The organism is Leyella stercorea (assembly GCF_021531655.1).
Genome location: NZ_JADYUF010000017.1, coordinates 1 through 57,671, shown reverse-complemented (window position 1 = coordinate 57,671; position 57,671 = coordinate 1). Strand labels below are relative to the sequence as shown.

Below are 57,671 nucleotides of genomic sequence, written 5' to 3'. Positions count from 1 at the left end.
GCGGCTCAGCCGGAACGGGCAAGACGTCGCTGTCGGGTGCCATCGTGCGCACTATGCTGCGACTTAAGCAACGCGTGGTGCTGCTTGCACCTACCGGACGCGCAGCCAAGGTGTTCGCTATCAATTCCGATACACCTGCATCAACCATCCACCGCCGCATCTACCGACAGAAGTCGCTCGAAGGCAACTTCTCGCTTGCACCCAACATGCACGCCGACACCCTGTTTATGGTCGACGAGGCGTCGATGATTGCAAACGAAGGGCTGCAGGGATCGGTGTTCGGCACTGGCTGTCTGCTTGACGATCTCGTGCAGTTTGTATATTCCGGACGCAACTGCCGACTGATGCTTATCGGCGACAAAGCACAGCTTCCGCCTGTGGGCGAAGAGGAATCGCCTGCCCTGTGTGCCGACTTCATGAGCGGCTACGGACTGACCACATACGAGAGCGACCTCAATGAAGTGCTGCGCCAGAGCCAGGAATCTGGCATTCTGTACAACGCCACCGTGATACGCCAGATGATAACGCACGACGAAGCCACCGCTTTACCACAAATACGATTTCATGGTTTTGCCGACATCGTCAACGTTTCTGGCGACGAACTCATCGAGTCGCTTGCCACAAGTTATTCCGAAGTGGGAATGGACGAGACGATGGTGGTGACACGAAGCAACAAGCGCGCCAACATATTCAATCAGGGCATACGCAGCCAGGTGCTGTGGCGCGAGGAAGAACTGACGTCGGGCGACTGGCTGATGATAGTCAAGAACAATTACTTCTGGACCGAGCAGGATGCCGCCTTGAACAAAGCCGGACTCGCCAAGGACCCGACTTCACACAACGCCAACCCTTCTGCCGCTACCGCAACCAACACCCCTGCAGCCGACAACCAGCAGCAAAGCAGCCCTACCCCATCATTCATAGCCAACGGCGACCGTGCCGTGATACAGCGCGTGCGCAACCGCCGCGACCTGTACGGATTCCACTTCGTCGACCTTTGGCTTCGATTCCCCGACTACGACAACTACGAGTTGCAAGTCACGGCAATGACCGACTCGCTCTCTACCGAAGCGCCAGCACTCACGCACGACCAAAATCAGCAGCTCTTCGAGCAGGTTATGCTCGACTATGCCGACGTGCCCTCAAAGCCCGAACGCTACAAGAAGCTGAAGAAAGACCCCTACTACAACGCTCTTCAGATAAAATATGCCTACGCCGTGACCTGCCACAAGGCGCAAGGCGGACAATGGGCACACGTATATGTCGACCAAGGCTACATGACCGACGACATGCTCACGCCCGACTACATACACTGGCTTTACACCGCCTTCACACGAGCCACCGACAAACTGTTTCTCGTCAACTGGCCCAAGACGCAGACGGAGAAGCAATGACTTTACTCGTATACTACATACTAAATAACGAAAAATCATTCCAATACATAAGCATATGAAACACTTTAAGCTTTTCTTATTGGCATTGGCTATGACTGCCATGCCACAAGCCATTAACGCTCAGGCGCAGACTAATACACAGACTGCTGCCGACGACCTTGATGCCAAGTACTCCACCGAACTTCTGAAGCCTGGCACCGAAGCCCCCGAGATTGCGCTCAACACTATCGACGGCAAGCAGTTCTCGCTGAAGAGCCTGCGTGGCAAATACGTAGTGCTCGACTTCTGGGCTTCGTGGTGTTCCGACTGTCGCAGAGACGCGCCCAACATCGTAGCCCTGTACAACAAGTTCCATCAAAAAGGAGTGGAGTTTGTAGGCGTTTCGTTCGACAGAAACAACGAGTCGTGGAAGAACGGAGTGGCTAAACTTGCGCTGCCCTACACCCAGGTGAGCGACCTGAAGAACATGCGCGAGTCGCCCGTATCATTGGCTTACCACATCAAGTGGATTCCTTCGGTCTACGTCATAGACCCAGAGGGCAAGGTCGCATTGGCAACAGTAATGTCCGACAAAGTCAACGCATTCCTCACGTCAGTATATCCCGACTGCGCCGAATGACCCTTACTACCGACACAAGAGAAATGAAATAGACTGCATTTTCATGTGGAAAACCTATCAAAAATGAAGTACACTGCATTTTTACAGAGAAATTGTTGTAAATTTGCAGTGTACTTCATTTTTAATTTATATGATAGTATTGTAATAGAATGACCCTTACCACCGACATACTTCGCGCATGGTTCAGGCAGTTCAACGCCGATTATTTCGGCGATGAGCTGCCTGTGCCTCGTCTGGTGCTGTCCAAGGCACGCACCCGTCTGGGCACTATGGCGTGCAAATGCCAACGCCGTCTGCTGAAGCGTGTATACACCGACTTCACCATACGCATCAGCACCTATTACGATTGCAACGAGCGTGAATATCAGGAGACGCTGCTGCACGAGATGATACATTATTATATTATGTACAAGCGCATTCCCGACACGTCGTCGCACGGACGGGTGTTCCGCGAGATGATGCAACGCCTCAACAGCCAGTATGGCTGGCACATAACGGTGTCGTCGTCGATGCGCGGCCACAAACTCACCGACCCGTCTGCCGACAAGACTGTCAACACCTACGTAGTGCTTGCCATCGTGCTGCGCAACGGTCAGCGTATGCTGTCGGTAGTGAGTCCGCGCTCGGCTCGTAAGATTGACCTCATGGCCCAGAGGGTGAACGAGATAGCGTCGCATTGCTGGTATATAACGCAAGACAACTACTTCCGCGACTTCCCCAAAGTGCGCAGCCTGCGTGCCAGACGTGTAACGACGGAAGTGTATAACGAAAAAACGGCTGCAATGCAGCCGCTAAGTTTTAAGGGTATGGGGTAAGGATTATTTATAGTTGAGAGTTTTTATCTCCCCACCGTTTCTTTTATCACCTCCGCTATTTCCTCAGCATCGCGCTTGTCATTAAACAAGCGTTCGGCTATTTCCCGTCCGCGCTGACCCATTCGTCGCGCCTCATCGGGATGCGTGGCGATGTATTCTATGGCTCGCTGCCAACCCTCCACATCACCGTATTCAACAGAAATGCCGCAACCCTCGCGGTCGAAATCTACGGGTATCTGCGGGTTTCGGCTGCATATCATGGGCTTGCCGAGGGCGAGAGCCTCAACCACTGTGGTCAGTCCGGCAGTGTAACGCGTCTTGTGACAGCATATCACCACGCAGTCGGCATGAGCCACGTCTATTGCAATTTCGTATGGCAACAGTCCGCAAATCTCCTTCACCTCGATGTTATCGGCAGGCTTACAGCGGCGCACGGCATCGAGATTGGGATTGGGCACGTTAGGGTCGGGATTGATTCCGATGAAGAGTCGCAGGCGTCGGCGGGTGCGGTTGAACGCCTCTATAAGCGTAGGCTGGTCGCGTTGTTCCTTTCCCGTAGCTATGAATGTAAAGGTGTTGTTGGACGGACTGACCGCTATCGAGTCGTAGAAGTCGAGGTCGGCACCCCAATGACCCACAACCATGTGCGCAGGTCGGGCTTTGCGCGATAGCAACGAGTCGTCGTATAGTTTCTTCGAGAAGAATATCATGCGGTCAAGACCACGATAGAAGAGTCTGCCACAGAGTTCGCGCAGACGGCTTGCCGACTTCACCACGGGCTGATGGTGCCACACCACGATGGGGCGGCGGTAAAGTCCGATGGCTCGCAGCAGCACAATCAGCTCCAGTCCTTTGTAATGCGTAGCATAAATGGCGTCGAAATGTTCGCGACACGTCAGTATGCGCCACGCCGTATACAGTGCTGTGGCAATGCGTGAGCGGTCCTTACGGGGCGAGCGGTGCCACACTACGTCGATGCCATGGTCGCCAAGATGGCATGCTCCGTACAGGAAATGCGACGGAAACTCGCCCTCGCTCATTCGCCCAAGGCAGTATTGTATGTTTTGGGTATGATAAAAGTAAACCTTCATTTTATTCTTTCTTTCCGTGTTTTTTGCCCCATTGCCTACTGGCGCTCGGCAAGATAGCGGTAGTTGTATATCTGCATGAACGGATGCACCATGGCGCGCAGCAGAGCCAAGGGGTCCTTCTCGCGGGTGTAGAACAGCGTGTGTCGGTATTTTATGTAATAGTGCTCAATGCCCAGCAGTGCCGTCAGTCCGCGTCGGCACTCGTTGTGCAGCAGGCGGATTCCGTCGGCAAAGATGCGGTTGTCGGCTATAGGCATACTGCCCGGAGCCTCACAATGGGCAGCCATCGACTTGCGCCAAACCCACTCCAGGAAGTCGCGTCGGGCGGCAAAGTGGGCGTTCATCCACGGTTTCACACGCCGGTAATTGCACACGCCATACCATATCATATACAGAGCGTTGTCGGCACGGCGCACACGATGATGGTCTACGCGCACATAGGTGGCAGCCTGCTCGTATCGGCGCTGCTTCACCAGCAGGCGGTCTATCAGCACAATGCTGTCCAATGCGGCGGCTGCTGTGGCTGTCATCACGTCGTAGCACGTGCGGCGGTATATCTCGGGCTGTTCCTGTTCGGTAGGAATCACGTCGAGCAGTTGTCGGCGCAGCATCTGGCAATGGCCCATCATCGAGGCATAGAACAGACGTATGAGGTTGCAGTTGGGCGTGCGGCGGTCGAAACGTATCTCGGCTCCCGAGTCGGAGAAAGGCTCCGAACGACACACGCACATCATGCGCGAGCCTATAGCGTCGCGCTGCTCCTCCAGTTTTGTAGGCATCCAGATGTCGTCCTGGTCGCTCACGGCAATCAGTTCGCCCTCCGCCCGGCGCATGGCAGAGAAGAAGTTGGCATTGATGCCCATCTGTGCCGTGTTCTGAACGATGCGCATCGCCACGCCCTCGGGCGCACGGTCGGCATACTCGTGCAGCACCTGCATAGTGTCGTCGGTGCTGCAGTCGTCCTGCACTACTATCTCGCCGGGCAGCAACGTCTGTGCGAATATCGAGTCGAGCTGTTCGCGCAGATGGCGTGACGCACCGTTGTAGGTGCACATTACTACTGATATGGTCTTGTCCTGTTTCATAAACATCTGCAAAGGTACAGCAAATTATCCGAAACAAATAAGCGACTTGCATACATATTAATATATATGTTGCCAAATTACTGTAAAACAATCTATCCACCCACCTTATTGTTCGCAGAAAATGTGAGATTATGGAACTGTACAATCTGTTTAACATTTATTGCATACGCTAATTCAATTTCTATTGCTACCTTTACCCATTGAATCAAGTTTTTTTGAAGATACTTCAACATAGCATTATCCGGACCAATATGACAAATAACCATACCACCACCCCACCCTCACCGTCTTCCACGGGTCTCGTTCTTGAAGGAGGAGGCTTAAGGGCAATGTTCACAAGCGGCGTACTTGACGTATTCATGCAGAACGGCATCAAGTTTGATGCCGCAGTAGGCGTTTCGGCTGGCGTGTTGTTCGGCTGCAACTACAAGTCGAACCAGCCTGGCAGAGCATTGAGATACAATATCAGATTCAAGGACAATCCGGAGTATATGAGTTGGAGGTCGCTGTTGCGCACCGGCAATTATGTCAACGAGCATTTCTCCTACCATCTGCTGCCGCACGAGTACGACCCGATGGACTTCCAGGCTTACCGTGAGAACCCCATGAGGTTCTATGCCGTGTGTACTGACATAGACGAGGGCCATCCCGTATATCACGAGATAGACGACGCCGACGGAACAGGACTCAGATGGATGCAGGCTTCTGCCTCAATGCCGGTGTTTGCGCGTCCCGTAGAGATTAACGGGCGCCACTATCTTGACGGAGGTATAACCGACAGCATCCCCCTGAAGTTCATTCAGCAGAAAGGTTACCGAAAGAACGTGGTGATACTGACACAGCCAGCCGACTACTACAAGAAGAAGGCGCACGTAGGACTGGCTATGAAGATGTTTCTGAAGAAATATCCGAAGGTGGCTGAACTGATGTCAATACGACACGTCATGTACAACGAACAGCTGGATTATGTACGCTCCGAACAGCAGAAAGGCGACACCTTCCTTATCTGTCCCGACGAAAAACTGAACATCGGCCGACTCAGCCTGAAGGAAGACAAGATGAGGAGAGTGTACGAAACAGGAGTGGAAAAAGCCTTGTCGCTGCTTCCACAACTAAAGGAATTCATCGGGCACTAAACGTCTGACATTCAATATCCTACACATTCAGCGCTCAACATCCTACACACTTAACATTTAACATTCAACACTTAACATTTCCAAAAGGACTCCTTTTGCACTCCAAAACGAATCCTTTTGCACTCTAAAAGGACCCCTTTTACACACCAAAAGGACCCCTTTTGCAAGCCAAAAGGAGTCCTTTTGTTTTTAGCGGCAATTCATGCAGCCCACAAAGGGGGCAAAAGGAGTCCTTTTCGGCATGAATTCCGTAAATCACATGTAGCAATCACTTACTTCAAGGGATGCACAAGATGGCGCATAGCGTGTCCGCCCCACGTAGCGTCGTTGCAATATTCAAATCCCAACGAGGTGTACAGACGCTCGGCAGAAGGGTTGCCCTTGTCAACGAGCAGGGCCGCCGGCAGACCGAGACTGGCAGCATGACTGATAAAACGATTGAGCAGTTGCGAGGCAATGCCGCGCTTGCGATAGTGCGGATATACGGCGAGCGAGTCGAGATAGAATTCGCCCTCGGCAGTCTCGTCGTCCATATTCGAGTAGTCCATCTGCCAGTCGGCCATGGCAGCCTCCTGAAATCGGCGGCGCAGACGGTGCAAATCCTTTCCGTCGTATCCCACAATGGCACCTGCCACGGGAGCCTTCTCTATGTCGTCTGGACTCGCCTCGTCGTCGACAGCCACAAAGGCGTTGCGCCAGCTGTACTGCGAGTCGTCCATAAGCACGAGTCGGAGCATTGTGTTGTGGAAATCTTCGAGCGTGTGCCCGGGTCCTACAAGAAACTGGCAGCAGTCGTCGGTCATAGCCGTAATGATGAGCCGCGCGATGTCGGCGGCATGCGTTGGATTGGCTGGTAGAATCTTCATACGTTCAATACTTTAAACAATAGATTTATATTTGATGATTTGTTTTATGTTCAATAGTGTTCGAGTATCTTCTTAATCTTGTCGGCACGCGACTTCTTCTTCGACGGAAACATCAGCGAGAACACTCCGAGCATGTCAAAACCCTTGCGGGCCTGCTCGTCGAGCTTGGCGTTCTCCTTGACCGAGCGCAGCGACTTCTGCATATCAAAGCCCAGCTTAGGGGCTGTGACGTCTACATTGTCAAGCACCACCTCCTGCGGAATGAGCATGACGGTGTCGCGTGCCAGGTCGGCAATGCCTACACGGCGCTGCATATAATTCTTAGCCGACACGGTAGCACTGCGTGCCGCGCGCTCCAGCGTCACCACCCCCTTGTGATTGCTTACGGCACGTTCGCCCGCATCAGTCGATACGATTGCACCCGTGAGGGGCAGCCGCGTGTCCATGTCGGCAATGACAATGTGATGCTGTGCTTGTGCCGACTCTGTGCATATGTAAAACGCCAGTGCCAAAAACAATCTCTTCATGTCTACAAATATATGAAAAAGGATGCGCTGTCCAAAATCATTTACCGTTTGTTAATACCATTTTTTGATTGTTTTGTAAATGTTACAAACCGTAAAATCAAGTTTTTCGGCTGAAAGTCTTGTTTATATGGATTTAAATGTCTAACTTTGCAAAACATTCATAGACAATACATACGGAGTGCCTCCAGACATAAACACACATCAGGCAGGCACGCCTAAAGTCAAGATATTAACTTTAGAGCAACAGGAAAATGAGAATTCCGACAGCAGGACCAGTGTCGGAATTCTTGTTTTTTTATTGCCTTTCGAAAAAACAAAATAATAATTTAATCAAATTTTCAATTATGGCTTACATGTCACAAGAAGGTTACGACAAGCTCGTAGCCGAACTCAAACAGCTCGAATCAGTAGAGCGCCCAAAGGCATCGGCCGCCATCGCAGAGGCACGCGACAAAGGCGACCTTAGCGAAAATGCAGAGTATGATGCCGCCAAGGAGGCACAGGCTCATCTTGAGGAGAAGATCAATCGCATCAAGGTGTGCATCTCTGAGGCCAAGATTATAGATCCGTCGCGTCTGAGCACCGATTCTGTACAGATTCTCTCAAAGGTTGAGATGACCAATCTGACCAACAAAGCCAAGATGACCTACACCATCGTGAGCGAGAGCGAGGCCAATCTGCGCGAGGGCAAAATCTCCATTACAACCCCAATCGCACAGGGACTGCTCAACCACAAGGTGGGTGACGAGGTGGAAATCAAGATTCCACGCGGCACAATACACCTGCGTATTGACAAAATCACAGTGGAATAAAAGTCGCAGAGAAAGGCTTCAATGCTGCCGAAGGTAGCTTCTACACAGCCAGGAGCGGTATCAGTCACCGCTTGGAATACTCATTAAAACTTTAAAGATATGGATATTTTCTCAAAAATCGCAGCTGGCGAGATACCCAGCTACAAGTGCGCCGAGAACGACAAGTTCTATGCTTTTCTCGACATCAACCCATTGGTGAAGGGTCATACCCTCGTAATTCCGCGCCGCGAAGTAGACTATATCTTCGACATGGACGACGACGAGATAGCCGAATACCAGGTATTCGCCAAGAAAGTGGCTGTGGCTATCAAGCGCGCATTCCCATGCATCAAGGTAGGACAGGCAGTACTGGGGCTGGAAGTGCCACACGCCCACATCCACCTCATCCCTATGCAGTCGGAGAAGGACATGCTGTTCAGCAATCCCAAGCTCAAGCTTGAGGCTGAAGAGATGCAGGAGATTGCAGACAAGATATACGCAGAGTTTGTAAAAGAGTAAAAACAAAACAGAAGCCCTACCCAAAACAAAAGCCCCACCCCCTACCCCTCCCCCGCAGGGAGGGGAGTAATATGTACTATTTGCTTTTAACGTTAGTATAAACTAAGCGCTAAATTGTATAAGCAAGTAAAACATACCACTCCCCTCCCTGCGGGGGAGGGGCAGGGGGTGGGGCTTCTGTTTTGTATATTAAATATACTTCTCCCCTTTCTTCATTTGTATCTCGTTGGTGAGTCGTCGTACGTTCGACGACGAGTCTTCCTTTCGACATACGAGCAGAACATTGCCCTCCTCGGCAATGATACAGTTGTCAATGCCACTCACTACAGCCAGTCGGCCGTCCGAAAGCTTTATGACGTTGCCGCGTGCATTGTCGAGCACCACGTCAGTATTTATCACAACATTGTCGCCTTCGCCCTTGTGCATGGCTTCGTATATGCCGTGCCATGTGCCGAGATCGGCCCATCCGAAGTCGCAATGCATCACACATACACCATCAGTCTTCTCAAGTATGCCCGAATCGAGCGACACATTGGGATATGAGGGGAAGTTGTCGTGAACGAAGCGGTTCTCCTCTTCGAAGTCGAACACGGGATGAGTGTCGTCATAATTGCGCAGCACTACGGGCAACAGAGTGCGGAAGCAGTCAGCCAAGCGGTTTGCGTTGGCTATGAACATGCCCGTATTCCACAGAAATTCACCACTATCCATGAATATTTTGGCAAAGTCGCGCTCGGGTTTCTCCGTAAACGACTGCACGCTGAACACACCGTCACACTCGGTTTCGCCCATTTGGATGTATCCATAGCCTGGTTCCGGACGCGAAGGCTTCACTCCCATGGCAAGCACACGTTTGTGTTCTGCCACAAAACAGAATGCACGGTCCACGCACTCCTTGAACTGTTCGTCGCCAATGATAGTGAGGTCGCTTGGCGTTACAATGATATTGGCTTCCGGATTGATGTGAATGATGCGATGAGTAGCCCACGCCATACTCGGAGCTGTGCCGCGATGGATAGGTTCGGCAAGCATTCGGCTTGCGTCAAGTTGCGGCAACTGCTCGCGCACAAGGTCGGCATACTCTTCATTAGTGTTAACAAAGATGTTCTCCGGTGGCAATATGCGTGCAAACCGGTCGTAGGTCTGCTGCAGCGCCGTGCGTCCCGTGCCGAAGAAATCGACAAATTGCTTGGGACGTTCTTCGCGCGAACACGGCCACAAACGGCGGCCCTTGCCTCCGGCTAGTATGACACAATAGTTATTTTCTGTTTCTTTCATGTCATTATTTTTAATTTAGGTATATTGTCATGATTTATCCCGAAAGAGATTATTTAGTGCATACGAAGTTACGAATATTAAACGAGAGCGCCAAGTTGGACCCTTGTTTTTAAAACGAAATTATCCTAAATGAACAATTATTAGGAAAAAATTTTGCAGAACAAAAAAAATATACTACCTTTGCACACGCAAAAACGCCAATGCCCAGATGGCGGAATCGGTAGACGCGCTGGTCTCAAACACCAGTGGGGCAACCCATCCCGGTTCGAGCCCGGGTCTGGGTACTAAGCATGACGGTTAAGAATTGAGAAATCAATACTTAACCGTTTTTTCTTTTTATATAAACTTTCAGAATATGGCTCAGAACGAAACTAATGTAAAGCAATACCCCGACCTCATGGCGGGCAAGAAGATTATGTATGTACACGGATTCGCCTCGTCGGCACAATCGGGTACGGTGACCATGCTGCGTACAATGATGCCTGAAGCAACGATTGTTGCACGCGACATCCCTTTGCATCCCGAAGAAGGCATACAGATGCTTCGCCAAATGTGCGAAGAGGAACAGCCCGACCTCATTATTGGCACATCGATGGGCGGAATGTACACCGAAATGCTTAAAGGATACGACCGTATATTGGTCAACCCGGCTTTCGAAATGGGCGAAACTATGTCGAAATTCACTGGCAAGCAGGTGTTTCAGAATCCCCGTCAGGACGGAGTTCAGGAGTTTATCGTCACAAAAGGCCTGATAAAGGAATATCAGGAGATGACCACACATTGCTTTGCTGACATATCAGACGAGGAGCGTGGACGTGTAATAGGACTTTTCGGCGATGAGGATCCGATTGTGCATACGTTCGGATTGTTCAGCGAGCACTACCCCACCGCCATACATTTCCATGGCGAACATCGACTGACCGACAAGGTGGCAATACACTATCTCATACCTATAATAAGATATATGGACGACCGTCAGGAAGGACGTGAGCGCCCGGTGGTGTATATCGACATCGAGACATTGCGCGACGGCTACGGCAAGGCGACCGCTTCGATGCACAAGGCTTATGAAAGGATTATTGAGAATTATAATGTTTATGTGCTGGCTCCATCATGCACAAACAATCCGTCGGCAATGACCGACGACATAGCATGGGTGGAACAGTATCTGAGTGCGCCGGCTTGGGGACGCGTCATCTTCTCAAACGCTCGCCAACTGCAATATGGCGACTATCTCATTGCGTCCGCTCCGCAGCCCGAATTTATGGGTACGGTGATAGAATGGGGCAGCGATGAGTTCAAGACGTGGGAAGAAATAATCGTATTCTTCGACCGTTTGGGAGGACAATAGGATTTATAAAAAAGTTGAGAGTTGAGAATTTAGAGTTGAGAGTTATGATATGTATAGCTCCGACAAATGCTAATCGTTGGTAATCATAACTCTCAACTTTCAACTCTCAACTCTCAACTATAATAAGACTATTACTTTGAGCGGAACTTCTCAGCCTGCTGTTGTATCAGCGCCATATCATTGAAGTAGTCAATCTGCATTGCTTTGCGCACCTCGTCCATTGTCTGTGCGGCAGTTTCGCGAGCCGCCTCGGTGCCCTTACGCAGAATGTTGAATATCTCGGGAATGTCCTGCTCCAATTCATGACGACGCACACGCATCGGCTCAAGAGTCTTGTTGAGCACGTTGTTGAGGAACTTCTTGCATGTGCCGTCGCCTATACCGCCACGCACATAGTGCTCCTTGAGTTCGTCGAGGGTCTTATATTCGGGCCAGAACTCGGCGAAATCGTCGGGTGTACTGAACGCTTCAAGATATGTGAATACGGCGTTGCCCTCAAGATTTCCGGGTTCATCCATGCTCATACGAGGCGCTCCGTTCGACATCTTCTTCACCTTCTTCCATACGTCGGCAGCCGAATCGCTGAGATAAATACAGTTGCCGAGCGACTTCGACATCTTCTCCTTGCCGTCAGTTCCGGGCAAACGACGTGCCGTAGCATTCTCCGGCAGCATGATTTCCGGCTCTACAAGCACCTCGCTGTATGTCTGGTTGAAGCGGCGAACAAGCTCGCGTGTCACCTCAATCATTGGTTCCTGGTCTTCGCCAGCAGGCACTGTAGTGGCCTTGAAGAGTGTAATGTCGGCAGCCTGGCTTACCGGATAGCAGAAGAAACCAAGCGGAATGTTGGCTTCAAAGTTGCGCATCTTTATCTCAGTCTTCACAGTCGGGTTGCGCTGTACGCGTGAAACGGTGATGAGATTCATAAGATATGTAGTCAGTTCGGCCAGTTCCGGTATCTGACTCTGTATGAACAGTGTGCATTTTGTAGGGTCGAGACCAGCCGAAAGATAGTCGAGAGCCACCTCAATGATGTTCTGGCGTATCTTCTCAGGATTGTCGGCATTGTCGGTCAGAGCCTGAACATCGGCCATGAACACAAACATTCGGTCGAAGTCGCCTGCGTTCTGCAGCTCGACACGGCGGCGCAATGAGCCAACATAGTGGCCCAAATGTAATTTACCGGTAGGACGGTCGCCTGTAAGAATTACTTTTCCCATATATTGATGTTTTTATTATTTCGTATCAATATTATTCCCGTTGCTTTCAAGAATATTGATACAAAGTTACATTATTATTTCCGAATGTCTTGTCTATATGCTCGAAAAATGCTAATTTTGAGAAATTTATGGCTCAAACACTACCCTTACAGGTTGTTATAATTGTCATTATTATAAAAAGCATGTACTATATCTTTACATGCGATACACCTATTTTTTAACTAAAACGAAGCAAATGGAATACGCAGACATACAAATAGACGACATCATACTGCGCCTGTTCAACGGCACAGCGTCGCCCGACGACATCGCCACTCTGTCGCAGTGGATGGAGAAGGATGCCGCCAACCGACAGTATTTCGAGCAGCAACAGCGCGAATGGAACGCTGACGGCGGTGGCGACATAGCCTCAACATTCGACTACGAAGCTGCCTTCGGACGTTTCGAACGCCACATTGCGCAAGACAAAGACGCACCTACAGCAGACGAATACGATGCCGACGAAACTACTCCGCACCGCTTATGGAGCATCAATCACCCGTGGCTACGCATGCAACTACGCGTAGCAGCAAGCGTGGCAGCCGTTGCGCTCATCGTGATTGGCACCTGGCTGAGCTACAACCGCTACACCAAGCAATACGCCGACCGCTTTGCCAACATGGTCAACGTAGAAGCTCCGTCAGGCTCGCGAGCCAAGGTGATGCTGCCCGACGGCACTGCCGTATGGCTCAACGCAGGTTCGCAGCTGAGCTATTCGCAAGGTTTCGGCATCACCGACCGCAACGTACGCATCAACGGCGAGGGATATTTCGAGGTGGGCAAGGGTTCGGACATGCCCATGTCGGTGTGCAGCAGCAACATGTGCGTGCGTGATATTGGCACCAAGTTCAACTTCCGCGACTATCCGGAAGAGCCTACAGCCGAAGTGACGTTGTGAGAAGGCGAGGTAGGAGTGACCTCGGTGAAGTTCCCCAAGCACGAATTTGTGATTCATCCCGAACAGATGACGCTGCTCGACAAGCGCACCGGACGCATAAGGGCTACCAGTTGCTACTCTGCCGACAAGCGTTTGTGGACATCGGGCGAGCTTGTCATGGACGAAATGACAATACATCAGATCTTCACAGCCATCGAGAGGGCATACAAGGTGAGCGTTGTCATAGAGTCAGAACGCGTCAAGCATCTGCAACTTTGCGGCACGCTCAATCTCGACCGCGAGAATCTTGACGAGATATTGCAAGTCATAGCAACAGCCGGAAGCATCAGCTATAAGGTGTAAAACAAAACGGTGTACCTCAAATAAGAGGCACACCGTTTTTTTATGTCCGTTTGTTTACGTTTGGTCTACAATATTAGTTGCTGCCCTCAGGAGCCTTGTCGATGAGGTCCATGAACTGGTCGAGCTTCGGAGTGATGATGATCTGGGTGCGGCGGTTGCGCTGCTTGCCCACCTCAGTAGAGTTGCTTGTCACCGGATTATACTCGCCACGGCCACCTGCTGTGAGGCGCTTCGGGTCTACGCCATACTGGTTCTGCAGAGCCTGAACTACGCTTGAGGCACGCAAAGCAGAGAGGTCCCAGTTGTTGCGGATGTTCTTCATCGAAGCTGCATTGGTGTTAACGGGTACGTTGTCGGTGTTGCCCTCGATGAGAACCTCATAGTCCTTGTAGTCGGTTATAATCTTGGCAATCTTGCTGAGAGTCTCGGCAGCACGGTCGTTGATTTCGTACGAACCGCTCTTGTAGAGCATGTTGTCGGCAAGCGAGATGTATACTACACCCTTGAGCACCTGCACGTCAACCTCCTTCATCTCCTCCTTGCTGAGCGAGCGTGTCAGGTTGTTGGTGAGAACCATGTTGAGCGAGTCGCTCTTCGACTTCACCTCAACCAAGTGGCGGATATACTGGTTTGACTCGTTGATCTGGTCGACGAGCTTCGAGATATTCACGTTGTTGGCGTTGGCGTTGTTCAAGCTCTTGTCGAGCGACTGCTGCAGTGACTGATAAGCCTGCTTGGCCTGATTGAGCTGCTCCTTCTGCTGTGCCAGCTGCTCTTCGAGCGAAGACACACGAGCCTTAGATGCTGCAAGCGACTCCTTTGCATCCTGATAGTTGCTGGTGAGTTCCTTGTTCTCCAGACGGCAGTTTTCCAAATCCTTCTTGCTTGCGCAGCTTGCCATTGTCAGCAAGCCAGCCATCATTGCAATTGCAAATACGTTTCCTTTCTTCATATTCATAATTGTTGTTTTATTAGCGTTGTTACACATTATATATTATATAAGGGCATCAAGCTGATGCTTTCAGCCGATACTTGGTTGCAAAGTTAAAGCTAAACTTCATCAAACCTGTCTATTTGACGTTATAATAACTAAAATGTTGAATGTCTTTAATTTAATTTAACTTGCAATACTATTATTTGCTCATTTCGTGCAGATTGAGTATTTTTGCAGAAACAAGCATTAAATCTAAATCAACTTTTACATATGAATCATTTCAAGCATTTAGCTATTGCGGCATTGCTGACACTCGCAGCCGGCAATGTTACAGCCAAAGACAACGTTGACTACGTGGATCCGTTCATAGGAACTACCAACTTCAGCATCTGCAATCCTGGCGCAATACGCCCCCACGGACTCATGTCGGTGGTGCCGTTCAACGTCATGGGTTCCGACCTTAATCAGCAAGACAAGGACTCGCGCTGGTGGTCGGCAGTATATGAGTACAACAACAAGTATTTCACGGGCTTCGCACACGTCACGCTCAGCGGCGTGGGATGTCCCGAAATGGGCACACTTCTGACTATGCCTACCACCGGAGAGCTCAACGTCGACTACCGAAGCTACGGCTCGGAGTATAAGGACGAGACCGCACGACCGGGCTACTACAGCAACGTTCTGACCAAATACGGCATCAAATGTGAGGTGGCGGCTACCATGCGCTCGTCAATCGAACGCTATACCTTCCCCGGAGGCAAGTCAAATCTGCTGTTCAACTTAGGCAACGGACTCACAAACGAGATAGGTGCATCGCTGCGACGTGTAAGCGATACAGAGTTTGAGGGCATCCGTCTGCTCGGCACGTTCTGCTACAATCCGCAAGCCGTGTTCCCCATGTACTTCGTAGTGCGCGTCAACAAGAAGCCGTCAGCATTCGGCATGTGGAAGAAACAGCCCGACCTGCACAACGCCCAGGCTCAGTGGGACGCCTACCAAGGCAAGTACAAGCTGTATCCGGGCTACGGCCGCGACATGGCGGGCAACGACATAGGCTACTACATGACCTACGACCTCGCCAAGGGCGAACAAGTGGAAGTGCAGGTGGGCGTAAGTTTCGTGTCGATTGAGGGCGCTCGCGCCAATCTCAACGCCGAACAGCAGGGCTTCAACTTCGACATGACCGTGGCAGACACACGCGCCGAGTGGGCCAACACGCTCAACCGCATAAGCGTTGAGGGCGGAACCGACGACCAGCGACGCGTACTCTACACCGCTCTGTATCACTCGCAGATTCACCCCACGGTGCTTCAGGACGTAGACGGAAAGTATCCGAAGATGGAGAGCAACGAAAACGGCCACACCAACGGCAACCGATACACCGTATATTCGCTCTGGGACACCTACCGCAACCTCTCGCAGCTTGAGACATTGCTCTATCCTGACAAGCAGGTGGACATGATCAACTCGATGATCGACATGTATCGCGAGTGGGGATGGATGCCTAAATGGGAGCTGTTCGGCCGCGAGACATGGACAATGGAGGGCGACCCAGCCATACCCTACATTGCCGACGCTTACATGCGAGGACTGCGTGGATTCGACATCAATACCGCCTACAAGGCGTTCCGCGCATCGGCTACCATACCGGGCAAGGACAACAAGATGCGCCCCGACATCGATCCGTACATCGAGAAAGGCTATGTTCCGCTCGGATACTACGCTGCCGACATGTCGGGCGACAACTCCGTGTCGCACGCTTTGGAATATTATCTTGCCGACAACGCTCTGTCGATACTCGCCAAGGAGCTCGGCCACAACAACGATGCCAAGCTTTTCCGCCAGCGCGCACTCGGATACAAGCACTACTACTCAAAGGAGAGCGGCACGCTGCGCCCGATACAGAAGGACGGATCGTTCCTCACACCGTTCAATCCGGAAGCCGGAGCCAACTTCGAGAACTGCCCCGGATTCCACGAAGGATCGGCATGGAACTACACTTTCTATGCTCCGCACGACGTAACGGGTATGGCTAAGATGATGGGCGGACAACGCAAGTTTGTCGACAAGCTGCAGATGGTGTTCGACAAGGGTCTGTACGACCCCGCCAACGAGCCTGACATTGCCTATCCGTACCTGTTCTCTTACTTCAAGGGCGACGAATGGCGCACGCAGAAGACCGTAACCGAACTGCTCAAGAAGTACTACACGACACGTCCCGACGGCATTCCGGGCAACGAAGACACCGGAACAATGTCGGCTTGGGCCATATTCTCGATGATAGGCTTATATCCCGACAACCCCGGCGACCCGTCGTACACGCTCACCACACCCGTATTCGACAAGGTGACGCTGCATCTCGACCCCAAGTTCTACCCCAATGGCGACATAACCATCGAGACCGACCGCACATCGCCGTCGCAGCAGTACATCAAATCAATAACAATCGGTGGAAAGAAACTCAACGGTTTCCGTATCGCTCACCGCCAGTTGATGGAGGGAAAGACTCTGAAAATGCAGCTGAAGTAATATCACTTAATATTACAGGCTAACAATATGCAAATGGCACGAACAAGGAACAACATCCTGGTTCGTGCCATTTGCATTTATGAATTCTTTACTAAATCCGTAAAATCAGACCAACTTTCTACTTTAAAACCTCTAATATCTCTTACAGATTTCTTAAACCAATCAATCTTTGACAATTGCATTACAGTCTTAACAATAGCTGTCAAATCATCTGCCTTTGTCAAATAGGTGCTTCCTTGCACCCATTCAAATCCATTAGCAGTCAAAAGTTCCTTTATTTCAAAATAAGCCTTGTTGTATGGCTCACCATAATACTTCTGCAGGTCAGAAATGACCATATCAAAACTTAGGGCGTACATAGTTGAAATTATGCTGGTTTGAACATGTCCTGATAGCCGAAGAAGATATCCCCATCGTCGGTCTTAGCTGAAACAACCACTCCGACAAAGGAATTCTGTTCGACCTTTATAACCTCACCGTTCTCCCAATCTGACTTATGTGTCAAATCCGGAGACACTAAAACCTTATCACCTATTTCCATATAAAATCTTAACTTGTTTGTTTTGCAAAAATAACAAAAATGTTGAAATTGCCCTAACTTTATGTGTTAATTATGCCTTATCCCACAGCCCGTTTGCCTGCCCTTTTTCAAAAGGACTCCTTTTGCCTTCCAAAAGGACTCGTTTTGGTGCATAAAAGGACCCCTTTTGGAGTGCAAAAGGAGTCCTTTTACAACCCAAAAGGGGTACATTTTCAGAACAGCCGTTTTCTGTTTGAAAATCAGCCGTTTATAAATCGTCCGACAAGTCAGTTGCCATGCTACAGCGAGAGCACTCCGCTCTGACGGATATCAGCCGACGAGGCTCCCACCATTATGTCGAAATCGCCGCGCTCAAGCACTCGCTTCATGTCGGCACCGATGATTGACAGTTCGTCGAAACCAAGCGTAAACTCTACCTGACGCGACTCGCCTGCCTTGAGCCAAACCTTCTTGAAGGCGCGAAGCTGGATGGGCGGCTGTGCCACCGAGGCTGCACGGTCGTGAACATAGAGCTGCACCACCTCGGCACCGTCACGCTTTCCGGTGTTAGTCACGGTGAGACTGACCTTGGCGATGGGCTGGCTTGCCGACATGCGCAGTCCGTCGGCAGAAGTCATAAGCACGCCTGCCGATTGCGTCTGAGCCGTAGCTGAACCATCGGCAGAAGCCAGACGCTCTATCGAGAGACCCGAATAGTCGAACGTAGTGTACGAGAGTCCGTAGCCGAAGGGATAGAGCGGTGCCGCCTCGGCATCCATGTAGTCGCGCAGTTTGCCCTGGCTGTAGTACACGGGGAGCTGTCCCACGCTGCGCGGAATGCTTACCGGCAGACGACCCGAAGGATTGGCGTCGCCAAAGAGCAACGATGCTATTGCCTTACCGCCCTGTTCGCCGGGATACCAAGCCGTGAGCAGAGCGTCGGCCTTGTCGGCTGCCTGGTTCATCAGGAGTGTTCTGCCCTGGATATATACCACAACGAGCGGCTTGCCCGTCTTCTTTGTGGCAGCGCTTACGGCAGCAATGAGCTGCTCCTGTTTGCCAAGGAGGTCGAGAGTGGAGCGGTCGAATCCCTCACCGCAGTCCATGTCGAGCACTTCCTTCGAAGCAATGGCAGCCCCAGTGGCAATGTACTTGGTGCGGAAGTCGCGCGCACTCGAACCGCCAACCACCAATACCACAGCATCGGCACTCTCGGCAGCGCTCACAGCAGCCGGAATGTCAGCCGAAGTAGTGTCGCGCACGGCGCAACCCTTGGCATATACCACCTCTGTCTGCTTGTCTACGGCAGCCTTAACGCCATCGAGCACGGTGACAATAGCCTCGCGTGCCTGCGGAGCGGTGTAGTCGCCAAGCTGGTTATAAGGAGTATCGGCATTAGGACCGATTACTGCTATGCGCTTCAGATTCTTCTGCAGCGGCAGCACACCGTCGTTCTTGAGCAGCACTGTGCCCTCCTCAGCCACCTTCTCGGCTATGGCACGATGCTCAGCCGAACGGCACACCTGCTTGGCAGTCTTCGGATTGACATACGGATTTTCAAACAATCCCTGACGGAACTTCAGCATGAGCACATTGGCTACGGCACGGTCGAGGTCGGCATTGCTTATTCCGCCCTTCTCAAGTTCTGCCTTCAGATTGTTGCCGAAGGCATCGCCGCCAAGGTCCATATCCAGTCCCGCCTTCAAGGCAAGCGCCGCACCCTCGGAATTGTCGCGGGCAGCGCCGTTGGAAGCGATGGTCTCAACAGAGTAAAGGTCGCTATATGTGAAGCCCTTGAATCCCCACTCGCCACGCAACATGTCGGTGAGCAGCCAGCGATTGGACGTGCATGGCACGCCCTCAACGGTGTTGTACGAAGTCATTACGGTTGCAGCACCTGCCTTGACAGCCTTTTCGAAAGGCAGCAGCAGTTCGGAGCGCAGCGTACGCTCGCCCACCTGCACCGCATTGCCGTTGTGTCCGCCCGCAGGAACGCCGTATGCGGCAAGATGCTTGAGCGTACTGAACACGTGCTGGCCGTCAGAAGCCTCGCCCTGCATGCCCTGAACTATAGCCGGACCGAGCACCGAAGCCAGCCAAGGGTCTTCGCCGAAGCCCTCTTCCATACGCGACCATCGCGGCTCGCGAGCCACGTCGAGCACGGGACCGTAGCCCACATTGCCGCCCTGTGAGCGCACCTCGCGGCCCATAGCGTCGCCCATGCTGTGCATAAGGTCGGCATTCCATGTGCTGGCACACGACAGTCCCGTAGGATATACGGTCGTGCCGATGGCCATATGGCCGTGCGGAGTCTCCTCAGCAAACAGAATAGGTATGCCGAGACGGGTCTTCTCCACTGCATATTTCTGCAAAGCGTTGATGGCTTTGGCTGCAAGTTCGGGATAAAGTCCCGTTTCCAGCGTCTTCTGCGTCCACGGATCGGCACGCAGCACAGCCCAGAACGAACCTATCGGGGCCTTGCTCATCATGTCCTTGAATTTCTGCGACACCTCAACGCTTTTGTCGCTTGTCTTCGTGTACATCTCCCATCCGAGCGGACAGCGCAACTGTGCTATCTTCTCCTCAATGGTCATGCGGCTCAGAAGGTCGGCTACTCGCTCCTCAATGGGGCGCGACGCCTGCTTGTAGATAGGTGTGTCAACGATTGTCTTGCTCTTTGCCTTGACTCGCTTTTGCGCAGCTGCGGGCTGTGGGGCCAATGTCGCTGCAAGAAGCAGGATTAAAAGGCTTTGTCTTGAATGTTTCATTCGGTAAATTTATTGATGTTAGTATGTCCTAATTGCTGCAAAGTTACTCATAATTAGATACAAAACGCCAACCCTCAAACTGTTTTTAACCAAAAATGAATGAATTCTCTTTGTAATGCGCATGATTTACACTATCTTTGCACTGAAATATTTCACACACCAACAATATATATATGTATATTGAGGACACTGCTAACCGAGAGTGGCATATAGTTTTGTATTTGCAGCCACACGGTTAGGAGCAAAGTCCACGAAAGTAAAAAGTTTTAGCATGTCGTGTATTTTGAATATTGAAACGAGCACTGATGTGTGCTCAGTATCCGTCAGTCAGGACGGAGCATGTATTTTCTCCCAAGAAGACCACGATGGTCCCAACCATGCAGTGAAGCTCGGCACATTTGTCGACGAGGCATTGTCGTTTGCCGACAGCCACGCCATTCCGCTCGACGCAGTGGCCGTGAGCTGCGGTCCGGGCTCATACACAGGTCTGCGCATTGGCGCATCGATGGCCAAGGGCATTTGCTTCGGTCAGGACTTAAAGCTTATTGCCGTGCCTACACTCGAACTCATGGCTGTTCCGGTGCTTCTGCGCGAGGAGGTAGAGGAGGGCGCCTTGCTGTGTCCGATGATTGACGCACGCCGCATGGAGGTGTATTCGGCTGTGTACGACCGCGCACTGCACGAGGTGAGGGGCATACAGGCCGACGTGGTAGACGCCGATACATACCGCGAATATCTAGACCGCGGACCCGTATACTTCTTCGGCAACGGAGCCGAGAAGTGCATGGAGGTGATAAACCATCCCAATGCACGACTCATCAAGGGCGTAGAGCCGCTGGCAAAATGGATGTTCCCGATAGCCGAACGACGCATTGCTCAAGAGAAATACGAGGACGTGGCATACTTTGTTCCGTTCTATCTGAAGGACTTCGTGGCCCATCAGCCCAAGAAATTGTTATAGTAATATGAATATAAAAGGACTCGACTACAATACACAGCGCGAACGCCTCATACTGCCCGAATACGGACGTGAGGTGCAACAGATGGTAGACCACTGCGTGGCGCTGCCCAACCGCACCGACCGACAGCGTTGCGCCAACACCATCATTGCCGTTATGGAACGCATGATACCTCGTACTGGCGACGCCGAATCGTTCCGTCGCAAGCTGTGGGACCACCTGGCACTGATGAGCCAGTTCAAACTCGACATCGACTATCCCTTCGACATCAACGAGGCACGCTCAATGCTCGAGAAGCCAAAGCCCATACCCTACCCCATGCGCCGCATTCCGGTGCGCCACTACGGCGGACTGATGTTCGAAGTGTTCGACATGCTCAAGACAATGCCGCAAGGACCGGAACGCACCGAACTGATACGTCTCGTGGCAAACCAGATGAAACGCGACCTCGTACAGTGGGGACACGGTTCGAGCGACAACGAAAAGGTAGCGTCAGACTTGGCTGGATACACAGCCGGAAACGTACAGCTCGACCTCGACAACTTCAAGTTCGAACGCACACAAAACCGTACGCCCGAGCGCAAGCAGCGCCGCCGCAGATAAATATTCACACATACTCACACTCACACTCACTCTAACATCAAGACCATTGCTATGGAAACATTCATAATCGAGGGTGGACATACACTCAGCGGAACCATCACTCCGCAGGGAGCCAAAAACGAGGCACTTGAGGTGATTGCAGCTACGCTGCTCACCGACCAGCCGGTGCACATCACCAACATACCCGACATTCTCGACGTCAACAACCTTATCAAGTTGCTCGAAGAAATCGGTGTAAAGGTGACACACAACTCGCGCAACGACTATACATTCCAGGCCGATGACATCAACCTCGAATATCTCGACAGCGACGAGTATGTGCAGAAGTGTGCCGCTCTCAGAGGCAGCGTGCTGCTCATGGGACCACTCTTGGGACGATTCGGACACGCCGCTGTGGCAGAACCGGGCGGCGACAAGATAGGACGCCGACGTCTTGATACCCACTTTCTGGGATTCAAGAATCTCGGAGCCAAGTTTGTCAATGACGAGGAGCGCAAAGTGTTCAACATTGATGCGCAACATCTCAAGGGAGCATATATGCTGCTCGACGAGGCATCAGTGACCGGTACTGCCAATATCATTATGGCTGCCGTACTGGCAGAGGGCACTACTACCATATATAATGCCGCCTGCGAGCCCTATGTGCAGCAGTTGTGTCATCTGCTCAACGCCATGGGCGCCAACATTTCGGGCATAGCTTCCAACTTGATAACCATTGTCGGCGTAAAATCACTGCACGGTGCCGAGCACCGTATTCTTCCCGACATGATCGAGGTAGGCTCGTTCATCGGTATGGCTGCAATGGTGGGCGACGGCGTACGCATCAAGAATTGCGCCGTGCGCGAACTTGGCATCATTCCCGACGCATTCCGCCGACTGGGAGTCAAGATAAAGGTGGAGGGAGACGACCTCTTCATCCCGCGACAGCCACACTACATCGTCGAATCATTCATCGACGGTACAATCCTTACTTTGGCAGATGCGCCGTGGCCGGGACTTACTCCTGACCTCCTCTCGGTGCTCATCGTGGTGGCAACCCAGGCTCGTGGCTCGGTACTTGTACATCAGAAGATGTTCGAGAGCCGTCTGTTCTTCGTCGACAAACTCATCGACATGGGTGCCCAGATAATTCTGTGCGACCCACACAGATGCGTCATCGTAGGCCATGACCGCAAACGTCAGTTGCGCGCCCGCAGAATGACAAGCCCCGACATACGTGCCGGTATCGCTCTGCTCATCGCAGCAATGGGTGCCAAGGGCACAAGCCGCATCGACAACATTGCACAGATCGACCGTGGCTATGAAGACATCGAGGGCCGTCTCAACGCTCTGGGTGCCAAGATAAGAAGAGAGTAAGGCCGCAAGGAACAGCTCATTTGATAATAATATGATAAAGAAAGAAACTGTATATAAAATCGGACGCATAGGCAAACCGCACGGAGTGGACGGCGAAGTGTCGTTCCACTTCGATGACGACGTGTTCGACCGCACCGATGCCGATTATCTCATTCTCGACATGGACGGCATTCTCGTGCCGTTCTTCATGGACGAGTATAGATTCAAAACAGACGAAACGGCTCTTGTACGGTTTGAAGATGTGACCACACAGGACAAGGCCCGCACCCTGACCGGATGCGATGTGTACTTTCCACGCGAACATAGCGATTCTGATTCCGACTCGCTTTCGTGGGCTGCCATAGTGGGCTTTCATGTGGTGGATGCATCCTCGGGCAAGACGGTGGGCGAGATTCACTCCGTAGACGACTCTACCATCAACACGCTCTTCGAACTTGTCACTGCCAATGGCGACGACATCCTCATCCCGGCAAGCGACGAACTGATTACCAACGTTGACACCGAGCACAGACAGTTAACAATGCAGCTGCCCGAAGGCTTGCTGGATATATAAACGCCTCAACTGATAATAGAGATATGAAAAAACAAATTTGCATCCTCGGCTCTACCGGTTCGATCGGCACTCAGGCCCTGGACGTAATCAAGCAACACCCCGACCGTTACGAGGCGTACTGCCTCACGGCCAACAACCAATATATGAAGCTGGCTGAACAGGCCCGCGAATTCCGACCTGCGGCTGTAGTCATAGCCAACGAGCAGCACTACGAGGCTCTCAAAGCACTGTTGGCAGACTGCCCGGAGGTGAAGGTTTATGCCGGAGCGAAGGCTCTTGACGAGATTGTAGAGGCCCAGCCCATCGACATGGTACTCACCGCCATGGTGGGATATGCCGGACTGTCGCCTACAATACACGCCATAAAGGCTCGCAAGACCATCTGCCTTGCCAATAAGGAGACATTGGTCGTTGCTGGCGAACTGATTTGTCAGCTGGCAAATGAATATCGTGTCAATATCCTGCCGGTAGACAGCGAGCACTCAGCCATATTCCAGAGTCTGGTGGGCGAGGGAAGAAACGAAATCGACAAGATATTGCTTACAGCTTCGGGCGGTCCCTTCCGCAAGTTCACTCTCGAACAAATGCGCGACGTTAAGGCTGCCGACGCGCTGAAACATCCTACTTGGGACATGGGCGCAAAGATTACCATCGACTCAGCTTCGATGATGAACAAGGGCTTTGAGGTGATAGAAGCAAAGTGGTTGTTCGGTGTCAGCGCCGACCGCATACAAGTTCTCGTTCACCCGCAATCTATCGTTCACAGCGCAGTACAGTTCAGCGACGGTGCCGTCAAGGCTCAACTGGGTGTGCCCGACATGCGTCTGCCCATACAGTATGCATTCTCTTACCCCGACCGATTGCCACTGAATGGCGACCGACTCGACCTGTTCAAGCAGCCACTTGAATTCTTCGAGCCAGATATGGAGAAGTTCCGCTGTCTGCAGATGGCTTACGAGGCAATCAATCAGGGTGGCAACATGCCGTGTATCGTCAATGCCGCCAACGAGATAGTAAACGAAGCGTTCCGTCACGACCGTTGCGGATTCCTGCAGATGGGCGAGATTATCGAGGCTACAATGCAGAAGGCTACGTTCATAGCACGTCCTACATACGACGACTATGTAGCATCGGACGCCGAGGCACGCCGCATTGCAAGTGCAATGCTGTAATATTCAAACAATAATAATCATTACGAATCAATAATTAATGGAAATTTTCCTTATCAAATTGCTGCAGTTCATGCTGGCAATATCTATCCTTGTGCTGCTCCATGAGGGCGGACACTTCTTCTTCTCAAAGCTCTTCGGCGTAAGAGTTGAGAAGTTCTTCCTGTTCTTCGACCCTTGGTTTCACCTCTTCCAGTTCAAGCCTCGCAAGAGCGACACTACATATGGTATAGGCTGGTTGCCTCTGGGTGGCTACTGCAAGATAGCGGGTATGATCGACGAATCGTTCGATACAGACCAGATGCAGAAGCCTGCCGAGCCTTGGGAGTTCCGTTCGAAGCCCGCATGGCAGCGTCTGCTGATTATGATCGGTGGCGTATTGGTCAACTTCCTGCTTGCTTTGTTCCTCTACGCAATGTGTCTCTTCACCTGGGGCGACGACTATGTGAAGCCTAAGGACATGCCGCTCGGCATGAAGTTCAACAAAGAAGCCAAGGCTCTCGGATTCCAGGACCGCGACATTCTTGTAGGAACCGACCAGGGCGAGTTCAAGAAATTCGGTGCTGACATGTTCCGCGACATGGCAACAGCACACGAGGCTTACGTCATTCGTGACGGAAAGCAGGTGAGCATAGATATGCCAGGCGACCTCGACTTGCTCAATATGTTCAAGTCGACACCTCCATTCATGACCCAGTTCATCGAAGCTCGCGTCGACAGCGTGCTTTCAGGCTCGCTGGCTGAGCATATGGGATTCCGCAAGGGCGACATCATCACATCGCTCAACGGCAAGCGCATCGAATCGTTCAACGACTTCCAGTATGAAGTGGGACGCATTGACGACGTGCTCGATTATGCCAAGACACATCAAGACAGCCTCAAGGCGCTGACCGTTACAGTCACTCTGGCTCGCCAGGCAGGCGAACAGACATGCACACTGACACGCAAGGGCGTGCTCAAGGATGACTTGAAGTTCGGATATATGCCACAGTTGCCAGCCGACAAGGTGACACACATCGAATACGGATTCTTCGAGAGCTTCCCGGCAGGCATAAAGTACGGATGCAACGTGCTCTCTGGATACGTCGGCGATATGAAATACATCTTCTCAGCCGAGGGTGCCAAGTCGCTCGGAGGATTCGGTGCCATAGGCAGCATGTTCCCCGACGTATGGAACTGGCATAAGTTCTGGCTCATGACAGCATTCCTCAGCATCATCCTCGCATTCATGAACATACTACCGATTCCGGCTCTTGACGGCGGACACGTGCTGTTCCTGCTCTACGAGATGATAACACGCCGCAAACCGTCGGAGAACTTCATGATACGCGCCGAATACATCGGCATAGGCATACTGATGCTGCTTATGATTGTAGCCAACCTCAACGACGTGCTGAGGTGGATTGGCATAATGTAATGTTTCGGCACGCTATTTGCCAAATATATGGTAGGGCACACGCCCAACACCATATATTTATAATAAAAGTACAAACCAATTAAGACAACAATTATGAAACAAGAAAACTGGTACGACGTTGACTCGCTGCGCAACAAAGATTACGCTATGTCCACAGCTTTCCCCGCACTTATGCGCAAAGTATTCGTGTGGATGACACTCGCACTTGCTATAACGGGCCTCACAGCCTACGGCGTGGCTACATCGCCTGCAATTCTGTCGCTGATATTCTCAAGCAAGGTGACCTTCTTCGGACTTATCATAGCCGAGTTTGCCCTCGTATTCGCCATCAGCGGTGCCATCAACCGCCTGTCGTTGTCGACAGCTACAATGCTGTTCATACTCTATTCGGTGATTAACGGTGCTACACTTTCGTCGATATTCTTCGCCTTCTCGGTGGCAACCATCAGCAAGGTGTTCTTCATCACAGCCGGAACATTCGGTGCAATGGCGCTCGTCGGTTATACCACAAAGACCGACCTCACCTCAATGGGTAAGCTTCTGTTTATGGCTTTGTTGGGCATCATCATTGCCTCAGTAGTCAATATGTTCGTGGCAAGCAGTGGTCTCGACCTCATATTGAGCTACGTTGGCGTGCTCGTATTCGTTGGTCTCACCGCTTACGACACCCAGAAGATCAAGCAGATGTGCCAGGCAGCTCCCGACGCAGGCGAGAGTGCGCAGAAGCTTGCACTCATTGGAGCCTTGAGTCTTTATCTCGACTTCATCAACCTCTTCCTCTATCTGCTGCGCATATTCGGCAACAATCGTGACTAAACAACCCTCAGTTACACATATATAATAAATATGATACTATCAATGACTGGCTACGGCAAGTCTGTCGCAGTCTTTAACGGAAAGAAAATCAACGTTGAGATAAAGTCGCTCAACAGCAAGGCGCTTGATTTGTCCACTCGTATAGCACCGCTCTATCGCGAAAAGGAGATGGAAATACGACAGAACATACAGCAGCACTTGCTGCGCGGCAAGGTCGACTTTGCCATTTGGGTGGAGAAGGATGCCGATACCGACGCTACAAACATCAACACCGAACTGGCAAAGAACTACTGCCAGCAGATAAAGAACGTGGCAGAACAGTGCCAGATTCCGTTGCCTGCCGACTGGTTTGTGACACTTCTGCGTATGCCCGACATCATGTCGAAAGCCGAAACAGAAACGCTTACACCCGAGGAGTGGCAGGTGGCTAATGCCGCCATCAACGAAGCCATCGACCAGCTCGTTGCATTCCGCACACAGGAAGGCGCTGCGCTGGAGAAGAAATTCGGCGAAAAGATTGACAATATAGAGCAACTCCTGCTCAGCATCGAGCCATTCGAGAAGGCACGTGTTGAAAAAATACGCGCACGCATTGTCGATGGACTCAAGCAGATACCCGACGTAGAGTATGACAAGAACCGCCTTGAGCAGGAACTCATCTACTACATCGAGAAGCTTGACATCAGTGAGGAGAAGCAGCGTCTTGCCAATCACCTGCGATACTTCCGCGAGACAATGGCAGAAGGACACGGCCAGGGCAAGAAACTCGGATTTATCGCCCAGGAAATGGGTCGCGAAATCAACACAACCGGTTCGAAGAGCAACAACGCCGAGATGCAGAACATCGTCGTCAAGATGAAGGACGAACTGGAACAGATTAAGGAACAGGTGCTGAACGCACTATAAAGAATTTTGAGTTTTGAATTTTGAGTTTTGAATTGTTCTCGGCTTGCGCCTGCGATTTTGAATTATTGAGTTCTGAATTTTGATTTGTCATAATAATTCAAAATTGAATAATTCAAAAATCGGCCTTGGCCGACTAACTCAAAATTCAAAACTCAAAATTCAAAATTGCCGTAGGCAACAGCTCAAAACTCAAAATTCAAAATTGCCAACGGCAACAATTCAAAACTCAAAATTCAAAACTCCCTATGGGCAAACTCATAATATTCTCCGCTCCCAGTGGCAGCGGCAAGAGCACAATCATCAACCGACTGATGCAACACCCGGAGTTGCATCTGGCATTTTCGATATCATGCACATCACGTCAGCCACGTGGTACTGAGCAAAACGGTGTGGAGTACTTCTTCATCACTCCCGAAGAATTCCGTGAGCGCATAGCCCGCGACGAGTTCCTTGAATATGAAGAGGTGTATCAAGACCGCTTCTACGGAACGCTGAAGCAGCAAGTGGAAACGCAGGCTGCACGTGGCGAGAACGTAGTGTTCGACGTTGACGTAAAGGGCGGTTGCAACATCAAGCAGTATTATGGCGACCGCGCGCTGAGCATTTTCATACAGCCGCCATCTATCGAAGAACTGCGCCGCAGACTCACCGGACGCGCCACCGACGCTCCCGAAGTAATCGAGCAGCGCATCGAGCGTGCCACATTCGAGTTGTCGCAGGCATCCAAGTTCGACCGCATTGTCATCAACGACAATCTCGACAAGGCAGTAGATGAAACCCTTCAAATAGTGAAGGATTTCATCAAATAATCAATACGAAACTACCCTTGCTTTGCAAATGTACCCCTTTTGCATCGAAAATGTAGCCCTTTTACCTTGCAAATGTACCCCTTTTGCAAGGTAAAAGGGCTACATTTGTATTGTAAAAGGACTCCTTTTGAAAGGAAGAAGGACTCCTTTTGTTTTCCCGAGCGAATACACCTGCAAACCATCCCCTTAAAGTCTATAATATAAAGATTAAACCATCAATTCCAGAACAGACAATGAACAAGATAAAGACAGGCATCTACGGAGGTTCGTTCAACCCCATCCACAACGGTCATATAGCCATAGCACGCAAGATGATAGAGCTTGCCGGACTCGATGAAGTGTGGCTTATGGTGTCGCCACAAAACCCTCTGAAGCATTCAGCCGACCTGCTCGACGAGCAACTGCGCCTCGACATGACACGCATAGCGCTCGAACCATACCCCCAACTGAAGGCTTGCGACTACGAGTTTCACCTGCCACGCCCCTCGTATATGTGGCACACGCTGCAATCGCTTGCCAACGACTATCCCGAACGTGAGTTTACGCTGCTCATTGGGGCTGACAACTGGACTGTGTTCGACCGCTGGTATCACGCCGACGACATCATTGCCCACTACCCTATCGCCATTTATCCGCGCACCGGAAACCCCATTGATACCACCCAGCTGCCCGAAACGGTCAAAGTTTTCGACACCGGGCTGTACGATATGAGCTCGACGCTTGTGCGACAATACATCAGCGAGGGTAAAGACATTACATCACTCATTCCCAACAGGATAACAGCTATGGCACAAGAGTATTACAAATGCGATGCAAAAGGAAAATAATGATGTAACAAAAAAAACTTTGTAATTTTTACAACTTTTCTTTGCCGATTCAAATATAATTCGTATCTTTGCATCAGAAAACAAATAAATACAATAAAATTATGAAAGATCTCAAAGGAACAAAGACCGAGCGCAACCTCATGGAGGCATTTGCAGGCGAGTCACAGGCACGCAACAAATATACATTCTTCGCATCTAAGGCACGCAAGGAAGGCTACGAGCAGATAGCAGCACTCTTCGAGGAGACTGCACAGAACGAGAAGGAGCACGCCAAGATATGGTTCAAGTATCTCGAGGGCGGTGCCATCAAGGACACAATCTCTAACCTTAAGGCTGCTGCCGAGGGCGAGAACTTCGAGTGGACCGACATGTACGACCGTATGGCTAAGGAAGCCGACGAGGAAGGTTTTGCAGAGATTGCCGAGGCAATGCGTGGCGTTGGCGCTATCGAGAAGTACCACGAGGAGCGCTACCGCAAACTGTTGAAGAACGTAGAGGACGGAGTTGTATTCTCACGCGAGGGCGACTGCATCTGGCAGTGCCGCAACTGTGGCCACATCGTTGTCGGCAAGCAGGCTCCAAAGGTTTGTCCGGTGTGCAAGCATCCGCAAAGCTACTTCGAGCTTAAGGCTGAAAACTACTAATATTTCGATTTTCCACATAAAAGACAGGAGGCTATGGCGAGATGCCACAGCCTCCTTATTTTTTGTATTAGCGTAATGTCAAGACAGAGACACTACCTCATTATTTACAATCAAATGTCTTTATCACCTCACCATTGTATGTATTCACCGTGATGCTTACAGCGTCGACATCGCCCAAATCCTTAATGTCGATGCTTGCATAACGCTGCACGGTGTAATACTCGGGGACTCCGCCCTGGTCGTGATAAAGCTTAAGATGACGCATGCGCTTGCCATCATCGCCTTCAGTCGTGCCACAGTCGACAAGCCCGAGCGTCTGGACGGCATCCTCGCCGTCGGTCTTGCCAGCCTTCAGAAGCAACGACAGATTGATATATCCGCTCTTGGCAGTCCATACACTCTCAATGCCTACCGGGTCGGTGTGCATTTCCGTCACCTTATTCTTGTCTATCGGCCTAAGCACCGGCACTGCCGACACCGAACGAGCCTTCACCGTCTTGCTGCCGTCGGTTGCCACATCGTAGTAGAGCAGAGCACGATATATAGTGTCAGCCTTTGCCATCCACGACGTAGTGAACGGATTGCTGATGCTGAGCGTAGTGCCATTGTCAAGGTCGGCAGACGTAGCCGAGCGGTTGGACGCCGTATGCAGCACAGCCAATTCTGCCGTGAGATACGACAAACTGCCGTCGCCCGAGTCATAACCGTCGTGCTCGCACGATGCAAGCAAGGTGGCAGCCACAGCCATTAGTAATATTCTGATTTTCATCGGCAATAATGCTTCTCAATATGATTAACTTCGTCAGCCAACTACAGCAAGCTCATCTGGTTTCTGGCTGGATTGGCATACATCGTCAGCATGCGCTCGCGCAGGAAGCCGGCATCGGGGTTCGGCAACTGAATCTTAGCCATCTGACCTTGCAGATAAGCCTCAAAACGCTGACGGTCCTCGTCGGTGTAGCGGTCGGCATGGGCATTTGTGCCTTCGAGAAGGTCGAGAGCCACATAGTTGGACGGATAGAGTCGGTATCCACGCCATATGTCATGGTCGATATGTTCGGCAACAGCCTTATAGAAGTCGGCCTTGGGCATATCGTCGGGCAACTGCTCGAGCCACTCGTCGATGCACGGAGCGCAATGGTAATGAATGTGTCCCTTGAATCCCATTATGCCGGTCTGCATGCTGATGACATCGTCCATAGGTCCCTTCTTCCATCCCTCAACGTCGCGACGCAGCTGGAACTCCTGGGCCTTGAGGAAGTCGCAGGGGTCGAACTCGTAGCTGATGGCAAGCGGAACGATGTGCAGCGACAGCAGACGTTGCTTCACTGAGCCTTCGCCACCCATTGTCATCATCTTGAGAATAGCCTCCTGCGTGCGGTCGTTAGAGTCCTTGGCGCGACCCTCACGCTGTGCTATCCACACATTGTCGTGCTTTTCGTTGATGACAAAGTGCATGTAGTCCGAAAGTCGTTTGGACGATACAAGCATCTGACGCATTGACAGCGAGCGCTCCACGATAAACGACTTGTTGATGCGTACGATGTCCTTCACCCATGGCAACTTCAACAGGTTGTCGCCTATGGCAATCTCTGTTGTGGTGTCGCAACCTGCGTCAAACAGCAGTTTGTGCAACAGAGCCGAGTCGAGCACAATGTCACGGTGGTTGCTCACGAATGTGTAGCGACGTTTGAGGTCGATGTTCTGACAATCGAAGTCGATGCCGAGGCTTGCCTTAGACAGAAGATTGTGCAGAAAATCGTAGCAGAAAGCCTTCTGAAACTCAAGGTTTGTGCGACACTGGTGCATCTTCTGGCCTATCATTTCGACGGAAACTCCGGGATAGAGATAAGCCAACACCTGATTGAACTGCTCGTTCTGCAACAAGCGGTCAAACACTTCGGGCAACTCTTCCGGCTCAAACGGCCGGATAGCGTCAAATTGATGTATATCCATAGATGAGAGTTTTGAATTTTGAGTTTTGAATTTTGAATTGGTTGCCTTCGGCAATTTTGAGTTTTGAATTTTGAGTTTTGAATTTTGAGAATTCTAAATTCTCAATTGAACAATTCAACATCGGCGAAGCCGACCAATTCAAAACTCAAAATTCAAAACTCAAAATTCTTAAAACTGATTCTCCACTATGTCGGTCAACACTTCCTTTATGTCGAGTCCGGCAGCACGTACCTGCTGCGGAATGAAGCTTGTAGCGGTCATGCCAGGAGTAGTGTTGATTTCGATCATGTTGATGACATCATGGCCATCGGCACCCTTCGAGATGATATAGTCGATGCGGATGATGCCGTTGCAGTGCAGGATGTCGTATATACGGCTTGTCTCCTCAGCCACACGCTTGGCGGTTTCGGGAGCGATACGGGCTGGAGTGATTTCCTGCACCTGTCCGTTGTACTTGGCGTCGTAGTCGAAGAACTCGTTGCTTGTCACCACCTCAGTAGCCGGGAACACAACCGACTTGTCGCGAGTCTTGTAGCAACCGATTGAAATCTCGGTTCCCTTCATGAATGATTCGATCATCACCTCGTCGCATTCCATGAATGCCACGCGCAATGCCGGAGCCAGCTGGTCAGCATTCTTCACCTTCGACACACCGAAGCTTGATCCGTCGGCAGCCGGTTTTACGAAGCACGGCATACCGATTTCGCTCTCGATATATGCCTCGCTGTACTTGTTTTCATCGCCGCGGCGCAGCAACAGGCTCTTGGCCACGTTTACTCCCCAGCCGCGCAGATAATTATTGAGCACATACTTGTCGAAAGTCATAGCCTCAACAAGCACGCCTGATGTGCTGTATGGAATGTGCAGCAACTCAAAGTAGCCCTGCAGTACGCCATTCTCACCCGGTGTGCCGTGTATTGTGATGTAGGCATAATCGAAGACTACGGCCTTTCCGTTATGAACGAACGAGAAATCGTTCTTGTCGATAGTTGCCGTTGTGCCGTCTTGCAGGTCAACATGCCAGTCCAAGCCCTTCACATCGACGATATATACGTTATAACGTTCCTTGTCGAAGAAAGAGTACAATCCCTGCGCTGAGCGCATTGACACGTCATGTTCTGAAGAATCGCCGCCGCAAACGATGGCGATGTTGCGTTTAAGTGTTTCCATTATATATAATGTATTGTATTATTTGTTGCTAAATGTGTCGCGCGTAGTTCCTCCCAGATATGCGCGCCATTTGTCGATGAGCTGCGACAGGTCAGACGGCAACTCGCTTGTAAAGTCCATCTGCTTGTGTGTAGACGGATGGACGAAGCCCAGTGTGCGTGCATGCAGAGCCTGACGCGGGCATATCTTGAAGCAGTTCTGTATGAAAGCCTTGTATGTCGCCGAGCGTTCGCCGCGCAATATCTCCATGCCTCCATATCGTTCGTCGCCGAAAAGCGGATGTCCTATATGCTTCATGTGGGCACGTATCTGATGGGTACGGCCCGTCTCCAGTCGGCATTCTATGAGCGTTACATAGCCGAAGCGCTCTATCACGCGCCAATGAGTCACCGCTTCCTTGCCGATACCCGACTCTGGCGGCATCACGGTCATGCGCAATCGGTCTTTAGGGTCGCGTGCGATGTTGCCCTCAATGCGTCCTTCGTCCTCGGTGAGGTTGCCCCACACCACAGCGTTGTACGAGCGGTGCGTGGTCTTATTGAAGAACTGTAGTCCGAGAGACGTCTTTGCTTTCGGAGTTTTTGCCACAACCAGCAGTCCGCTTGTGTCCTTGTCGATACGGTGAACGAGTCCCACTTCGGGGTCGTTAGGGTCGTAGCTCTCCACATTGCGCAAGTGCCATGCTATGGCATTGACCAATGTTCCGGTGAAGTTGCCCGCTCCCGGGTGCACCACCATGCCAGCCTCCTTGTTCACCACCATCAAGTCGTCGTCCTCATACACTACGTTGATGGGCAAGTCTTCAGACACTATGCTTGTGTCGTGGCGTGGGCGGTCGAGCATAAGCGTCACCACGTCGCCCGGGCGCACCTTGAAGTTGCTCTTTACGGGGCGTCCGTTGACGTGTACGAAGCCTGCATCGGCAGCCGTCTGAATACGGTTGCGCGACGAGTGCGGCAGTTTCTCGCACATATATTTGTCGACTCTCAACGGCTGCATGCCCGGGTCGGCCTCAAATCGGAAGTGCTCGTACAGCTGCCCGGTCTCGTCGTCCGACGCATCAGCGTCATAGCCATCTACAGCCATGTCCTGCACGTCAAGTTCGTCCATTATATCTATATTGTCTGTCATATCTATCCTACTCGTGTATTTCCTGGAATTCATCCACATCGCCTACTTCCTCCATTTGCTCTTCGGGCAGCAGCTCGGGCGCGTCGGTGTAGTCTATCTCTTCGGTACTGTCACGCTGACCGTTGCCCACTTGAATGGTTATGAAGTCGTCGATGCCGATACGGTCGCCAGCCTTAACCTGACGTCCGTGCACCACGAGTCCGTACACCCAGTCTTTCTCGCCCTCTACAAACATAGGATGCGTCAACTTGAATCCCATAGCCTGCAACTTTGCCATAGCCTCGCGCAGCGATGAGTTGTCGATGATGTCGGGCACGGTGAGCGTAGGCGTGTGCGATGCGTTCACGGTGAGATAAATCACGTGTCCCGACTTGACGCATTCGCCCGGTGCAGGCGACTGCTCCAGAATACAGTCGGGCGGCAGTCCGCGCACATATCCGGTGTCGCTCACCACGACAGTCATTCCTGCTTCGCGCAAGAGGTAGTCGGCATCAGCAAACGATTTGCGACGCACGTCGGGTATAGCTATCGACTCTCCGTGATGGGTGTACACGTCGAGTCCGAACTTAACGCCCGCACACACTGCCACCACCACAAGAGCCATGGCGCACAGATTGCCCCACAGATATCGGCTTTTGAATTTTTTGATGAATTCAGAAGGGTTCATACTTAATTTTCGTCGTTTTCTATTTATGCAAAGTTACGATTAACATCGGAATAAACAAAATATATGGCTTAAAAAGCGTGAAACTATTGGCTTTTTATTATACACCGTATTGATATTATTTGTAATTTCGCACTCCGAACAAACTTACACACACATATATAATATGAAACCACATACAAAGGCAATCGTAGGCGTTGCCGTAGCAATAAGCATAGCCGTAGCGGCGTGGTGCGTATGGCAGACATGGCCGTCGGATGCTTCCGGCATGCGACGCACAGCCGTCGTAGTAGAACAACTGACATGGCACGAGGTGACGGCAGACAACCGCCCCGTGCTCTACTTCAGTTCTGCCGAGGGCGACTCAGCCCTTACGGGCATAACATCCGTGCGCGATTCGGCTACACACCGACGGCTTACAATGGGCTTCTGGACCAACAGCCTGCCGCTGATGCCTACGTGTCGCGGACGTGTTGTGGCTCCCTATACAGCCGAAGGGGGCGTGCCTCGCAGCCTCAACGATTCTGCCATAGTGCGACTGTGCCGCCTCTCTGCCGACATACAGCTCAAACGGCTGCAGACACAGAAGTCCGAACTCGACTACTACATTCGTGTACACGGCGTGCAGGACAACGGTTATCAGCAGATTGCAGCCCTTGCCAACAGCATCAAGCGTGCAGCCATTGCCGTAAGGACTGCACGCAACATCATCGACAGTCTGGCTGCCGACAAGAAGCACCGCCACCGCTTCGCACTATGCACCAAAGCCACGTTCAGCGTGACCGGACACGATGACGAAGGCAAGACGGTGCGCATCCCCATGCACCTCGTCAGCCGCGACAGCACATTGCGTCTGGCTGTACTGCAAACCTCCGACCGCAGCACACCAGACTGGGCTAAGCCAGCAAAACTGCTGCCTTGGGACGCATCAACGTCACGCTCGGTGCTCAGCGTAGCCACCCCAGGTCTCGGTGTGCACGGAATAGAGTCGGACACCGTAAGCCCCATCATCGTGCAGGGCACATTGCAGGCATCGGGACAGCACAATCTGCCACGCCTGCTCGCTCCCGACGGAGCACCCGTGTACACCCGTCGCGGCCACTTCATAGGCTTGGTAAACGGCAAGCAGATAGTAGCGCGTCGTGAAATCAGTAAACTGTTGAAGAAATGAAAACGCACATAACACACCTATTTATATTTGCGCTGCTCGTGCTGACATCGTGCCGTGACGTCACGCCCGACACCATAGTCAGCCAACACGGCAAATACACCTACTACGGCACCGTAAAGAACGGCCGCTACGACGGCTACGGCACACTCAGCATAGGCGACAGCACCATATACGCCGGACAATGGCGCTGCGGCAAACGCAGCGGAAAGGGCGTAAGCCACGACTCGCTACATCACCGCATCGTCGGTACCTGGCGCGCCGATACACTGGTGCGTGGCACATGGACCGACTCTACGGGCACCTATTCGGGCGAGATGAACCGCGATGCCATTGCCCACGGACACGGTAGCTTTGCCGATACGCAGCAGGGATTCTATTCGGGCCAGTGGCGCGACGGACAACGCACGGGATTCGGCTTTGCACTCCTGCCGAAGAAACATCTGCGCATAGGAGAGTGGTCGAAAAACCGCTTCCTTGGCGAACGGCTCGAATATACCGCCGACCGCATCTACGGCATCGACCTCTCACGCTTCCAGCACGACGTAGGCCGACGCCACTACCCCATCGACTGGAGCCGTCTGCGCATAGCCCACTTAGGAACAATATCGCGCAAGCGGGTGCGGGGCAAGGTAGACTATCCCGTATCGTTCTGCTACATCAAGTCGACTGAGGGCACAACCATACGCAACCGCTACTTCCGTGCCGACTATACGGCTGCCCGCCGACGCGGCATCAAGACCGGAGCCTATCACTTCTTCTCCACACGTACGCCTGCCGACCGCCAAGCACGATTCTTCATAGCCAACTCGAAGTTCTCGAAGGGCGACCTGCCTCCGGTTCTCGACGTTGAGCCGACGCACGCTATGATAAAGAAGATGGGCGGTGCTGACGCTTTGTTCAGAGCCATACGCACATGGCTGCGCATCGTAGGCCAGCATACGGGAACACGCCCCGTGCTGTACATCTCGCAAACATTCGTCAACCGTTATCTCCCATCGGCACCCGACCTCAAGCGCGACTACAACATCTGGATAGCCCGTTACGGCGAATACAAGCCCGACGTACACCTCGTATATTGGCAACTATGCCCCGACGGACGCGTCACAGGCATACGACCCGAAGTAGACATCAACGTATTCAACGGCTATCGCTCCGAATACGAAGACTTCCTGCAGCGCGAGTGTATCAAGTAGACGGAGCTATGATACGGTTGTTGTGGCGGTGAGATGGTGAGACGATTTTGATATGCAAATATTGTACTCGCAGTAAAAAACTGTTACAAAACAAAAATCGATTCTAGAGATTTCCGAGGTCGATTTTTATTGTTTCAACGGTGTCCGACACCCTATTAATAACACAAAAGGGCTTCTTTGCACTCCCAAAGTACAACTTCAGGTGTGCAAAGAAGCCCTTTTTGCATTGCAAAAGAGGTACAATCGGAGTGCAAAAGGGGTCCTTTTGCAACGAAAAGGACTACTTTTTTGTTTATAAAAATTGCGCACTTCTACTCACATCCAGCATAACGCACTGTATATAAACAACATAACGCTGCACGCTCAAAACTCAAGAATTTCGGCTCAAAGATTTCTTCGTGCGCTCAGCTCGCAGTTTTGAGCGATTTAAAATGCAAATATTGTAATCTAAAGAGTATGGCAAGAAGGCAAAATGAAAATCTATTATCACGCAACCTTACTTCACCTCCTCGCAGATAATTACTACTGAAAAGCAACAATTTATATCTGTATAGTACAAATATGGATGCTTATGATGATAAGTAAAAGTAAGGAAAGAATGGTGAAATTTTCTCACCAAGTTGGTGAATAATCATAAAACATTATATGATTTCTTCACAATTATCGTGTTTTATAGCTACCTTTGTAAGCAAAACATATAGGTGACAGATCTTCTTAAAGAAGATAACATTGATTGACAATATGATAATGAAATAGAACAATATGACGAAGAAGGAATCTCTTCAACTATTTGAAGAAAAGAAGGTGCGCACCGTATGGGACGACAAGGAGGAGAAGTGGTATTTCTCCATTGTGGATGTATGCGGTGTGCTGACGGAACAACCAGATACTGAGCATGCGCGAAACTACTGGAAAGTATTGAAACACAGGCTTGTAAAAGAAGGCAATCAAACGGTTACAAATTGTAACCGTTTGAAGCTTCGTGCCTCAGACGGCAAATTGCGCATGACAGACGTTGCTGATACTGAGCAGCTTTTCCGCATTATCCAGTCGATTCCTTCACCAAAGGCAGAGCCTTTCAAGGTATGGATGGCACAGGTGGCAAGCTCTCGTTTGGAACAGATGCAGGATCCAGAAAAGAGCATAGACCAGGCCATCGTTGACTACAAGCGTTTGGGATATTCAGATGCTTGGATAAACCAGCGCATCAAGTCTATAGAAATCAGGAAAGAACTCACCGATGAATGGGCGCGAACTGGGGTGCAGCAAGGTTTGCAATATGCTTCTCTTACCGACATTATTACCCGAGAGTGGAGCGGAATGACAACCAAACAGTACAAAAACTTCAAAGGCCTGAAGAAGGAGAGCCTGCGTGACAACATGACCAACATGGAGATAGCCCTCAATATGCTTGCCGAGGCATCTGCCACGGAGCTGTCCAAACAGCGCAACCCTAACGGATTCCGTCAGCAGAAGCAGGTGGCTAAGGATGGTGGTAGCGTTGCGAAAGCAGCACGCACACAACTGGAGTCAAAGCTGGGACATGGGGTGATAACACAGGCTAAAGCTAGTGATTATCTGCCTAATTTAGAAGATAACGATGAATAATAATATTCTTATGGACTACCAAATGATAGTGCCAAAGAAAGAATTAGAGGAAGTCCTCACAAGCGAGACTAGGAAGTTTGGGGAGGAAAAAGAAAGTAAAAAAGAATAGGAAGACATGTAATCATGGCTGAAATTAAAGAATTTAAAGAGTTTGTGCCAATTGGTGAAAATGCGTGCATCGCATTGGGGGATGCTATTACCAAGTTGCAAACTCTTCCAGATAAATGCGTTGATTTAATAATAACAGACCCTCCATACAATTTAGGCTTGTTTATGAAAAAACGCGGCACTAATATGAACAAGTTACGCGAAGGGCATTTCGCCGCATCTGGCTGGGATGATTTAGATTTCAATGAATGGACAAGGCAGATGAACATCCTTTTTCAAGAATGTCATAGAGTTTTGAAAAAGAAAGGAAATCTCATAATGTTCATGTCTATTATTAAGGTCGAAACTCTTATTAACTTAGGTCAAGAGAATGGGTTTTACTATAAAACTGTTGGCGTATGGCATAAAACAAATCCTCTACCGAGGAATATGAATTTACAGTTCATAAATTCCACGGAGACTTGGATTTATATGGTTAATGACGGAACAACAGGGACATTCAATAATGAAGGAAAAGCAATCCATGATTTTGTTGAGACCGCAACAATAAGTAACAAGGAACGAAAGTTTGGTAAACACCCCACACAAAAGCCGATAGGACTTTTGAGTCATTTCATAGAAATACTTTCTAATGAAAACGATACAGTCCTTGACCCATTTATGGGCAGTGGAAGCACTGGAGTTTCTTGCAAAAAATTAAAAAGGAAATTCATAGGAATAGAGTTAAACGAAAAGTATTATAAATTATCAGAAGATAGAATTTTAAACGATATATGATAGTAGGAGATTTGTTTGCTGGAGTCGGTGGCCTTTCTGAAGGATTCCGAATGGATGGCTTTGATATTGGTTTTGCAATAGAGTTTGATAAGGAAATAGCAGAATCATACAAACTCAATCATCCTACAACAGATGTAATTGCCGATGACATATCAAAAGTGGATGTTGAAGAATTGCACAAGAAACATCCAAATATTGATGTAATAATCGGAGGCCCTCCTTGTCAAGGATTTTCTCAAAAAGGTAAGAGATTAAGCCTTGATGACCCTCGAAATTTCTTGTTTAAACAGTTTGTGAAGTTCGTGGCAGAATTCAAACCAAAATATTTTGTATTAGAGAATGTACCCAACATAATTACGACATCCAATGGATATTTCAAAGATGAAATCATTAAGTCTTTTGGAATTTTAGGTTATGAAGTTACATGTGGGGTTCTTTATGCTCGTGATTTTGGTGTACCACAGGACCGAAGAAGGGCTGTATTTATCGGACAGATTAATAAATTGGAAATTGGTTTACCAGAACCCTTGAATATTCATACAACAGTAAAGGATGCTATTTACGATCTTCCTTTTATAAAATCAGGGGAAGGCATTGAAGTTACAGAATACGACAAAACGGCTGATTCTGATTATCAAAAATTAATGAGAGGCAGTTGTAAAAAACTATATAACCATGTAGCGACAAATCATTCTAAATCTGCTCTTGAAAGATTAAAGATGATTCCGAAAGGAGCTGGTAAAGAAGTTCTTCCTAAGGAGTTATTGACAAAATCCATATATAGTGGGACTTGGTGTCGCTTATTGGAAGATGGCATAGCTCCTACAATTACTACAAGATTTGACACACCATCATCGGGAAGGTTTACACACCCTATTTTGGACCGTTGCCTTACCATTCGAGAAGCTGCAAGAATTCAGTCATTCCCAGATTCATTTAGATTTTATGGTAGCAGAACTTGCCAAATGAAGCAGGTTGGTAATGCAGTACCACCTTTGTTAGCAAAAGCTGTTGCAGACATGATTATTAATAATGAAAATAAATAAGATTTATGGCAGAAGTATTTCCTACCTCATTAAAGCATAGGACGACTCCCAATCTTAGATTAGGGATAAAGTCTTCATGTGGTGATTTGAAAAGTATAATTGCCGCATTGTATATCATCTTCAAATCTTCGAAAACTCCAGAAAGTATTGTTTATTCAAAGGAGAAAGTCTTGGAAAATGGTATTACAGGAATTGAGTTGACGGAAGAACTTGCATCAACAATTTCTGCAACATTCCCAAATATTGTAAATGTTGTAGATAAAGTAAATTCTACACCTCTGTTTACTCGTCAGTGTGAGCCATTACAAGTAGCAATTGAATTGTTTTTTAATTTGGGAAGATTGAAATTCGCAGATAATGGTCATTCTGAAAGAACTGGAAAAAACAGATACAAAAAAACTTTGATGTTTTCTGATAAGATGATAGTCATTGATGCCTACCTCTCAGCTTTCAATCCAGCTGAAAGAGATGCGTTCCTGAATCTATGGCTTGAAGAAAAGCATGACAATAAATCGTCAATAGAAGACGGATTTAAACAAATTCTGTCTACTTTTACAATTGATTGCTGTTATAAAATTAAAAGAGGAGAAGGAAATGAGCTGATTTTTAATTTAGAGAACATTTATGAGGAATTAGCCAACAATAATGATGTCCTTTTCAAAGAAAATGGACAAGAAACAGTAGGACCAACCCGTGTTTTATGCTCTTATGTAAAAGAACATATGTCATATGACATTGCTTGTCATAACGAAAAATTCATAGCAAAGGATGGACGTGGTGAATATTTAAAGATGCACTATGGGCTGATTTCTAATACCCTTGATCTTATAAATAGGGAACTTCCATTTAATGATGTCAAAAATATATGCAATAATACAATAAAAATCGACTCAGAAGTTCAAAAGAATCATTCCATTCCCTTCCTCACCGCCCTCCGTACCAAACCCTTCCTTCTCCTCGCTGGCATCTCTGGCACAGGCAAGAGCCGTATTGTGCGAGAGTTTGCTTTTAAGTCATGCCCCAAGTGTTTACAGGACAAGGCTGGTACTACCCCAGGCAACTACTGCATGATAGAGGTGAAGCCTAACTGGCACGACTCAACGGAACTGTTGGGATATTACAGCCGACTGGGCAAGGCAGGTTATCAGTTCACGAAGTTCGTGAAGTTCTTGGTGAAGGCAAAGATGTTCCCGAACGTTCCATTCTTCGTATGCCTTGACGAGATGAACTTAGCACCAGTGGAACAGTATTTCGCTGAGATACTGAGCATATTGGAAACCCGCAAGCATCCGAAGAATGTGGAAACAGGCGAGGTGGATATGGCGACGGTCAAGACAGAGCCGATAATCGACGCACAGTATTTCCGTGAATTGGCGGAAATGCCTAATGTCAAGAATGTACAGACGGGAGAGCCTTTCAGCAGCAATCTGACAGACAGAGACATCTACATGAAACTCTTCAGCATAGATACCGAAAAAGATATTGACACGGAGGTGGGCAAACGCACGGACTTAACGACTGAAGGTCTTGAGCTGCCAGACAATGTCGTAATCATTGGTACTGTCAACATGGATGATACCACGCACCAGTTCTCCCGCAAGGTGATTGACCGTGCCATGACCATTGAGATGAATGGCGGCAATCTGCGCAATATGTTTGGCGGCAGCAAAAACTTGGAGTACCTTCCTGAATCAGAGCAGAAGAAATGGCAGAATGCGTTCATTCGTAGATATGTGAGTGCAGACGAGGTTTTGGATGCACATCCAGATGTGGCAGAAGAACTGATGGAGAAACTTCCGACAAAGCTGGAAGAAATAAACTTGGCATTGAAGGGAACACCCTTCGTGGTCAGTTATCGTGTGCTGAACGAGCTGACCATAATGGTTGGTGTGATGCTCGACGAAGGCATGGACTTGGATGAAGCCGTCGCTGCATCCATAAACAACATTCTGTTGATGAAGATTTTGCCACGTATTGAAGGCGATGCGGAAATGTTCTCTATGTCAAGAGAATATAAGGCAAAAGCTGGCGTATCGTATGACAACCGACTGGAATGGTTGAAGGATATTGCGCCAAACATCAAAGAATCATCGGCTGAAGCAGGATCTGAGAATGACGATACAGAAGAAAAGACAGAAACTGTAAAAGAGTGCCAACAAACAGCGAAAGAGAAAATACAGGAAATGATTGACCGACTGAACAATCAGGAGTTCACTCGCTTCTGGCCATAATCGTATAGGACAGGCTTATGCAGACAGAGGTTTTAAGGTTCGTACACCCCGACTATGAGGTGATTGTCCGCACACTGGACATCGGCTATTCGTGGGAACGCTTCAAGGGGCGCATCAATTATGCAAGGAGAAACAATCCCGATATTGATGCGCCAGAGTCATATTGCCGTTACACCTCGAAAGACGAGTGCAAGCTTTGCCTTTACAGTCCGATAACAGAAAAGAAGACTGACGATGAAGAGGAAACAAGACTTGAAAGCGGAAAGGTGTGGGATGGTCTATGGCCAGTGGTCTATGAGACTTGCAAATATCAGGTTCGTCTGCTCTTCCACGGAGTGGATAAAGACTCCGTGCCGGAAATACGCCATGTGCGCAAAGATGTGGAGGAAAGTTTCTTCGTAGATGAGGAATTGAACGGAAGGGAGGAGAAATCTCTTACGGGAGAATTGGATTTCTTGAATGAGCCAGGAGTGTTCAAACTCGACTTTTCGTATCATAAAAATGGAATCCGTAAGGAAAGTTTTGTCACGTTTGACGTGGTATCGCCAAAACTCGACACCAAGAACGATTACAAGTCGCTTCTGCGAGAGGTCAACGAGGAATACGAAAACGTAATCTATCGCTATCTTAGCATCACGCTTCAACAATTCAGCCGAGGCAAGATTAATACCGATGCTACATGGATGGCTGCATTCCAAAGCGTGGTGGACAACTATGTGAAGAACGTGAAGCGTGTGATACAGAATCCACATTCGCAGATTGTAAACTTCCGCACATCAAGAAAAGCGGAGCAAATCAAGTTCTGGACACCTGCAATGGAGGAGCAATATGGAGAAATTGAGAAGGAAGGCAAACTGGAAGAGCATTACTTCGGCTTTGACGAAGTGCGTTCCACACACGACACGATGGAAAACCGCTTCGTGAAACATACCCTCCAAAGCATCGAGCGTCGGCTTTCTTCAATAATAGCGACCATACTCGACTCCTCGCAAGAAGAACTGTCAGAACGCCACAGACAGATGTGGACTGACTATCAAGACTCACTAAGAAGGCTGTCGAAACATCCGTTCTTCAAAACTGTGGGGCGCTTTGACGGAATGAAACAGGAGAGTCTTGTGCTGCAAAGCCGATTAGGCTACCAACAGATATACAAAGACTGGCTCAAACTGAAGCGAGGTATCGACCTTTATAATGGAGCGGCGAACATTGGTACTTTGCAGATATGGGAAATATATGAGTTGTGGTGCTTCATCAAGATGAAGAGACTTGTGGCTGACGCTATGGGCATTGACCATAACAAACCATCACATGAGCAACTGATAACCGAACCTAAGGGTTCTCTGCTCAACCCGTTTACCGATTCCTCTTTGGAACATATTGTGGAATATCATTATCCGAAAGCGGAGGAGAATGACACGGACGAACGCAAGGCGCAACTTACAGCACATGAGGGAGACGTGGTCACGCTTCACTATCAGCACACGTTCAACCGCACAAGCGGCAAGGACGAATATGGTATGGGCATCAACACCGCGACAACGGAGCAACGTCCCGACATCGTTCTCAACATCCACAAGGCATCCGGAGAAATCGTACTGACATACTTGTATGATGCGAAGTATCGTGTTATCAACGACAAGAAGCTTGACAAGGATTTTGAACAGCAGGATATTGCCGAGAATGCAGGTATGCCTGGCGGTGACTATCCGCCTACAGATGCCATCAACCAAATGCACCGTTACCGTGATGCTATCTATTACAGCAAAGAGCATGAGCCATACCGCTCGAAGGAGATAATCGGTGGCTACATTCTCTTTCCAGGTCGTGGCAGCGATGAGTATATCAGAAAGCGTTATTACAGCGCGAGTGTGGAAAGCGTGAATATTGGTGCATTTCCATTGCTGCCCAAAAGCGAAACCTTGTTGCGAGAACATCTGGATGACATCTTGATGAAATATTCGACAACTGATACCCATGTGGCGAAAGCCAAGCCACAACGCACATTAGCCTATGTTACCGAAGATGAAAAGGCGGGAATGTTGTCTGATAATTTGGTGATGGTAGCAATTGCTGGTAGTGAAGAAAAACGCCAATGGACATTTGATAAACTCTGGTACAACATACCTTTGGATAAAGTCGCTGACTCTCCATGGAATCAGGCGAAGTATCTGCTTTTATATGTCAAAGGAGAAAAGTTTGTGGGTAATCTGTGCAAGATTGTCCGCACAAGACATGATGTGTGGACAAAGGATAAGCTGGAAAAAGAAAGTTATCCCGACACTCCGAACCATTCTGCTTATTTCATGATTCGAATAAGGAAGCCAAGTGAAACAGATGCCGAATTACAGAAGTTGCTGTTCAATGTCAAAGACATCCCTAATAAATATTGGGGAAATGAGCGTATGGCATTTATGCTGGTAAAGCTGAATAACTTGGAGAATGTTGTTGATAAAAAGATACGGATGGTATGATTCTATTTAAAGCAAAAATAAGTATATTTGGAGTTTTAACGAAACGACTAAGATTATATATATCGGATAAATAAATGAGGCAAATTATACATTATATATTTCGGTTTTAAGCGCTTGTTCGGCTCTGAGTTTAACAAGGAGTTGCTCATCAGCTTTCTGAACGCTATGTTTCATGGCGAGCAGAACGTGCAGGATGTCACGTATCTTAACTCAGAACAGCTTGGCGACAGAGTTGATGCTCGCCGTGCCATCTTCGATGTTTATTGCGAGAACGACAAGGGAGAGAAGTTCATTGTGGAGATGCAGAATGTATACCATGAGTTCTTCAAGGACCGTTATTCTACGTTCCACATACGCGAACAGGCACAGCGTGGTGGCGATTGGGACTTTCATCTCTATCCGGTATACACCATCGGTTTGCCCAACTTCAACTTTGCCAAAGGTCTGCAGAATGCCTAACGCTGGCTCAGGAACGCAAACAATACGAGGACAGCGTCAACGCCTATCGCGATATAATCAACGCCATAAGAACAGCGGAAAAGAAGAAATTTGCAAAAGGAAGGGCAAAGGGCAAAGCGGAAGGAATAGCTGAAGGCATGGCTAAAGGCGAAAAAGCAGCTAAAGTAAAAATAGCCGCCAACCTTCTGTCTCTTGGTGTACCTATGAAAACCATAATGCAAGCATCAGGCTTGTCAGAAGAAGAAATAAAGAACTATTGCTGTCCGGTTAAACTTTTGCAAGCAGTTTTTTATATATGAGCAACTTTCTATAGGAGGATATGTTAAGATAATTCTGAACTGTTACTTATACTGAGACGCTTGTATCTGTCTCCTAATACGAATACGTATTCATCTGCCAACGATAACGTATTCATTCTTCCGCTTTCAAAATGCTAATAATGACCTGTAATTAAAGAACATAACACAATAAAAAAAGGCGTACAACCAAAATCTATAAGATTTCAGTTGTACGCCTTATTCGTATCTACGATTAGTCGTCCTTGCCAACCTTCTTTGGTCCGCGCACACGTTCGTTCATGCGCAGTCCGCTCTTTATTTCGATGTTGAGTCCGTCGGACAATCCGGTCACTACCTTACGGCGCTCGTAGGTTTTGTCCTTGCCGGTGCCTTTGACAATGTAGACAAAGGTGTTGTCGCCCTCAAACTCGATGGCACTCTCGGGGACTGACATCACGTGGCGAGCCTCAGCAAGCACAATCTCGGCATTGGCACTATAGCCGCTGCGTATCTGTTCACCGCTGGTGGGGAGATTCACAGCAGCTTTTATTTCAAACTGATTGGCACCGTTCTGGTCGGTTGCCTTAGGCGAGATGTACTCCAGTCGGGCGTCGAACTTAAGGTTCTGCAACGCACCGATGGTTATCTTCATTGACATTCCTGTATTGAGTCGTCCCACCTCGGTCTCGTCAATATTGCCACGGAATATGAGGTCGTTCATGTTGGCTACAGTGGCGATGGTGGTACCGTCGTTGAAAGTGTTTGAGAGAATCACCGAGTTGCCCACCTTAACCGGAACGTCAAGAATCAGTCCTGTCACTGTAGAGCGTATCAGCGTTGACGACTCCGAAGCATTTGAGCGTGACACACCGTTGCGCACCACCTCAAGATTGTCTTGCGCTGCAGCCACTTCCTCACGAGCCTGTCGCCATGCCTGTGCTATCTTGTCGTATTCATCGGCTGAGACAAGTCCCTTGTCGTACAGAGTCTTCTCACGTTCGTAGTCGGTACGTGCCTGACGCTCGTTGATATTAGCCAAACGTACACGCGACTGAGCCGAACTGAGCTGTCCCATTTCCGGAATAACCTTCACCTTGGCTATCACCTCACCTACCGTTACGGTCTGTCCTGCCTCCTTGAGTATCTCGCTTATGATGCCCGAAATCTGCGGTTTGATATTCACCTCGTTGCGCGGTTCAATCTTTCCCGTGATAACGGTGGTCTTGCGTATGTCCATATGCTTAGGCGCAAACTCGTCGTACACCACCGGTTGCGGGCGCGACTTGATATAAAGGAACACAAACGTTCCGACAAAGACTATGGCCACAAGAGCCAATAAGACAATCTTGAAATATCTTTTCATTGCAATTATATTTAATTCAAAACTCAAAACTCAAAATTCAAAATTCAAAATTCAAAATTCCGGCTCCGCCGGCTACTCATCTCGCATAGCATCTACAGGTTTAATGTGCATAGCACGCAGCGCAGGAGCCAAACCAGCAAGCATACCGAGCACCGACAGCAACACCACAGCCCCTATTGCTGTCCAGAAGTCTATTTGGAAATGAGCCGACGTTATGCCGTCTGTAGTATTTGCCATCTCAAGCCCTTGCAGCACGAGCACCACAAAGAGGATGCCGCTCATGCCAGCCACCGAAGTAAGCAAAATACTCTCCTGCATGATTTGCGACAGTATATCGCGTGGCGTGGCTCCGATGGCACGACGTATGCCAATCTCCACCGTTCGTTCGCGCACAGTCACCATCATGATGTTCGACACACCGATGGCACCAGCCAGTAGTGTACCTATGCCCACAAGCCATATCAGCATGTTGATGCCTCGGAACATATTGTCCACCATCGAGAACATCATCTCCGTATTGAACACCATCACGCCCTTCTCGTCCTTCGGACTGACATCGTGAGCCTTCGCCACAACCATACGCATACGGTCGGTAATGTCACTCATGGTCACTCCCGGCTTACCCGTCACACATAGCATATCGATGCTTTCGCCACGATTGTATATCTGTTGCACGAGCGAGAGCGGCATAAACACCGCCTGCTGATCGTTGCCGTTGATGTTCATATTGCCGTCGGCATAGTTTACGCCAACAATACTGAAGTATACCGAGTCGATGCGTATCACGTCGCCACACGGATTGCCTCCCTTCGGGAAGAGATTCTTGTATACCTCCTTACCCAGCACGCACACCTTGCGGCGCTGCTGGATATCCATTTGGTTGATGTATCTGCCGTAGCGCATCTTAGGTTCTGTTACGCGCTGCATATCAGGCAACACACCCTTTACGATTCCGCTTGACGATTGTTCATCGTGCGTAACAGTCGTGCCCCATCGTGTAATGGTAGGCGTAACCACATCGAGTTCGGGTATGTGAGCACGCAGTCGCTGCACGTCTGCCTGCGTCATATTCCACTGTCGTCCTTTGCGAAATCCGTGATAAGGCTTGGTGGTAGGCTGCGCCCATACAATGGCTGAGTTGGTGGCAAAACCCGCAAGGTTGTTGCTGAGCAACTCCTTCAGTCCGTCGCCCCCGCCTATCAGTCCAACAAGCATGAACACGCCCCAAAACACGCCGAATCCCGTAAGAAACGTGCGCGACTTGTTGCGCGACAGTACGTCGAGTATTTCGGTAAGAGTGTCAGTATCCAAAAGCCTAACCCCCTTACCCCTCCCCCGTAGGGAGGGGAGTGGTATGTGACGATGAATTATATGTATAGCCTTTAAAACCAACCTTTTCATTTTATAATCAATTATTCTATTTATATCTTTACCGATTCTCAATAAACAAAGCACATCACTCCCCTCCCTACGGGGGAGGGGTTGGGGGTGAGGCCTTTACTCCGCCCTCAACGCTTCAATCGGCCTTATCTTTGCCGCCTTGCGTGCCGGTATGAGTCCGGCTATTGTTCCCGCTACAATCATCAGCACCGTAGCTTGCACACACGTGGCTATGCTTACGGTCGGGTCTACGAAAATCTGGGCAGAGAACAATCCGTTGTCCACTTTGGTTTGTCCTATAGTGGCGTTCATATATTGCGTCGCTGCTATGCCGAGCACCATACCAATATATCCGAAGAAGGTAGTGATGACGATGCTCTCCACAATGATGAGTCGCAGTATCGACCATGGCGAGGCACCGATGGCTTTGCGTATGCCGAATTCACGGGTGCGTTCACGTACGGTGATGAGCATGATGTTCGACACGCCTACTATGCCCGACAGCAGCGTGAATAGTCCCACTATCCACAGCGCAGTGCTAATCAATCCTGTAGCAGTGTTGAGCTGCAAGTCCTGGGTGAATCGGTTCCATATCCATATGGTACGCTCATCGTCGGTAGCGGCACGGTGCTGGCGGTTGATACGTGCACGATAAGCCTTTTCAAATGCTTCGTTTTCTGCCTCGGTCTTTAGTCCGTGAAACGAGAATACGATGTTGCCCGTCTTGTCACCACTATTATATATAGAGCGGAAGGTGGTGAACGGGATGAATGCGTCGTTGCTCACACGACTTTGGTCGCTGTCGTATATGCCCACAACCTTAAACCCCATGTCCGATGCCTTTATCAATCGGCCGTTTAGATTGAGCGGAGCCTCGGGCATGAGCTCCTTGGCAATGTTGAGCGACAGCACTATCGACTTGCGTCGTTCGTTAAGGTCGATGGGGTTGATGAATCGTCCCACAAGCAAGTCGCGCTTGTTTATGTCGATATCGTTGGGATACACTCCACTCACATTGATGCCAGTAGTATAGTTGTCGGCATATACCAGTGTCTGTCCTCCCTTGTCGAGTTCGGCTCCGACATCGTCGACATTGGCAGCAAATCCCTCGCGAGTCAGGTCCAGATCCTTATCGTTCAGTTCAATGCTTCGTCCCTTGCCGAGTCCGTCGTGAGGCTTCGACGTTTCGCCTCCAAAGATGGTCATCGAATTGGTGAGCACCTTCATTCTATTGCCCATTATGCCGTGAATGAGTCCGTTGCCGGCTCCAAGCAGCACAATAAGTATGAAGATGCCCCACGCCACAGAGAATCCGGTAAGCGCCGTGCGCAACCGGTTGTGGGTTATAGTGGTCCATATCTCTTTGAAAATGTCGTGCATTATCGAATTAGGAATTTTGAGTTTTGAATTTTGAATTGGTTGCCTACGGCAATTTTTAGTTTTTGAATTTTGAATTAGATAGCTTCGGTATTATTAAATTCTGAAATTCCAAATCGCAGGCTAAGCCGAGAACAATTCAAAATTCAAAACTCCTAATTCAACATTCATGAAATAGTGGCACGCCACTATTTCATTATTCCATTGATGCCGAACGGACTGGCTTTGTGGTCGAGGTTCTCCTCAATGCTTCCGATGAGTCCGTCCTTTATATGTACAATCTTGTTGGTCTCGTTGGCGACGCCGCTCTCGTGTGTCACGACAATGGTGGTGACACCCTCCTCGGCGTTGAGCTGCTTGAGCAGAGCCATCACCTCAACACTCGTCTTTGAGTCCAAGGCACCCGTTGGTTCGTCAGCCAGGATTATTTGTGGTTTGGTGATTAGTGCGCGTGCTATAGCAACACGCTGCTTCTGTCCGCCCGACATCTCGTTGGGATAGTGGTCGGCCCATTGCGTCAGTCCGAGACGGTCGAGATATTCCATAGCCATACGGTGGCGTGTGCGACGGTTGACACCTTGATAATATAGTGGCAGTTCGACGTTCTCCACAGCAGTCTTAAAACCTATAAGATTGAACGATTGGAAAATGAAGCCAATCATACGGTTGCGGTATTCTGCGGCACGTGTCTCCGAAAGGTCCTTGATGAGCGTGCCTGCAAGGCGGTATTCTCCCGAGTCATAATTGTCGAGAATACCAAGAATGTTTAGCAATGTCGACTTGCCCGAGCCCGACGCACCCATGATGGATACGAACTCGCCATCGGCAATGTCGAGATTTATTCCTTTCAGCACGTGCAACGGCTGTGCACCCTGATAGGTCTTGTTGATGTCTTGTAAATGAATCATATTGCTTGTTTGACTGCAAATGTAATAAAAAAGTTGCAAGCAATATCTTTTTTAGTTGAGAATTGAGAGTTGAAAGTTGAAAAATGAGAGTTGAGAATTGAGAGTTATGATTACCTTTAAAGCTTGATATTTAAACCAAAACATTTACCATAAAGCATTAGCTGCAAAACATATCATAACTCTCAACTCTCAATTTCCATTTTACTACTTCCATCGCCATGTCTTTGTCAGTTTGCGCCCGAGTTTTCCGAGCACCATTGTCACCTTGTGTGGCGACAGATCCTTGCCACAGATGATGAGCAATACAGCGGTAAGGATAAGGATGATGCCCAATGCAAGGCGCAACGTGAAGTGCTCGCCAAAGCACAGAACACCTATGGCTACTGCCGTCATAGGCTCCAGCGCACCCATGATGGCAGTCGGAGTAGAACCGATGTCGTGCACAGCCACCACCATAAGCACAAGCGAGAGCACCGTTGGCAGCAGCGCAAGCTGTGTGGCGTAAAACCACTGGCGCGGGGTGTCAATCAGCTGTACCGTCTCGCCCATGGCAAAAGTGTAGCACAATATAGTACACAGACCGAATACCAAAGTGTAGAACGTCAGTTTTACCGACGACATACGCAGCGACGACTTGTTGACAACGACTATATACACGGCGTATGTCAACGACGAAATCATCACGAGCGTCACACCTAGCGTGCTGAGCGATGCTCCTCCCTCAGTATGGTTGAGCAGGGCGATACCGCCGAGCGACAGCACTATGGCGAAGACAGTGGCTGCCGTCACCTTCTCCTTGAACAGGGCAGCCATGATTATAGCCACCATTACGGGATAGACGAACAGCAGCGTCGACGCAATGCCCACATCCATGTGATTGAAACTGATGTAGAGCGATGACGACGACGAACCCATAAGTATGCCCAATGCTACGAGTGTGATAAGTTCACGGCGTGTCAGGGCGAACGACTTGCGCTGCACCAGCATCATCACAGCCAACATGAGCGCCGCCAAACCGAAACGATAGAACAGTGTGGAGTTGGCTGTGATGCCGTCGGCATACAGATTCATGGCACCAAGCGGATTGGTGCCATAGAATACCGCAGCGGCAACTCCGCATATAGTACCTCTTAACTTAGGATTCATATATATTGCTTAAATCGCCTCCGTCTTTATACGCAGCCATTCGCGCTCGTCTTCGTTGAGCAGTTGCGACAGGCGTTCGTACACCATCTGATGATAAGCATTCAGAACCGAACGTTCTTCGGCACTGAGCATGTCTACAACAATCGGGGTGGTGTCGATAGGACAGAGTGTGAGAGGCTCGAAGCGCACGAAGCGGCCGAACTCTGTAGTGATGTAAGGCACTACGAGCAGCGTGTTCTCAATGCGCACACCGAAGCGGTCGGCAAGATACAGACCCGGCTCGTCCGTTACGGTCATACCCTCCACCATCGGTGTGCCACGATACTCCTGACGTATCTGGTGAGGGCCTTCGTGTACACTGAGGTATGAGCCAACGCCGTGACCTGTACCATGCATATAGTTCATTCCTTCGCGCCACATAGCCGAACGTGCTATGGCGTCGAGCTGAGTGCCAGCCGCTCCACGTGGGAAGCAGAGGTTCTGCAGCGACAAGTGTCCCTTCAGCACGAGTGTATACACACGACGATGCAGGTCGCTCACGGGTCCGAGCTGTATGGTACGTGTTATGTCTGTTGTGCCGTCGGTGTACTGTGCACCGCTGTCGAGAAGCAGAAATCCTTCGGGCTTCAACGGTATGTCGCTCTCGGGAGTCGGCTCGTAGTGTACAATGGCACCATGCTTCTCATATCCTGCAATAGTGTCAAACGAGTTGTCGCGATACAGCGGTTGCTCGGCACGCAGCTGGCGTAGCTTCTCGCTTACCGACAGTTCGGTCTCGTTGCCCTGCGGTACAGCCTGCTCCAGCCACTTCAGGAAGCGTACCATTGCCACACCGTCGCGCAGCATGGCTCTGCGATAGCCCTCACACTCAGCTTCGCTCTTCACAGCCTTCATGGCAGGGACGGGCGACGGAGCGCTCACTACACGATAATTGCCACGCACCTGCGAGAGAGTATAGTTGACTGTAGCAGGGTCGATGAGCAGCGTGTATCCGCCGTAAGCCTTCAGTCCCTCTACTATGTCATCGTATTCGGCAACGTCCACGTTCTGCTCCTTGAGATAAGCCAGCACCTCAGGCGTCAGCTTTTCACCTTTTATATATAAGGTGGCTGAATCCTCGGCAATGATGAGCCACGACACGAACACCGGAGTGCAGTGTACGTCGGTGCAACGCAGGTTGAGTGTCCATGCAATGTCGTCGAGCTGTGTCAGCAACATGCCCGATGCACCCTGGCGCAGCAGCTTGTGGCGTATACGGTCGAGCTTGTCCGAGCAAGCCTCGCCGGCATATTCCATAGGCTGAATGTTCAGCTTGTCCGACGGCACCGACGGACGGTCGGTCCACACACGTTCCAGAATGTCGAGATTGGTGCGCATTGTCAGTCCGCCCAGCAGTTTCAGTTCAGCCTTCATGTCCTCCACTTCCGAGAGCGCCATACACATACCGTCTACACCCACCTCAGTAGAGTCGCCGTCCTTAGTCTCCTGCGCTATCCATTCGGGAATAGTAGGAGTGTCGTCCAGGCGCTCGCGCATCAGCTGAAACTCGGTGCCGGCAAGCTGCTGTTCGGCGGCTATGAAATAGCGCGAGTCGGTCCACAGCGCAGCCGAATGCAGTGTCACTACAGCCGTACCTGCCGAACCGTCAAACCCAGATATCCACTTACGACCCTCCCAACGCGATGGTACATACTCGCTCATGTGTGGGTCGGAACTCGGAAAGATAAATGCCGAGAGATGCTCACGGCGCATCTCCTCGCGTAACGCTTCCAGGCGCGACGCAATAATCTTGTTGTCCGTCATATTTGATTGGTTATTAATTTTTGATTAACGTCCTTGTCAACTCATCAACTTGTCGACTCGTCAACATTTTCGTGTAAAGTTAGGCAGTTTTAGCCAAACAAACAAATTTACTGAGACAAAAACCAATAAAAAAGAATTGACACGTCACAAGGCGAAAAATTAAGAATAAACAACACTTAAAAGAGTGTATAATATTTTGTTTGTTTCAAAAAAATTGTATCTTTGCACTTACAAAAAAGGAGAAATACATATTTATATAACACAATAATAAAAACGTAATTTATTATGGCATTTTTAAGTAACGAAAAACTCTTGATCGTCGGTGCCGGCGGTATGATTGGTTCTAACATGGTACAGAGCGCTCTTATGCTCGGTCTTACTCCTAACATCTGTCTTTATGATATCTATGAGCCGGGTGTACACGGTGTATTCGACGAGATGCAGCAGTGCGCATTCCCTGGTGCTAACCTCTCTTACACAGTTGATCCTAAGGAGGCTTTCACAGGCGCTAAGTATATCATCTCTTCAGGCGGTGCTCCTCGTAAGGACGGCATGACTCGTGAGGATCTTCTCAAGGGCAACTGCAAGATTGCTGCTGAGTTCGGTGACAACATCAAGAAGTACTGCCCGGACGTAGAGCACGTAGTTGTTATCTTCAACCCGGCTGACGTTACAGCCCTCACAGCTCTTATCCACTCAGGTTTAAAGCCAAACCAGCTCACATCACTCGCTGCTCTTGACTCTACACGTCTGCAGCAGGCTCTCGCCCTCGAGTTCGGCGTACAGCAGGACAAGGTAACTGGCGCTCACACATACGGTGGCCACGGCGAGCAGATGGCTGTATTCGCTTCACAGGTTAAGGTTGACGGCAAGCCTCTCTCAGAGATGGGGCTCAGCGACGAGCGTTGGGAGGAGATCAAGCACCACACCGTACAGGGTGGCTCTAACATCATTAAGCTCCGTGGCCGCTCTTCATTCCAGAGCCCGGCTTACAACGCTGTTAAGATGATCGAGGCAGCTATGGGTGGCGAGAAGTTCACATTGCCAGCAGGTTGCTACGTTAACTGCGACAAGTGCGGCTTCAAGAACGTTATGATGGCTATGCCTTCTACAATCGACAAGACTGGCGTTCACTTCACAGAGCCTGCAGGCACTGAGGAGGAGATGGCAAGCCTCGCTAAGTCATACGAGCACCTCTGCAAGATGCGCGACGAGATCGTAGAACTTGGTATCGTACCAGCTGTTGAGAAGTGGAACGAGCTCAACCCGAACCTCTAATCAGACAAGGTAGAGACAATAAAATCTCTAAATAATTATAGGAGCCGAACCCGGCTGAGGTTCGGCTCCTTTTTTATGTATAATAACTTTACTACTTAAACAAATGAAAATCCTGACTACACTTATCGCATTGGCGCTCAGCGTGGCGTCGTTTGCATCCACACCCCACAAGTATCGCCTCGTATGGCAAGACCACTTCAACGGCAAGACATTCGACAGCCGCTCGTGGACCAAGATTCCTCGCAGTGCCAGTGCCGACTGGAAGCGATACATGTCGTCTGCCGACTCGCTCTATGCCGTGCGCGACGGCAAACTCATACTGCGTGGTGCCGTCAACACCAATCACGAAGCCGATACAGCACAGTTTGTCACTGGCGGACTCTACACCAAACACAAGCGTACTGTCAAGTACGGCAAGGTAGAGGTGAGAGCTAAGCTCGGCAGCGCACAGGGAGCATGGCCTGCTATATGGATGATGCCCGACGAGGACATTCAGTGGCCTCACGGAGGCGAAATAGACATCATGGAGCATCTCAATCACGACAACATTGCCTATCAGACCATACACACCAACTACACCTACAACCTCAAACTACAGGACACGCCGCCTCACGGCAAGACCCACTCTATCGACCGCGACGGATACAACACATACAGCGTAGAACTGTTGCCCGACTCAATAGTGTTCTCAGTCAACGGCGACCGCTACTTCGCCTACCCTCGCATACAGACCGACAAGGAAGGACAGTTCCCCTTCAATCGTCCGTTCTACCTGCTCATCGATATGCAGATAGAAGGCTCATGGGTTGGCAAGGCCGACCACAAGCAATTGCCTGTTGAAATGGAAATTGACTGGGTGAAGTTCTATGAATTGAAGGAATAGTAAAAAAGGCTTATCACTATAATTCCAAATGCCGCAAGCAGTACGCCATGTAAGGGCAAAAACGTTAATTATCAATGCTTTTGCCCTTACATGGCATCTTGCTTTTATCAATCCGTACACCCAGAGCAGATGCCCTGAGCTATGTGCTTATTGGGCATTACCTTTCCGCTACGCACTGGTGACATTTGCACCAGTAAGTACAAACGCTATTATCTCGCCTCTGGCATTGCACGCAAGGTGGAGTTTAAAGGCATGGCCATTACGTCATTATGCTGATAAATTAAAAAGGTATGTAAACAAGCCAAAGAACGCTGCTATATAATAATGTATAGCACGTGCAAAGGTAATGTTCTGCACAAGCAATGTTAAAAAAATATTGATGCGCAATTTGATTGCAACTGATCAACCCTAAAAGCGGATCAAATAATATTGTTGTGTTTTTAACAATTCAATATTATTGTTTATCTTTGCGTCATGAATAGAACTCAG

53 protein-coding genes and 1 tRNA gene (1 of these 54 running past the window's edge) are annotated in these 57,671 nt (G+C 49.8%); 33 read left to right on the top strand and 21 right to left on the bottom strand.

Translation table 11 applies throughout. The annotated features are described in order from the left end of the window. From I6E49_RS06650 to I6E49_RS06640, 3 genes are all read left to right on the top strand, one after another. On the top strand, window positions 1–1,394 hold the 3' portion of the coding sequence (locus tag I6E49_RS06650; RefSeq protein ID WP_235401186.1) for an ATP-dependent DNA helicase. Its footprint begins 157 nt before the window's first position; the window shows 1,394 of its 1,551 coding nt (coding positions 158–1,551); the start codon falls outside the window, past its left edge; it ends in the stop codon at window positions 1,392–1,394. A 55-nt stretch (window positions 1,395–1,449) separates the two neighbouring features. Next, a complete protein-coding gene (locus I6E49_RS06645) occupies window positions 1,450–2,013 on the top strand; it encodes a peroxiredoxin family protein (RefSeq protein ID WP_235401185.1) in 564 nt (187 codons plus the stop codon). A gap of 149 nt (window positions 2,014–2,162) precedes the next feature. Next, a complete protein-coding gene (locus tag I6E49_RS06640) occupies window positions 2,163–2,828 on the top strand; it encodes a SprT-like domain-containing protein (RefSeq protein WP_235401183.1) in 666 nt (221 codons plus the stop codon). 23 nt (window positions 2,829–2,851) lie between these two features. Here I6E49_RS06640 and I6E49_RS06635 read toward each other — a convergent pair whose 3' ends face one another. Beyond that, entirely contained in the window at window positions 2,852–3,919 is a 1,068-nt protein-coding gene (locus tag I6E49_RS06635) for a glycosyltransferase (RefSeq protein WP_235401182.1), read from the bottom strand. A 35-nt stretch (window positions 3,920–3,954) separates the two neighbouring features. After that, window positions 3,955–5,004, bottom strand: coding sequence for a glycosyltransferase (locus tag I6E49_RS06630; protein ID WP_235401180.1), 1,050 nt, complete (start codon window positions 5,002–5,004; stop codon window positions 3,955–3,957). A 251-nt stretch (window positions 5,005–5,255) separates the two neighbouring features. Between I6E49_RS06630 and I6E49_RS06625 the strand changes: the two genes are divergently transcribed. Beyond that, window positions 5,256–6,140, top strand: coding sequence for a patatin-like phospholipase family protein (locus I6E49_RS06625; protein ID WP_235401179.1), 885 nt, complete (start codon window positions 5,256–5,258; stop codon window positions 6,138–6,140). Window positions 6,141–6,412: 272 nt separating this feature from the next. On the opposite strand, the gene I6E49_RS06620 is transcribed toward I6E49_RS06625, so the two are convergent. Together I6E49_RS06620 and I6E49_RS06615 are read right to left on the bottom strand one after the other, a co-directional pair. After that, window positions 6,413–7,006, bottom strand: coding sequence for a GNAT family N-acetyltransferase (locus tag I6E49_RS06620; protein ID WP_235401178.1), 594 nt, complete (start codon window positions 7,004–7,006; stop codon window positions 6,413–6,415). A gap of 50 nt (window positions 7,007–7,056) precedes the next feature. Then, window positions 7,057–7,533 carry a hypothetical protein gene (locus tag I6E49_RS06615; protein WP_235401177.1) on the bottom strand — a complete coding sequence of 159 codons (477 nt, stop codon included), beginning with the start codon at window positions 7,531–7,533 and terminating at the stop codon, window positions 7,057–7,059. A gap of 344 nt (window positions 7,534–7,877) precedes the next feature. Between I6E49_RS06615 and greA the strand changes: the two genes are divergently transcribed. Together greA and I6E49_RS06605 are read left to right on the top strand one after the other, a co-directional pair. Continuing rightward, complete coding sequence (greA, locus tag I6E49_RS06610) at window positions 7,878–8,345, top strand: transcription elongation factor GreA (RefSeq protein WP_235401176.1); 468 nt, start codon at window positions 7,878–7,880, stop codon at window positions 8,343–8,345. 99 nt (window positions 8,346–8,444) lie between these two features. After that, window positions 8,445–8,843, top strand: a complete 399-nt coding sequence (locus tag I6E49_RS06605) for an HIT family protein (RefSeq protein ID WP_235401173.1) — start codon at window positions 8,445–8,447, stop codon at window positions 8,841–8,843. A gap of 189 nt (window positions 8,844–9,032) precedes the next feature. Here the strand turns inward: I6E49_RS06605 and I6E49_RS06600 are convergent, their stop codons facing one another. Further along, on the bottom strand, window positions 9,033–10,121 hold the full coding sequence (locus tag I6E49_RS06600; protein ID WP_235401172.1) for a mannose-1-phosphate guanylyltransferase: 1,089 nt from the start codon (window positions 10,119–10,121) through the stop codon (window positions 9,033–9,035). Window positions 10,122–10,323: 202 nt separating this feature from the next. Between I6E49_RS06600 and I6E49_RS06595 the strand changes: the two genes are divergently transcribed. Then, window positions 10,324–10,405, top strand: a tRNA-Leu gene (locus I6E49_RS06595). 71 nt (window positions 10,406–10,476) lie between these two features. Further along, entirely contained in the window at window positions 10,477–11,472 is a 996-nt protein-coding gene (locus tag I6E49_RS06590; RefSeq protein ID WP_235401171.1) for a YqiA/YcfP family alpha/beta fold hydrolase, read from the top strand. A 131-nt stretch (window positions 11,473–11,603) separates the two neighbouring features. On the opposite strand, the gene trpS is transcribed toward I6E49_RS06590, so the two are convergent. Further along, window positions 11,604–12,692: a tryptophan--tRNA ligase gene (gene trpS / locus I6E49_RS06585; protein WP_235394537.1), complete on the bottom strand. Its 1,089-nt coding sequence runs from the start codon at window positions 12,690–12,692 to the stop codon at window positions 11,604–11,606. Between the two features lie 235 nt (window positions 12,693–12,927). On the opposite strand from trpS, the gene I6E49_RS06580 reads away from it, so the two are divergent. Both I6E49_RS06580 and I6E49_RS14610 read left to right on the top strand, forming a co-directional pair. Then, a complete protein-coding gene (locus I6E49_RS06580) occupies window positions 12,928–13,629 on the top strand; it encodes a FecR family protein (protein ID WP_235401170.1) in 702 nt (233 codons plus the stop codon). A 15-nt stretch (window positions 13,630–13,644) separates the two neighbouring features. Then, a complete protein-coding gene (locus I6E49_RS14610) occupies window positions 13,645–13,971 on the top strand; it encodes a DUF4974 domain-containing protein (RefSeq protein ID WP_235401169.1) in 327 nt (108 codons plus the stop codon). 73 nt (window positions 13,972–14,044) lie between these two features. On the opposite strand, the gene I6E49_RS06570 is transcribed toward I6E49_RS14610, so the two are convergent. Further along, window positions 14,045–14,923 carry an OmpA family protein gene (locus I6E49_RS06570; protein ID WP_235401167.1) on the bottom strand — a complete coding sequence of 293 codons (879 nt, stop codon included), beginning with the start codon at window positions 14,921–14,923 and terminating at the stop codon, window positions 14,045–14,047. A gap of 252 nt (window positions 14,924–15,175) precedes the next feature. On the opposite strand from I6E49_RS06570, the gene I6E49_RS06565 reads away from it, so the two are divergent. Beyond that, entirely contained in the window at window positions 15,176–17,434 is a 2,259-nt protein-coding gene (locus tag I6E49_RS06565; RefSeq protein ID WP_235401165.1) for a GH92 family glycosyl hydrolase, read from the top strand. A gap of 77 nt (window positions 17,435–17,511) precedes the next feature. On the opposite strand, the gene I6E49_RS06560 is transcribed toward I6E49_RS06565, so the two are convergent. The 3 genes from I6E49_RS06560 to I6E49_RS06550 form a co-directional block, all read right to left on the bottom strand. Next, window positions 17,512–17,793 (bottom strand): virulence protein, encoded by a 282-nt coding sequence (locus I6E49_RS06560; protein WP_235401163.1) that lies wholly within the window; start codon window positions 17,791–17,793, stop codon window positions 17,512–17,514. A gap of 8 nt (window positions 17,794–17,801) precedes the next feature. After that, window positions 17,802–17,975, bottom strand: a complete 174-nt coding sequence (locus I6E49_RS06555; RefSeq protein ID WP_235401161.1) for a transcriptional regulator — start codon at window positions 17,973–17,975, stop codon at window positions 17,802–17,804. Between the two features lie 278 nt (window positions 17,976–18,253). Then, window positions 18,254–20,722, bottom strand: a complete 2,469-nt coding sequence (locus tag I6E49_RS06550) for a glycoside hydrolase family 3 N-terminal domain-containing protein (RefSeq protein ID WP_441006964.1) — start codon at window positions 20,720–20,722, stop codon at window positions 18,254–18,256. 271 nt (window positions 20,723–20,993) lie between these two features. Between I6E49_RS06550 and tsaB the strand changes: the two genes are divergently transcribed. The 11 genes from tsaB (at window position 20,994) to rbr (ending at window position 30,781) form a co-directional block, all read left to right on the top strand. After that, on the top strand, window positions 20,994–21,683 hold the full coding sequence (gene tsaB / locus I6E49_RS06545) for a tRNA (adenosine(37)-N6)-threonylcarbamoyltransferase complex dimerization subunit type 1 TsaB (protein WP_235401160.1): 690 nt from the start codon (window positions 20,994–20,996) through the stop codon (window positions 21,681–21,683). A 4-nt stretch (window positions 21,684–21,687) separates the two neighbouring features. Continuing rightward, window positions 21,688–22,284 (top strand): DUF4290 domain-containing protein, encoded by a 597-nt coding sequence (locus I6E49_RS06540; RefSeq protein ID WP_235401159.1) that lies wholly within the window; start codon window positions 21,688–21,690, stop codon window positions 22,282–22,284. Between the two features lie 51 nt (window positions 22,285–22,335). After that, window positions 22,336–23,640 (top strand): UDP-N-acetylglucosamine 1-carboxyvinyltransferase, encoded by a 1,305-nt coding sequence (murA, locus tag I6E49_RS06535; protein WP_235401158.1) that lies wholly within the window; start codon window positions 22,336–22,338, stop codon window positions 23,638–23,640. A gap of 31 nt (window positions 23,641–23,671) precedes the next feature. Beyond that, window positions 23,672–24,193, top strand: coding sequence for a ribosome maturation factor RimM (rimM, locus tag I6E49_RS06530; RefSeq protein ID WP_235401157.1), 522 nt, complete (start codon window positions 23,672–23,674; stop codon window positions 24,191–24,193). 23 nt (window positions 24,194–24,216) lie between these two features. Continuing rightward, window positions 24,217–25,365 carry a 1-deoxy-D-xylulose-5-phosphate reductoisomerase gene (locus I6E49_RS06525; protein ID WP_235401156.1) on the top strand — a complete coding sequence of 383 codons (1,149 nt, stop codon included), beginning with the start codon at window positions 24,217–24,219 and terminating at the stop codon, window positions 25,363–25,365. 37 nt (window positions 25,366–25,402) lie between these two features. Further along, complete coding sequence (gene rseP, locus I6E49_RS06520) at window positions 25,403–26,779, top strand: RIP metalloprotease RseP (RefSeq protein ID WP_235401155.1); 1,377 nt, start codon at window positions 25,403–25,405, stop codon at window positions 26,777–26,779. Window positions 26,780–26,872: 93 nt separating this feature from the next. Further along, on the top strand, window positions 26,873–27,595 hold the full coding sequence (locus tag I6E49_RS06515; RefSeq protein ID WP_235401154.1) for a Bax inhibitor-1/YccA family protein: 723 nt from the start codon (window positions 26,873–26,875) through the stop codon (window positions 27,593–27,595). 30 nt (window positions 27,596–27,625) lie between these two features. After that, complete coding sequence (locus I6E49_RS06510; protein ID WP_235401152.1) at window positions 27,626–28,501, top strand: YicC/YloC family endoribonuclease; 876 nt, start codon at window positions 27,626–27,628, stop codon at window positions 28,499–28,501. Window positions 28,502–28,746: 245 nt separating this feature from the next. Further along, a complete protein-coding gene (gmk, locus tag I6E49_RS06505; RefSeq protein ID WP_235401150.1) occupies window positions 28,747–29,310 on the top strand; it encodes a guanylate kinase in 564 nt (187 codons plus the stop codon). Window positions 29,311–29,543: 233 nt separating this feature from the next. Beyond that, window positions 29,544–30,137, top strand: coding sequence for a nicotinate (nicotinamide) nucleotide adenylyltransferase (nadD, locus tag I6E49_RS06500; protein ID WP_235401148.1), 594 nt, complete (start codon window positions 29,544–29,546; stop codon window positions 30,135–30,137). Window positions 30,138–30,238: 101 nt separating this feature from the next. After that, window positions 30,239–30,781, top strand: a complete 543-nt coding sequence (rbr, locus tag I6E49_RS06495) for a rubrerythrin (RefSeq protein ID WP_235401146.1) — start codon at window positions 30,239–30,241, stop codon at window positions 30,779–30,781. Between the two features lie 100 nt (window positions 30,782–30,881). Here the strand turns inward: rbr and I6E49_RS06490 are convergent, their stop codons facing one another. The 5 genes from I6E49_RS06490 to I6E49_RS06470 all read right to left on the bottom strand — a co-directional run bounded on the left by I6E49_RS06490 (window position 30,882) and on the right by I6E49_RS06470 (window position 35,705). Beyond that, entirely contained in the window at window positions 30,882–31,550 is a 669-nt protein-coding gene (locus tag I6E49_RS06490) for a NigD1/NigD2 family lipoprotein (RefSeq protein ID WP_235401144.1), read from the bottom strand. A gap of 41 nt (window positions 31,551–31,591) precedes the next feature. Then, window positions 31,592–32,737 carry a 1-acyl-sn-glycerol-3-phosphate acyltransferase gene (locus tag I6E49_RS06485; RefSeq protein ID WP_235401142.1) on the bottom strand — a complete coding sequence of 382 codons (1,146 nt, stop codon included), beginning with the start codon at window positions 32,735–32,737 and terminating at the stop codon, window positions 31,592–31,594. Window positions 32,738–32,905: 168 nt separating this feature from the next. Continuing rightward, complete coding sequence (locus tag I6E49_RS06480) at window positions 32,906–33,907, bottom strand: D-alanine--D-alanine ligase (protein WP_235401140.1); 1,002 nt, start codon at window positions 33,905–33,907, stop codon at window positions 32,906–32,908. Window positions 33,908–33,925: 18 nt separating this feature from the next. After that, window positions 33,926–34,993, bottom strand: coding sequence for an RluA family pseudouridine synthase (locus tag I6E49_RS06475; RefSeq protein WP_235401205.1), 1,068 nt, complete (start codon window positions 34,991–34,993; stop codon window positions 33,926–33,928). Between the two features lie 52 nt (window positions 34,994–35,045). Then, a complete protein-coding gene (locus tag I6E49_RS06470) occupies window positions 35,046–35,705 on the bottom strand; it encodes a PASTA domain-containing protein (protein ID WP_235401139.1) in 660 nt (219 codons plus the stop codon). Window positions 35,706–35,868: 163 nt separating this feature from the next. On the opposite strand from I6E49_RS06470, the gene I6E49_RS06465 reads away from it, so the two are divergent. The 9 genes from I6E49_RS06465 (at window position 35,869) to I6E49_RS14600 (ending at window position 47,065) form a co-directional block, all read left to right on the top strand. Then, window positions 35,869–36,873 carry a hypothetical protein gene (locus I6E49_RS06465; protein ID WP_235401138.1) on the top strand — a complete coding sequence of 335 codons (1,005 nt, stop codon included), beginning with the start codon at window positions 35,869–35,871 and terminating at the stop codon, window positions 36,871–36,873. Continuing rightward, window positions 36,870–38,066, top strand: a complete 1,197-nt coding sequence (locus tag I6E49_RS06460; RefSeq protein WP_235401137.1) for a GH25 family lysozyme — start codon at window positions 36,870–36,872, stop codon at window positions 38,064–38,066. The genes I6E49_RS06465 and I6E49_RS06460 overlap by 4 nt, the downstream gene beginning before the upstream one ends. A gap of 762 nt (window positions 38,067–38,828) precedes the next feature. Continuing rightward, the gene (locus I6E49_RS06455) at window positions 38,829–39,674 is read left to right on the top strand and encodes a BRO-N domain-containing protein (RefSeq protein ID WP_235401136.1); all 846 of its coding nucleotides are present in this window, start codon (window positions 38,829–38,831) and stop codon (window positions 39,672–39,674) included. 123 nt (window positions 39,675–39,797) lie between these two features. Next, entirely contained in the window at window positions 39,798–40,559 is a 762-nt protein-coding gene (locus I6E49_RS06450) for a DNA-methyltransferase (RefSeq protein ID WP_235401135.1), read from the top strand. Continuing rightward, window positions 40,556–41,605, top strand: a complete 1,050-nt coding sequence (locus tag I6E49_RS06445; RefSeq protein ID WP_235401133.1) for a DNA cytosine methyltransferase — start codon at window positions 40,556–40,558, stop codon at window positions 41,603–41,605. Before I6E49_RS06450 ends, I6E49_RS06445 begins: the two co-directional genes overlap by 4 nt. A gap of 992 nt (window positions 41,606–42,597) precedes the next feature. Beyond that, entirely contained in the window at window positions 42,598–43,836 is a 1,239-nt protein-coding gene (locus tag I6E49_RS06440) for a hypothetical protein (protein ID WP_235401131.1), read from the top strand. A 17-nt stretch (window positions 43,837–43,853) separates the two neighbouring features. Continuing rightward, window positions 43,854–46,307, top strand: coding sequence for a DUF2357 domain-containing protein (locus I6E49_RS06435; protein WP_235401130.1), 2,454 nt, complete (start codon window positions 43,854–43,856; stop codon window positions 46,305–46,307). Between the two features lie 114 nt (window positions 46,308–46,421). Then, the gene (locus tag I6E49_RS14605; RefSeq protein WP_367120377.1) at window positions 46,422–46,766 is read left to right on the top strand and encodes a PD-(D/E)XK nuclease family transposase; all 345 of its coding nucleotides are present in this window, start codon (window positions 46,422–46,424) and stop codon (window positions 46,764–46,766) included. A 137-nt stretch (window positions 46,767–46,903) separates the two neighbouring features. Next, the gene (locus I6E49_RS14600) at window positions 46,904–47,065 is read left to right on the top strand and encodes a hypothetical protein (protein WP_363662224.1); all 162 of its coding nucleotides are present in this window, start codon (window positions 46,904–46,906) and stop codon (window positions 47,063–47,065) included. Window positions 47,066–47,297: 232 nt separating this feature from the next. On the opposite strand, the gene I6E49_RS06425 is transcribed toward I6E49_RS14600, so the two are convergent. The 6 genes from I6E49_RS06425 to I6E49_RS06400 form a co-directional block, all read right to left on the bottom strand. Further along, entirely contained in the window at window positions 47,298–48,407 is a 1,110-nt protein-coding gene (locus I6E49_RS06425) for an efflux RND transporter periplasmic adaptor subunit (protein ID WP_235401129.1), read from the bottom strand. A gap of 72 nt (window positions 48,408–48,479) precedes the next feature. Next, a complete protein-coding gene (locus I6E49_RS06420) occupies window positions 48,480–49,718 on the bottom strand; it encodes an ABC transporter permease (protein ID WP_235401128.1) in 1,239 nt (412 codons plus the stop codon). Window positions 49,719–49,904: 186 nt separating this feature from the next. Beyond that, window positions 49,905–51,167, bottom strand: coding sequence for an ABC transporter permease (locus tag I6E49_RS06415; protein ID WP_235401127.1), 1,263 nt, complete (start codon window positions 51,165–51,167; stop codon window positions 49,905–49,907). Window positions 51,168–51,352: 185 nt separating this feature from the next. Then, a complete protein-coding gene (locus tag I6E49_RS06410) occupies window positions 51,353–52,072 on the bottom strand; it encodes an ABC transporter ATP-binding protein (protein ID WP_235401125.1) in 720 nt (239 codons plus the stop codon). 204 nt (window positions 52,073–52,276) lie between these two features. Continuing rightward, entirely contained in the window at window positions 52,277–53,218 is a 942-nt protein-coding gene (locus I6E49_RS06405; RefSeq protein WP_235401123.1) for a DMT family transporter, read from the bottom strand. A 9-nt stretch (window positions 53,219–53,227) separates the two neighbouring features. Then, a complete protein-coding gene (locus I6E49_RS06400) occupies window positions 53,228–55,021 on the bottom strand; it encodes an aminopeptidase P family protein (protein ID WP_235401122.1) in 1,794 nt (597 codons plus the stop codon). A gap of 285 nt (window positions 55,022–55,306) precedes the next feature. On the opposite strand from I6E49_RS06400, the gene I6E49_RS06395 reads away from it, so the two are divergent. Together I6E49_RS06395 and I6E49_RS06390 are read left to right on the top strand one after the other, a co-directional pair. Beyond that, complete coding sequence (locus I6E49_RS06395; RefSeq protein WP_106811407.1) at window positions 55,307–56,299, top strand: malate dehydrogenase; 993 nt, start codon at window positions 55,307–55,309, stop codon at window positions 56,297–56,299. A gap of 103 nt (window positions 56,300–56,402) precedes the next feature. Continuing rightward, window positions 56,403–57,182 carry a glycoside hydrolase family 16 protein gene (locus I6E49_RS06390; RefSeq protein ID WP_235401120.1) on the top strand — a complete coding sequence of 260 codons (780 nt, stop codon included), beginning with the start codon at window positions 56,403–56,405 and terminating at the stop codon, window positions 57,180–57,182. The last annotated feature ends 489 nt before the right edge of the window (window positions 57,183–57,671 follow it).

What these genes read in the sequence shown, in the direction of transcription:
- I6E49_RS06645 (WP_235401185.1), top strand. Translation starts at nt 1,450, where the DNA reads ATGAAACACTTTAAGCTTTTCTTATTGGCATTGGCTATGACTGCCATG.
- I6E49_RS06640 (WP_235401183.1), top strand. Translation starts at nt 2,163, where the DNA reads ATGACCCTTACCACCGACATACTTCGCGCATGGTTCAGGCAGTTCAAC.
- I6E49_RS06635 (WP_235401182.1), bottom strand. Translation starts at nt 3,919, where the DNA reads ATGAAGGTTTACTTTTATCATACCCAAAACATACAATACTGCCTTGGG.
- I6E49_RS06630 (WP_235401180.1), bottom strand. Translation starts at nt 5,004, where the DNA reads ATGAAACAGGACAAGACCATATCAGTAGTAATGTGCACCTACAACGGT.
- I6E49_RS06625 (WP_235401179.1), top strand. Translation starts at nt 5,256, where the DNA reads ATGACAAATAACCATACCACCACCCCACCCTCACCGTCTTCCACGGGT.
- I6E49_RS06620 (WP_235401178.1), bottom strand. Translation starts at nt 7,006, where the DNA reads ATGAAGATTCTACCAGCCAATCCAACGCATGCCGCCGACATCGCGCGG.
- I6E49_RS06615 (WP_235401177.1), bottom strand. Translation starts at nt 7,533, where the DNA reads ATGAAGAGATTGTTTTTGGCACTGGCGTTTTACATATGCACAGAGTCG.
- greA (WP_235401176.1), top strand. Translation starts at nt 7,878, where the DNA reads ATGGCTTACATGTCACAAGAAGGTTACGACAAGCTCGTAGCCGAACTC.
- I6E49_RS06605 (WP_235401173.1), top strand. Translation starts at nt 8,445, where the DNA reads ATGGATATTTTCTCAAAAATCGCAGCTGGCGAGATACCCAGCTACAAG.
- I6E49_RS06600 (WP_235401172.1), bottom strand. Translation starts at nt 10,121, where the DNA reads ATGAAAGAAACAGAAAATAACTATTGTGTCATACTAGCCGGAGGCAAG.
- I6E49_RS06590 (WP_235401171.1), top strand. Translation starts at nt 10,477, where the DNA reads ATGGCTCAGAACGAAACTAATGTAAAGCAATACCCCGACCTCATGGCG.
- trpS (WP_235394537.1), bottom strand. Translation starts at nt 12,692, where the DNA reads ATGGGAAAAGTAATTCTTACAGGCGACCGTCCTACCGGTAAATTACAT.
- I6E49_RS06580 (WP_235401170.1), top strand. Translation starts at nt 12,928, where the DNA reads ATGGAATACGCAGACATACAAATAGACGACATCATACTGCGCCTGTTC.
- I6E49_RS06570 (WP_235401167.1), bottom strand. Translation starts at nt 14,923, where the DNA reads ATGAAGAAAGGAAACGTATTTGCAATTGCAATGATGGCTGGCTTGCTG.
- I6E49_RS06565 (WP_235401165.1), top strand. Translation starts at nt 15,176, where the DNA reads ATGAATCATTTCAAGCATTTAGCTATTGCGGCATTGCTGACACTCGCA.
- I6E49_RS06560 (WP_235401163.1), bottom strand. Translation starts at nt 17,793, where the DNA reads ATGTACGCCCTAAGTTTTGATATGGTCATTTCTGACCTGCAGAAGTAT.
- I6E49_RS06555 (WP_235401161.1), bottom strand. Translation starts at nt 17,975, where the DNA reads ATGGAAATAGGTGATAAGGTTTTAGTGTCTCCGGATTTGACACATAAG.
- I6E49_RS06550 (WP_441006964.1), bottom strand. Translation starts at nt 20,722, where the DNA reads ATGAAACATTCAAGACAAAGCCTTTTAATCCTGCTTCTTGCAGCGACA.
- tsaB (WP_235401160.1), top strand. Translation starts at nt 20,994, where the DNA reads ATGTCGTGTATTTTGAATATTGAAACGAGCACTGATGTGTGCTCAGTA.
- I6E49_RS06540 (WP_235401159.1), top strand. Translation starts at nt 21,688, where the DNA reads ATGAATATAAAAGGACTCGACTACAATACACAGCGCGAACGCCTCATA.
- murA (WP_235401158.1), top strand. Translation starts at nt 22,336, where the DNA reads ATGGAAACATTCATAATCGAGGGTGGACATACACTCAGCGGAACCATC.
- rimM (WP_235401157.1), top strand. Translation starts at nt 23,672, where the DNA reads ATGATAAAGAAAGAAACTGTATATAAAATCGGACGCATAGGCAAACCG.
- I6E49_RS06525 (WP_235401156.1), top strand. Translation starts at nt 24,217, where the DNA reads ATGAAAAAACAAATTTGCATCCTCGGCTCTACCGGTTCGATCGGCACT.
- rseP (WP_235401155.1), top strand. Translation starts at nt 25,403, where the DNA reads ATGGAAATTTTCCTTATCAAATTGCTGCAGTTCATGCTGGCAATATCT.
- I6E49_RS06515 (WP_235401154.1), top strand. Translation starts at nt 26,873, where the DNA reads ATGAAACAAGAAAACTGGTACGACGTTGACTCGCTGCGCAACAAAGAT.
- I6E49_RS06510 (WP_235401152.1), top strand. Translation starts at nt 27,626, where the DNA reads ATGATACTATCAATGACTGGCTACGGCAAGTCTGTCGCAGTCTTTAAC.
- gmk (WP_235401150.1), top strand. Translation starts at nt 28,747, where the DNA reads ATGGGCAAACTCATAATATTCTCCGCTCCCAGTGGCAGCGGCAAGAGC.
- nadD (WP_235401148.1), top strand. Translation starts at nt 29,544, where the DNA reads ATGAACAAGATAAAGACAGGCATCTACGGAGGTTCGTTCAACCCCATC.
- rbr (WP_235401146.1), top strand. Translation starts at nt 30,239, where the DNA reads ATGAAAGATCTCAAAGGAACAAAGACCGAGCGCAACCTCATGGAGGCA.
- I6E49_RS06490 (WP_235401144.1), bottom strand. Translation starts at nt 31,550, where the DNA reads ATGAAAATCAGAATATTACTAATGGCTGTGGCTGCCACCTTGCTTGCA.
- I6E49_RS06485 (WP_235401142.1), bottom strand. Translation starts at nt 32,737, where the DNA reads ATGGATATACATCAATTTGACGCTATCCGGCCGTTTGAGCCGGAAGAG.
- I6E49_RS06480 (WP_235401140.1), bottom strand. Translation starts at nt 33,907, where the DNA reads ATGGAAACACTTAAACGCAACATCGCCATCGTTTGCGGCGGCGATTCT.
- I6E49_RS06475 (WP_235401205.1), bottom strand. Translation starts at nt 34,993, where the DNA reads ATGGCTGTAGATGGCTATGACGCTGATGCGTCGGACGACGAGACCGGG.
- I6E49_RS06470 (WP_235401139.1), bottom strand. Translation starts at nt 35,705, where the DNA reads ATGAACCCTTCTGAATTCATCAAAAAATTCAAAAGCCGATATCTGTGG.
- I6E49_RS06465 (WP_235401138.1), top strand. Translation starts at nt 35,869, where the DNA reads ATGAAACCACATACAAAGGCAATCGTAGGCGTTGCCGTAGCAATAAGC.
- I6E49_RS06460 (WP_235401137.1), top strand. Translation starts at nt 36,870, where the DNA reads ATGAAAACGCACATAACACACCTATTTATATTTGCGCTGCTCGTGCTG.
- I6E49_RS06455 (WP_235401136.1), top strand. Translation starts at nt 38,829, where the DNA reads ATGACGAAGAAGGAATCTCTTCAACTATTTGAAGAAAAGAAGGTGCGC.
- I6E49_RS06450 (WP_235401135.1), top strand. Translation starts at nt 39,798, where the DNA reads ATGGCTGAAATTAAAGAATTTAAAGAGTTTGTGCCAATTGGTGAAAAT.
- I6E49_RS06445 (WP_235401133.1), top strand. Translation starts at nt 40,556, where the DNA reads ATGATAGTAGGAGATTTGTTTGCTGGAGTCGGTGGCCTTTCTGAAGGA.
- I6E49_RS06435 (WP_235401130.1), top strand. Translation starts at nt 43,854, where the DNA reads ATGCAGACAGAGGTTTTAAGGTTCGTACACCCCGACTATGAGGTGATT.
- I6E49_RS14600 (WP_363662224.1), top strand. Translation starts at nt 46,904, where the DNA reads ATGGCTAAAGGCGAAAAAGCAGCTAAAGTAAAAATAGCCGCCAACCTT.
- I6E49_RS06425 (WP_235401129.1), bottom strand. Translation starts at nt 48,407, where the DNA reads ATGAAAAGATATTTCAAGATTGTCTTATTGGCTCTTGTGGCCATAGTC.
- I6E49_RS06415 (WP_235401127.1), bottom strand. Translation starts at nt 51,167, where the DNA reads ATGCACGACATTTTCAAAGAGATATGGACCACTATAACCCACAACCGG.
- I6E49_RS06410 (WP_235401125.1), bottom strand. Translation starts at nt 52,072, where the DNA reads ATGATTCATTTACAAGACATCAACAAGACCTATCAGGGTGCACAGCCG.
- I6E49_RS06405 (WP_235401123.1), bottom strand. Translation starts at nt 53,218, where the DNA reads ATGAATCCTAAGTTAAGAGGTACTATATGCGGAGTTGCCGCTGCGGTA.
- I6E49_RS06400 (WP_235401122.1), bottom strand. Translation starts at nt 55,021, where the DNA reads ATGACGGACAACAAGATTATTGCGTCGCGCCTGGAAGCGTTACGCGAG.
- I6E49_RS06395 (WP_106811407.1), top strand. Translation starts at nt 55,307, where the DNA reads ATGGCATTTTTAAGTAACGAAAAACTCTTGATCGTCGGTGCCGGCGGT.
- I6E49_RS06390 (WP_235401120.1), top strand. Translation starts at nt 56,403, where the DNA reads ATGAAAATCCTGACTACACTTATCGCATTGGCGCTCAGCGTGGCGTCG.